Source organism: Methylibium sp., assembly GCF_031393925.1.
GTDB lineage: Bacteria > Pseudomonadota > Gammaproteobacteria > Burkholderiales > Burkholderiaceae_C > Methylibium.
This window is the reverse complement of sequence record NZ_JANMWL010000073.1, coordinates 1-56,668: the sequence shown is the minus strand read 5'-3', so window position 1 is coordinate 56,668 and position 56,668 is coordinate 1. Positions and strand designations below refer to the sequence as shown.

Here is a 56,668-nt window from a genome sequence, read left to right as displayed (position 1 = left end):
AGTTGCTCGGTCTGTGCCTCGTTGAGCGCGGAGTGCGCGGCAAGCGGTGCGAAGATGCCGCGCAGCGCGGCGCTGAAGGCCTGCAGGGCAGCGTCGCCCAGTTCCTGCCACGGGGGTGTATCGCGAATGCCCCGGTGCAAGAAATCCTGGCTGAACAGCTGACCTTGCATGGCGTCGGGGCGTTTGGGTTGCGGCAGTGTAGCCATGGGTATTGCGAGCGCGCCGCGCGCGCACCGGGCACTCGACAAGGAGAGCGACATGTTCGATGGCATCGATGGGCGGGCGATGGCGGTCAACGGCACGACGCTGTTCGTGCGCACCGGCGGGCGCCCTGACGGCCCGCCCTTGCTGCTGCTGCACGGCTACCCCGAGACGCACGTGATGTGGCACCGGGTGGCGCAGCAACTGGCCGGGCACTACTGCCTCGTCATGCCCGACCTGCGCGGCTACGGCCGCTCGGCCAAGCCGGCGGGCGCGAGCGACCACGCCAACTACAGCAAGCGCGCAATGGCCGCCGACGTGCTGGGGTTGATGCGCGCACTCGGCCACGAGCGCTTCTTCGTCGCCGGCCACGACCGCGGCGGGCGCGTCGCGCATCGGCTGGCGCTCGACCATCCCGGCGCGGTCGCCAAGCTGTGCGTGATCGACATCGCGCCCACGCTCACCATGTACGAGCGCACCGACATGGCCTTCGCTACCGCCTACTACCACTGGTTCTATCTCATCCAGCCGCAGCCGCTGCCCGAGCGGCAGATCGGCGCCGATGCGCGCTGGTACCTGCGTTGGACGCTGTCGGGCTGGGGCGGGCAGGGCGGGCTCGATTTCGTCGAGCCCGAGGCGCTGGCCGACTACGAAGCCGGCTTCTGCACGCCCGAGGGCGTCCACGGCGCCTGCGAGGACTACCGCGCGGCGGCTTCCATCGACCTGGTACACGACCGTGCCTCGCGTGCGTCGGGGCAGCGCGTGGCCTGCGACCTGCATGTGCTGTGGGGCGAGCGCGGCGTGGTGGCGCGGCTGTTCCAGCCGCTGGCCGATTGGCGCGCCGCCTGCGACGGCGCGGTCACCGGCCGCGCCGTCGCGGCGGGCCATTTCATCCCCGAAGAGCTGCCGCAGCTGACGGCCAGCGAGCTGGCGGGCTTCTTCGGTACGGGAGGCGCGGGGCCGTGAGGTCGGCCGCCGTCGGCTGCTGCCTGGCGCATGCCGGCGCACCCGCTAAGCACTCGGTCGCTGTCATGAGGGTTGCCCCCGAGTCGTGGGACTGGTCAACACGAGCGTCCCTGCCGAGAATCGCGACTCATCCCATGAAGCGAATTCTTGCCGAGGAGTCAGCGTGCTGAAGGTCTATCTGGTCGAGGACGACCCGCTGGTGTCGCGGCATGTGCGCGACACGCTCAACGAGGCGCCCGGCATCCGCTGCGTCGGCCATGCCAGCCGCCTGAGCATTGCGCGCATCGAGCTGCCGCAGTGCCGCCCCGACGTGCTGCTGTCCGACCTGGGCCTGCCCGATGGCGATGGCACCGAGCTCATCGGCGAGTTGAGCCACGCACCGGCCTCCGAGGGCGTGTGGCATCCGCACATCCTGGTGTTCTCGGTGTTTGGAGACGAGGCGCGCGTGATCCATGCCATCGAGGCCGGCGCCGACGGCTACTTCCTCAAGGGCTGCACCGCTGACGAACTGGTGCGTGCGGTGCAGCAGGCCGCACGCGGCGAGTCGCCGATCTCGCCGGCCATCGCCCGCCATCTGCTTAAGCGCTTCAAGGACGACGGCTATACCGATTCGAGCTTTCGCGATTCGGGCTTCCACGACAGCGACGCGGCCACCCTGAGCGGCATCATGGACTTCAGCGAGCCCAAGCCCCGCGAGCACGAGATCAGCGCGCGCGAAGTCGAGGTGCTGCGGCTGGTAGCGCAGGGCTATGTCGGCGAAGAGATCGCCGAGCGCCTGCTCACCACGCCCAACGCGGTCGCCACGTCGGTGCGCAACGTGTACCGCAAGCTGCAGCTCGGCCAGCGGGCTCGCGCCACGGGGCAGGCGCTCACACGCCCCGGCTGGGCGTGACCCTGCGCCGCTGCGCCGCGCTGGCATTGGCGCTGGCCGCGGCGGTGCTGGCGGTGGCGCTGGAGGGCTGTGCCGGCGAGGCGCGACCGGGCCGCCAGGCCCGCGAACTGCGGCAAGCGCAGCTCGTCGAAGCCGGGAGCGCGCGTCCCGTTCGCTTGCCCGACGCCTGGGAAGCCAGCGCGCCCAACCGTGCGGGCGCCGTGCGCTACCGGCTGGCGCTGCCCGACGCCGCGCTGCGTTCGCCGCAATCGGCGCTGTTCGTGCCGCGCGTCGGCAACCTGTTTCGCATCGAGCTCAATGGCCAAGCGCTGCTGTCGGTCGGTGCGCCACCGCCGCCGGGCAGCGGCCGCGCGCTGCCCGATTTTTCGCAGGCGCCGGTGCTGTTGCCGCTGCCGCGGGCCTTGCTCGGGCGCAGCGCCAACAGCGTCGAGATCGAAGTCATCGGCGAGCCGCGGCGCGACGCCGGCCTGTCCGCCGTGTGGGTGGGCCCGCTCGACGAGATCGAGCCCCTGCACACCGAGCTGACCAACCGGCAGGTGCGTGGCACCTGGGTGCTCAGCGCCGCGGCCGCGGTGATGGGCTCGCTCGCCTTGCTGCTCGCCTGGCGCGTGCGGCGCACCGGCTATGCCTACTTCGGCGTGGCCAGCCTGTTGTGGGCGTGGCGGCTCTCGGGCATGCAGCTTTCCACGGGCGACGCCTGGACGCCCTATGGCACGGTCTTGTTCGACGCCTCCTACGCCTGGTTCGTGGCGCTGATGGCGTTGTATGCGCTCGATGCCGTCGGCCGCGACAGCGACCGCGCCCGCCGCTGGCTGGCCGCATGGGCGCTGCTCGCCCTGCTCATCAGCATCGGCGGCTGGGTCCTCAATGCGCCGCTGCTGCGCACGCTGGTGCAGGGGGGCACCCTGGCCACGGCGGCGTGGCTCACGGCGGTGCTGCTGGCCACCGCCTGGCGCGAGCGCACCTTGTCGGCGCTGCTGCTCAGCGCGGTGGCGGCGGTCAGCGTGGTGCTCGGTACACGCGATTTCTGGGTGCTGCGCGTGCTGTACGACTACGGCGAGCTGACCTGGGCGCGCTACATCATCCTGCTGCTGCTGGCGGTGCTGGCCTGGCTGCTGGTCGACGAGTTCGAGCGTTCCGGCACCGCGCTGCGCGGCCTCAACCGCGAATTGCAGGACCGCGTGGCGCAAAAGGAACGCGAGTTGCAGGCCGCTTTCCAAGCCACGCGCGAGCGCGAGCGCGAGCAGGCGGTACTGGCCGAACGCGACCGCATCCTGCGCGAGATGCACGACGGGCTGGGCGGCCGGCTGGTGGCCGCGCTTGCGCTGACCTCGCAGGTGTCGCGTCAGTCCGCGGCGCCGCAGGGCGGCGCCGCGCGTCAGGTCGACGAGCCGCTGCGCGACCTGAAACTCACGCTCGAAGACTGCCTGGTCGAGCTGCGCCTGGCGCTCGATTCGCTCGAGCACGACCGGCGCCCGTTGATCGAAGCGCTGGCCGAGCTGCGCTTTCGCGTCGAACCCTCGCTGCGTGCTTCGGGCGTGCGACTGGTCTGGCAGGTGGCCGACGCCGCCAGCACCGTCGAGCTGCCCGCCGCCGACACGCTGCATGTGCTGCGCATCGTGCGCGAGGCGCTCACCAACGTACTCAAGCACGCCCATGCCAGCGTCGTATGGCTGCGCCTCGAGTCGCGCGCGAATGGCGCCTTGTCGCTCGCGGTGGTCGACAACGGCGTGCAACAGCCCGACCTGGAGAGCCCCGCCACGTTGCCGCTGTTCGTGCCGCAGTCCATGTTGCGCGGCGGCCGGGGTCTGGCCAACATGCAGCGCCGCGCCCAGGCCCTGTCGGCCGAACTGACCAGCGGCCCGCAGGACGAGGGCTGGGGCATCACGCTGTTGTTGCCACCGCGCGCCTGAACCGGCGAAGGCGCGCGGCGATCAAGCGCGGCGGCTTCAGTCCTCGCCGGGCCGCCCCAAGAGGGCTGAACACCCCCGCGGGGGGCGGCACCGCAGGTGCCTGGGGGTCACCAATTTCACGCCACGGGCGCCGTGTCGATGAAGGTCGTGCGCAGCGCCAGCTTGTCGGCCAGCCGCGCCAGATTGGGCTGGCTGGTGCGCCACTCGACCTCGGGGAAGCGGAATTCCAGCCAGGCGAGTGCGCAGCCGAGCGAGATGTCGGCCAGCGTGAAGTGATTGCCCGCACACCAAGCGCGATCGCCGAGACCTTGGCTCATGGCAACCAGGCAGGCGCGCACCTTGACCATCTGGCGCTCGATCCAGGCGCTGCTGCGCTCGGCCTCGCTGCGGCCCGCCCAAGTGCGCTCCAGGCGCGCCATGATGGCTGCGTCGAGCAGCCCGTCGGCCAGCGCCTCCCAGGTGCGCACTTCGATGCGCTCGCGGCCGCCAGCCGGGATGAGCTTGCCGACGGGCGAGAGCATGTCGACGTATTCGACGATGACGCGCGAGTCGAACACCGCTTCGCCGCCCTCCATCACCAGGCACGGCACTTTGCCCAGCGGATTGGATTCCCCGATGGCGCTGGACGGTCCCCACACGTCGTCAAGCACGAACTGGTAGTCGAGCTTCTTCTCGGCCATCACGATGCGCACCTTGCGCACATAGGGACTGGCGAGCGAACCAATGAGTTTCATGGGGTGGGCGGCTGAAAGATTTGCGCGATTCTATGGAAGCCGGACGGCTGGCCGTGGTGAAAGCGTCACGCGGCGTGCCTGCAGGCGCTTTGCCTCCCTCGTTCCAGGGGACGCGCGGCTGTTTGCGTGCCCCGACCGCGGCGAACAAACAACGAGGACGGGAAGAAGACGATGGACATCGACCTTGCGTTTGCAAGCCGGACGCCGAGCGCGCGGCGCTGTGTCGGGCTCACGCCGGCCGGGCGGCCCGATCGCTTTCTACAATTGACCCAGGCAACGACGCCCACCGTCCAGGTCTTCGATGAATCCTTCCGTGCTCACCGCCCTGTCGCCGCTCGACGGCCGCTACGCCCCCAAGCTGGCCGCGCTGCGCCCGCTGCTCAGCGAGTTCGGCCTGATGCACCGGCGCGTGCAGGTCGAGGTCGAGTGGTTCATCGCCCTGTCCGACGCCGGCCTGCCGGAACTAGCGCCGCTCGCGGCCGCGGCGCGCGCGTGGTTGCGCCGCCTGGTCGAAGCGTTTGCCGAAGTCGACGCGCAGGCCATCAAGGACATCGAGCGCACCACCAACCACGACGTCAAGGCGGTCGAGTACTGGCTCAAGTCGAAGTTCGCCGATGTGCCTGAACTCGCGCGTGCCGGCGAGTTCGTCCACTTCGCCTGCACCAGCGAGGACATCAACAACACCAGCCACGCGCTCATGCTCGCGAGTGCGCGCGAGACCGTGCTGCTGCCCGCGCTCGACGGCCTCATCGCCACGCTCGACACCATGGCGCACACTTTCGCGGGCCTGCCGATGCTCAGCCGCACGCACGGCCAGACCGCCAGCCCCACCACGGTGGGCAAGGAGATCGCCAACGTCAGCGCGCGGCTGGCGAGCGCGCGCGAGCGCATCGCCGCCGTCAAGCCGCTGGCCAAGATGAACGGTGCGGTCGGCAACTACAACGCGCACCTCGCTGCCTATCCCGACATCGACTGGGAGGCCTTCAGCCGCAAGGTCGTCGAGCAGCAGCTGGGGCTCGCGTTCAACAGCCACACCATCCAGATCGAGCCGCACGACTGGATGGCCGAGCTGTTCGACGCGCTGACACGCACCAACACCATCCTGATCGACTGGTCGCGCGACCTATGGGGCTACGTGAGCCTGGGTTACTTCAAGCAGCGCCTGAAGGCCGGCGAGATCGGCTCCTCCACGATGCCGCACAAGGTCAACCCGATCGACTTCGAGAACGCCGAAGGCAACCTGGGTCTGGCCAATGCGCTGCTCACTCACCTGAGCCAGAAGCTACCGATCAGCCGCTGGCAGCGCGACCTCACCGACTCCACCGTGTTGCGCAACATGGGCGTGGCACTCGGCTACGCCGTGCTCGCCTGGGACTCGCTCGCGCGCGGCCTGGCCAAGCTCGAGGTCAACGAGGCCGCACTCGCGGCCGACCTCGACGCCGCCTGGGAAGTGCTCGCCGAGCCGATCCAGACGGTGATGCGAAGGTATGGCTTGCCCAAGCCCTACGAGCGCCTGAAGGAGCTCACGCGCGGCAAGGCAATCACGCGCGAGGCGGTGGCGGCGTTCATCGACACGCTCGAGTTGCCGCAGGCCGAGAAGGACCGGCTGCGGGCGATGACCCCGGGCAGCTACACGGGCATGGCCGCCGCGCTGGCGCGCCGGCCGCGCTGACCAGCCGGGCGACGCGATGACTCCGGCGTTCCGCTTCGAGCTGGTCCGCGATGAAGATTCCGAGGTGCTGCTGGCGCTGCCAACCGCTTCTACCGGCGTCGCGGTTTCAAGCCTGATGGCGAGCCAGCATGGGAATTCCACTACCGGCGCGCGCCACCGGTCGTGATCGGTGCTGCGCGGTCGGACGAAAACTAACGGACCCAGCCCATGAGCTTCCTCATCCGCCTCGCCGCCGCCGAGCGCCGCAACGACACGCTGCTGTGCGTCGGCCTCGACCCCGAACCGTCGAAGTTCCCCGCGCCGTGGACCGGCGATGCTTCGCGCATCTTTGATTTCTGCAGCGCCATCGTCGACGCCACCCGCGACCTGGTACTGGCCTACAAGCCGCAGATCGCCTACTTCGCGGCGCACCGCGCCGAAGACCAGCTGGAGCGGCTGATGGCGCACATCCGCAAGGTCGCGCCCGAGGTGCCGGTGATCCTGGACGCCAAGCGCGGCGACATCGGCTTGACCGCCGAGCAGTACGCACGCGAAGCCTTCGAGCGCTACCAGGCCGACGCGGTGACCTTGTCGCCGTTCATGGGCTTCGATTCGATCGAGCCCTATTTGCGCTGGCCCGGCAAGGGCGCGATCCTGCTGTGCCGCACCTCCAACGCGGGCGGCAGTGACTTGCAGGCGCAGCGCCTGGCCGATGTCGAGGGCACGCCGCGGCTCTACGAGCACATCGCCGCGCTGGCGCAGGGGCCGTGGAACCGCAGCGGCCAGCTCGCCCTGGTGGTGGGCGCGACCTTCCCCGAGGAGCTGGCGCGGGTGCGCGCGATTGCGCCGACCCTGCCGCTGCTCATTCCCGGCATCGGTGCGCAGGGCGGTGACGCGGCCGCCACGGTGCGCGCGGCGTGGCGGCCCGACGCGCCGATCATCGTCAGCTCATCGCGCGCGGTGCTCTACGCGAGCGGCGGCAAAGACTTTGCCAGCGCCGCACGCCAGGCGGCGCTTGCAACGCGCCTGGCGCTCAACCGGGCGCGCTGACGGCGTGCCGCCGTTGCGCATCACAACGGCAAAGCGTCAACCGCTCAGATTGCAAAGCTGAAGTTTTTCACCGCGTCGGCGCTGGTCAGGTCGATGTCGGCCGGCTGCGTCGGCTTGCCCGGCACCACCGCTTCGAGCGTGTACTTGGCGGCGGCGGGCGCGTCGGGCGTGAAGGTGTAGGACGTCGCGCTGGCCGCATAGGCCGCCTTGCCGGGTGCGCCGGTCGGCAGCGTGAAGCTGTAGTTGCCGTTGCTCGGGTCGACCTGGAGCGAGGCGATTTCCACGTTCGGCCCACCGCCGAGCTTGTGGATCACGCGCAGCGTGGCCTCGGGAATGACCGTGCTGCCGCTGGTCGTGGCGGCGCCGCTGGCCACGCGAGTGCTGCTGGCCACCAGCGCCAGCGGCGTAGCGGTGCTGGCGAGCGTGGTGCGCGCCGTGTCGATCACCGGCACCGCCGTGATCACGGCGCTGGCGCGGCCCGGCGCGGTGAGCACCACGTCGTAGCTGCCCACCGCGACCGGCGAGAGCACGAACTTGCCGCTCGCGTCGGGCGCCGTGCTCTTGACCGCGAAGCCGGCCGATTGCGCGGACACGGTGACGCCGCCCACGAGCAAAGCCGGGTCGACAAAGCCCTGGATCGCATTGCCCGCCGCCGCGAACACCGGGATCGCCGCGATCACCGGCTTGAGCAAATACTGGCCGGAGTTGCCGGCCTTGACGATCGACTTGCAGGCGTCGAAGTCAAGCACCAGGTCGGCCACCTGCGTGGTGCCGACGGTGAAGTTCGCCTTGATCTTGCTGCCGCTTTGCTGCGCGCTCGGCGTCTTGAGTTCGACCTCGCCGCCCCCCGTGAGCAACGCCGAGTTGGCCAGGGGCGCGCCGCTGTTGGCCGCCAGCACCAGACGCACCTGCGTGTAGGTGCCCGTCGGCAGGGGCAGCGTGCCGAGCTCGGCCAGCACGCCGTTTTGCAGCGCCAGCAGGTCGATGCGGCGCGGCGGCGAAAGCGCCAGTTCCGACCAGCCCCCATCCGTGTCGGCGGCCGTGTCGCTCTGGTGGACGCGGACCTTCTCGACCGTGACGTTGACTTGCTCGTAGCCGCAGGCCGGCGCATCGGTGATCGATATGCGCGCGCTGCCCATGCCGCTGACCGTTGCCGGGGCAGTGCCGCCGCCACCGCCACAGGCTGTCAGGGACAAGGCTGCCGCCAGGCTGGTCATCGAAAGCAATTTCATGAAGTTCCTTTTGGGTCTTGGGTGGAGCGCAGCATCCCACGGCGTGACAGCGCGCCCACCCGTTGGCGTATCGAGTTGCAAGCAAAGCGCGACGCGCAGCCGGTGGCGGTTACATCACGCGACCTTGCTCACACGAGCAGTGGCTTGCCCGCCTCGAATACCTTCAGCTCGCCGGGCGCGAACGCCTGCCAGGGCTCGTCGGCCGTGAGCGGCTCGGTCACGACCACGGCGACGCGGTCGCTCGGCGTGGTGTGCTCGGCAAAGTTGACGGTCAGGTCGTCGTCCTGCAGTCGCGCGCGCGCGAACGGGTGTTGGCGTACCAGCCAGTGCAGCCGCGTGGACGCATGCGCCCACAGCGCGTCGCCGTGGCTGAGCAGGAAGTTGAAGGTGCCGTGGCGCGCGATCGGCGCGGCCAGCTCGCGCAGCGTCTCGGTCAGGTCGCGCACGCTCGGCAGCGAGGCGTGGTTCTTGGCCAGCTCCTGCAGGATCCAGCAGAACGCACGCTCGCTGTCGGTGTCGCCCACCGGGTGGAACGCGGCGTGCAGCTTGGGGTGGTAGTCCTTCAAGTCGCCGTTGTGCGCGAACACCCAATAGCGCCCCCACAGCTCGCGCACGAAGGGGTGCGTGTTCTCGAGCGCCACGCGACCCTGCGTGGCCTTGCGGATGTGCGCGATGACATGTTTGCTCCTGATCGGGTAGTGCCTCACCATCGCCGCCACCGGCGATTCGCTGGCGCTGTGGTGGTCGACGAAGCAGCGCACGCCGGGCCCTTCAAAGAACGCGATGCCGAAGCCGTCCTTGTGTTCGACCGCGCGCGTCGCGAAGCCCGTGAAGCTGAACACGATGTCGGTCGGCGTGTTGCCGTTCATGCCGAGGAGTTGGCACATGGTCGCGTTCAGACTGACGGGGCCGGTGGGTAAGTCATTTGATCAGTCGCCGGTGCCAAATCGCCGCTCACCGCGCAAACACCAGCCGTGCCAGCGCGCGCGCCGTGATCAGGTTGCCCGGCAGGTGCGTTTCTTCCAGCACGCCGCTCATGCGCGCCAGGCGCTGCGGGTTGCGCCGGGCGCTCCACACCAGCAGGTCGACCAGCCATGGGTGTTCGTTGACGGAGTTGGCGCGGTCGTAGACCGCGAAGCGCGGGCGCAGGGCGAGGAGGGCGGCTTCGTAGCGCTCGCGCACGGCGGCGTCGCCCACGCCTTGCTGCAGGCCCGCCTGCACCGCTTCGGCGGCGAGGATGCCGGTTTCGAGCGCCTTGCCGATGCCTTCGCCGGTGAGCGCGTAGGTGGTGCCGGCGGCCTCGCCGGTGACGAGCAGACCCGGCTTGGCGTAGGTCGCGCCCTGCAGCGAGCAGCGCAGCGGCGCGCCCTTCAGGTCGCCGAGCAGGGTGCCGCCGGCCATCAGCTCGCGCGCCGGGCGGTAGAGATCGGTGAAGGCGGCGAACACATCGCGCAGGTTCACGTTCTGCATGACGTTGTGGCCGTCGCGGCCGGTGGCGTGGCTCTGGCCCACACCCACGCCGATGTTGAAGACGCCGTCCGGGCACGGGAAGATCCAGGCGTAGCCGGGCTTGAGCCTGCGATGCCACAGCACTTCCAGCTCGGTGATGTGCCCGACCATGGCGTCGTTCTTCACGTAGCCGCGCAGCGCCACGGCGCTGGGCGTGCGCCGCTCGCAGGCGCCCGCCGCGATGAGCGCCTGTGGCACGGCGCCGGTGGCGAGCAGCACCCATCGCGCGCGCAGCTCGCGCGTTTCGTGTGTCCCCGCGCGCAGCCGCGCACCGACCACGGTGCCGGCCGCGTCCTGCAGCGGCTCCATGAAGCGCAGCGGCGCGAACATGCGCGCGCCGGCCGCGGCGGCGGCGCGACAAAGCACCAGGTCGAGCTGTTTGCGCGGCAGCACCGCCAAGGTGCCGGGCACGTCGATGTGGCTGCCGCGTGGCGCCACGCAGCGCAGGTGGGCGGCGGGTTGTGCTAGCGCCATCACCTCGTCGTGTACCCCCAGGCGGCGCAGCGCGCGGTGGGCGTCGGGGATGAGGCCGTCGCCGCAGACCTTGTCGCGCGGAAACGCGTGCTGGTCGACCAGCACCACGTCGAGCCCGGCGCGCGCCAGGGTCTGCGCCGCCGCGCTGCCGGCCGGGCCGGCGCCGACCACCAGGACGTCGCAGGTGGCGGGCAACTCGTGGAGCGGGCGGTTGAGCAGGTCAGCGGACATCGGTGCAGGCAGGGCGACAAAGCGGCGCGGCGATGGCGAATTCTAGGCAGGCGCTGGCCCGGCCACGGCGCCGGCTCACCAGATCGACACACGCTCCTCGGGCGCCAGGTACATGCCGTCGCCAGGCTTCACGCCGAAGGTCGAATAGAAGCCCGGGTGGTTGCGCACGGCGCCGTTGGCGCGAAATTCGTCCGGCGCATGTGGATCGGACTTCAGCTGCTCGATCAGCGCCGCCTCGCGCGCCTTGCCGCGCCACACCTGCGCGAAGCCGTAGAAAAAACGCGCTTGGCCCGACAGGCCGTCGAGGGTGGGCGCGGGCTGGCCGCCGAGTGAGAGCTGATAGGCCTTGTAGGCGATCTCGAGGCCGGAGTTGTCGGCGATGTTCTCGCCCAAGGTGAGCGCGCCGTCGATCGGGTAGCCCGCCACCGGCGTGTAGGCGCCGTATTGCACGACGAGCGCCTGGGTCTTGGCGTTGAAGCGCTCGCGGTCGCCCGGTGTCCACCAGTCGCGCAGCCGGCCCTCGCCGTCGTACTGGCTGCCTTGGTCGTCGAAGCCGTGGCTGATCTCGTGGCCGATCACCGCGCCGATGCCGCCGTAGTTGACCGCGTCGTCGGCGTTGGGGTCGAAGAACGGCGGCTGCAGGATGGACGCCGGGAACACGATCTCGTTCTGCTCGGGGTTGTAGTAAGCGTTGACGGTCTGCGGGGTCATCAGCCATTCGTCGCGGTCGATCGGGCGGCCCAGCTTGGCGATCTGGCGCGCGCTTTCGAACTCACGCGCACGCCGCACGTTGCCGACCAGGTCGCCCGCGCGGATCTCGAGTGCGCCGTAATCGACCCAGCGCGCGGGATAACCGATCTTGGGCGTGAAGCGGGCGAGCTTGGCCTGCGCCTCGCGCCGGGTCTGGGCACTCATCCAGTCGAGCGCGGCAATGCTCTCGCGGTAGGCGGCCAGCAAATGGGCGACGAGCTTTTCCATGCGCGCCTTGTGCGCGGGCGGAAAGTGCCGCTGCACGTAGCGCTTGCCCAGGCCGTCGCCGAGCGAGGCTTCGACGAGTGCCACGCCGCGCTCCCAGCGCGGTGCGTTCTCGGGCGTGCCGCGCAGCGCGGTGCCGGCGAAGGCGAAACGCAGGTCGACGAAGGCCTTGTCGAGGTAGGGCGCGTAGGCGTCGAGCATGCGCAGCTTGGCGTAGGCCTTCCACACGTCGAGCGGGGCGTGTTCTATCTGCCGGCCCAGGGCGGTGACGTAACTCGGCTGGCTGACGATGACATCGCCCACCGTGCCCGCCAGGCCCGTGCCGGCGAGGAAGCTGGCCCAGTTGAAACCCGGCGCCAGCTCGCACAGCGCCGTCAGCTCCACCTTGTTATAGATCCTGACCGGGTCCCGGTTTTCAAGCTGGGTCCACTGCGCCCTTGCCAGCGCGGTTTCCAGAGCCAGCACCGCGCGCGCGATGTGGGCGGTTTTGCGTTCGCCCGCGAGCGCGAGCATCCTGGCCATGTACACGAGGTAGCTGCCGCGCACTTGCTTGAAGCGCGGGTCGTCCAGCAGGTAATAGTCGCGGGCGGGCAGGCCGAGGCCGCCTTGCGACAGATCGGCGATGTAGCGCGTCGGGTCGCGCCCGTCCTGGTGGATGTCCAGGGCGATCGGCATGCTGATGCCGGCACGGATGGCGCGCGCCATCAGCCGCGCCAACTGCGAGCGGTCGGCCACCGCGTCGATCGCGGCCAGCTCGGCGGCGATGGGTTTGACGCCCAATTTTTCAAGCGCGGCCTCGCCCATGAAGCTGGCGTAGAGGTCGCCGATCTGGCTGGCTTCGGCGTCGTGGCGCGCGGCGGCGGCCTCTTCGATCAGCGTGCGCAACTGCGGCTGGATCGCCTCGTGGAGTTGCTCGAAGGCGCCGGTGGACGCGCGATCCGGCGGGATCGGCGTGCGTTCGAGCCAGCCGCCGTTGACGTGCCGAAACAGGTCATCCTGCACGCGCACCGCTGGGTCGATGAAGGACGAATCGATGCCCGAGGCAGGGGCTGCGGCGGTCGGCTGCGCGGCGGCGGTGAAGGCAGCGGCTAACACGCAAACGCCCAAGGCGAGTGCCTGGAAAGGTCGGATGAAACTCACGCAAGCTTTCTCCCGGCTCATGGCCGGGTTGGATCGGCCGCGCTGGTCGGCGCAGGCCGCACTTTAATGCGGCCCGCTGTGCTGGCGCGCCGGGCGTGCCCTAGAGCCGCACCGTCTTGCCGACAAACAGGATCGGCCCGGTCGGCCGGCCGATCGGCGAGCCGGTTTCCGGCTCCAGCGTGAGCTCGAACAGTTGCTGCTCGCCCAGTGCGGGCAGGCGTGCTGCCGGCAGCTCGGTCACCTGCCCCGGGCGCACCAGGCCGAGCGACGTGGGCCCGGCCGCACCCAGCGGCTTGGTCCAGAACTGCAGTGCCTTGCCGGGCGGCACCGGCGCGGTGGTACCCACCGGCACCAGGCGAACACCGCCGCGCGCACTGGCCTCGACCACCCAGCCGGCGGTGAGGTCGGGACTCTGCAGCACGGCGAGGTAGCGCTGCGACTCGGCCGGCGCGGGCGCGCGCAGCACCAGCAGGCTGGCCAGCACCAGCGAAGCGGCGATGGCCAAGCCGCCGGTCATCTGCCAACGGCGCAGCCGGCGCCACAGCGGGTCGTTCGCGGAGGGTCGGGCGGTGTCGGTACCGGGCATGGGCACGCCGGTCGCGCGCGGTGCGATGACCGGTGCGGCGATCTTTGCTTCGATCTGCGGCCACATCTGCAATGGCGGCTCGGCCGGCGCGACGCGCCCGACCAGCCCGAGCAAGCGGTCCTGCCAGACGTAGATCTCGGCCTGCAAGGCGGCGTCGGCGGCCAGCGCCTGCTCGAAGGCGGCGCGCGCCTCGGCGTCTTGCGTGCCGAGCACGTATTCGCCGGCGGCGACGCTGCGGTCTTCTGGCTCGCCGAGGTTCACGACAGGCACTCCTTGAGCGCGATCAGGCCGCGGCGGATCCAGGATTTGACGGTGCCCACCGGCGTGGCGAGCCGCTCGGCGATCTGCTCGTGCGTGTAGCCCTCGACGAAGGCGTAGACGATGCATTCGCGCTTGCGCTCCTCGAGCGTCTGCAAGCAGCGGTCGAGCGAGGCGGTGTCGGGCGCGAGGGAATGGCTTGCTTCGCGCAGGGCGTGGTGGTCGGCGATGGCCTCGAGATCGTCACCGACCGGCAGCTCGCGCCGCACCTTGCGCACTTCGTCGAGCGCGCGATGCCGCACGACGGTGTAGATCCAGCCGCGTGCCGAGCCCAGCGCGCGCTGGTAGCTCGCGGCGCGTTGCCAGATCTGGATGAAAGCGTCCTGGAGCACGTCATGCGCCATGTCCTGGTCGCGCACGATGCGCTGCGCCACGCCGAGCAGCCAGCGCGCTTCGCGGTCGTAGAGCGCTCGCAGGGCGAAGCGCTCGCCGCGCGCGCACGCCTCGAGCGCCGACTCGTAGTCGAAGGCGTCGGCGGCGTTGGCGAACATCGTCATGGGTGGGCAGGCAATGGCGCGCATTCTAGGCAGGCCGGCGTTGCCGCCGGGTATTTGGTTCGTGGGGGTGCGGACGCGGCGCCGGCCGGTCGCGGACAGCCCGGCTGGCGCCGCGGTGCTGCAATGCAATGCGGGCCGGCGATCACGCCGCCCGCGTTTGACAGCGTTAACTCAGAACGTGATCGCCAAGTCGATCAGCGCCGGCCCGGCGGCGCCACCGATCTGCGCCGCCTGCGCGTTCAGGCATTGACTTCCTACGGCCTTGTGGCGAGCAGCTTCGTCAAGCACTCACGCAGCGGCACCAAGTCGTCGCGGACGATGCCCCAGAGCGTGTCGTCGTCAATGCCGAGGTAACCATGAATCAGCCTATTGCGCACGGCGATGACCATGCGCCACGGCACGTCGGGTGCCGTCGCCCGCACGTCGGCAGGTACATGAGTGGCCGCCTCGCCGATCAGCTCGAGATCGCCGAGCGTTGCGTCGTAGCGCATTGCGTCGGCCGCGAAAGAGCGCGCTCGAAGCCCCGCGTGTACGTGAGAACCTTGTCGCAGAAGACCCCCATGTCTTCGACGTAGAACCGCCATTCGCGCGGCAGCGAAGCTTCAGACATGGATCGCGTCGCGCTCGACGGAGGGACGCAGCTGGGGTCGCAGCGCCTTCTCGGCCACCAGATCGACCGGGCAACCCAGCAGGTCTTCAAGATAGAACTGGAGGCCGAAATAGCGCGTCGAGTTGGCCGGGCCATCGAAGGCGACCAAGAAGTCGGCATCGCTGTCTTCGCGCGCGTGCTCTCGAGTTTTCACTCCCCGCTGGATTTCCATTGGGGCTCAGATTTCTTCGTACAGCGGCAAGGTCAGAAACTCCGCAAACTCGTCCTGCGTGCTCATCTGCTCGAAGATCCGCGCCGCGCGGTCGATCGTGGTGCCCTGATAGCCGGCCTCCTTGATGCCGGCCAGCTCCTCGGCCACCATCTTGCGCACCATCTCGGCGGTGATCTTGCGGCCGTCCTCGAGCACGCCCTTGTGCGAGCGGATCCACTGCCACACCTGCGAGCGCGAGATCTCGGCGGTGGCGGCGTCTTCCATCAAGTTGTAGATCGGCACGCAGCCGTTGCCGGCCAGCCAGGAGCCGAGGTAGTAGATGCCCACGTTGATGTTCATGCGCAAGCCGGCCTCGGTGATCGGCGTCTCGGGCTTGAAGTCAATAAGGTGCGCGGCGGTGATGTACACGTAGGGCTTCTTGCGCTCGATCTGGTTGGGCCGCTCGCCCAGCACGTCGACGAATTCCTTCATCGCCGACTCCACCAGGCCGGGGTGCGCGACCCAGCCGCCGTCATAGCCGTCCATCGCGTCGCGGCGCTTGTCCTTGATGATCCCTTCCATCGCCACGGCGTTTTTCTCGGGGTCGTTCTTGATCGGGATCAGCGCGCTCATGCCGCCGATGGCCGGCGCGTTGCGGTGGTGACAGGTCTTGAGCAGCAAGAGCGCGTAAGCGCGCATGAACGGCGCTTTCATCGTGACCTTGGCGCGGTCAGCCAGGCAGAAGTCGCGGTCCATCTTGAACTTCTTGATGCACGAGAAGATGTAGTCCCAGCGCCCGGCATTGAGGCCGGCCGAGTGCTCGCGCAGCTCAAAGAGGATTTCGTCCATCTCGAAGGCCGCGAGGATGGTCTCGATCAGCACCGTCGCCTTGATCGTGCCTTGCGGCAGGCCGAGTTCGGTTTGCGTCATCACGAAGACGTCGTTCCACAGGCGCGCCTCGAGATGGCTTTCGAGCTTGGGCAAATAGAAGTAGGGGCCGGCGCCGCGCGAAAGTTGTTCCTTGGCGTTGTGAAACATGAACAGCGCAAAGTCGAAGATGCCGCCGTGGACCCGCGTGCCGTCGACCAGCACGTGCTTCTCGTCGAGGTGCCAGCCGCGTGGGCGCACCTGCAAGGTGGCGATCTTGTCGTTGAGCTTGTAGGTCTTGCCCGCCTGGCCCACGGTGAGCGTGCGCCGAATCGCCTTGTAGAGGTTGATCTGGCCCTGGATCAGGTTGGACCACACCGGCGAGTTGCTGTCCTCGAAGTCGGTCATGTAGCTGTCCGCCCCCGAGTTGTAGGCGTTGATGATCATCTTGGCTTCCACCGGCCCGGTGATCTCCACGCGGCGGCATTCCAGCGCCTTGGGCAGCTTTGCGATGGTCCAGTCGCCCTCGCGGATGGCTTTCGTCTCGGGCAGGAAGTCCGGGCGCTCACCGGCGTCGAGCCGCTTCGCGCGCGCCGCACGTGCGGCCAGCAGCGCCTGGCGCCGCGGCTCGAAGGCGCGGTGCAGCTTGGCCACGAGTTCGAGCGCGCCGGGCGTGAGGATGGTCTCGAAGCCGGGCAGCAGCGGCGCGTTGATCTGCACGCCAGCGGGCAGGTTCAGGGTCGTCATGGCAATCTCCTCGCTCATCAACAGGTCAGGTGTTCAGGAAAAAAACGCAGCACGTCACGCAGGCTGCTGCCGGTTTGCGTGGGCTCGGTGTCGAGCGCTTCGAGCGGCAGCTTCGCGCGGTTGACCCACAGCGTGGTGTAGCCGAACCAAGTGGCGCCGATCGCGTCCCAGCCGTTGCTCGACACGAACAGGATTTGCCTGGCCGGCTTGCCGAGCGCCTGGGTGCCCAGCGCGTAGGTGGCCGGGTCGGTCTTGTAGCGCTGCACCGCGTCGGCGCTGATCACGTGGTCGAAGAGGCCCTCGAAGCCGGCGCTTCGCACCGCGATGCCCAGCATCTCGGGGTCGCCGTTGCTGAGGATGCCGGTTTCGATGCCGCGCGCCTTCAAGGCCTGCAGCACCGGCTTGTTCTCGGGAAAGGCGCTGAGATGGCGGTATTGGTTGAGCAGCTGCGTCTCGTGCTCGGCACTCAGCGCCAGGCCCAGGCGTGCCGCGGCGAAGCGCAGGCCGGCGCGCGTCAGTTCCCAGAACGGGCGATAGCGCTGGCTCATCGAGGTGAGCCGCGTGTAGTCGATCTGCTTGTCGCGCCACAGCAGGGCCAGCGCCTCGCCCTTGCCGGGGAACAGTTGCTCGGCAAGCGCGCCGACGCTGTAGACGTCGAACAGCGTTCCGTAGGCGTCGAACAGGACGGCCTGGACGGGCGGCAAGGAGATGCTCGGCTTCATGATGGCAGCACTGTATTGCGAACCGGAGCGATGATTCCCAGACCAATCGGCGCTTTATCTTTTACTTTTCGGGATTTAATGGCGGGCATGGATCGCCTCAAACAGATCGAGTCCTTTGCCTCGACCGCCACCAAGGGCAGCCTCACCGCCGCTGCCCACGCCGAGGGCGTGGCGCCCGCGGTGATCGGCCGGCGCATCGACGCGCTCGAGGAGCGGTTGGGCGTGAAGCTGCTGGTGCGCACCACGCGGCGCATCAGCCTGACACACGAAGGCAGCGCCTTTCTGGAAGATGCGCAGCGCGTGCTGGCCGACCTGGCCAACGCCGAGGCCAGCGTCAGCGCCGGCGGGGTGAAGGCCAGCGGGCACCTGCGCATTGCCGCGCCGGCCGGCTTTGGGCGCCGCCATGTCGCACCGCTCGTGCCCCGGTTCGCGCTCCAGCACGGCGAGGTGTCGGTCTCGCTCAATCTCAGCGACCGCGTGGTCGACATCGTCAACGAGGGCTTCGACTGCGCGGTGCGCGTGGGCGACCTGCCCGATTCCAGTCTGGTGAGCCTGCGCCTGGCCGACAACCGACGCCTGTGCGTGGCCGCGCCCGGCTACCTGCAGCACGCCGGCACGCCGCGGCACCCGAGCGAACTGGCGCGCCACCAGTGCCTCACGCTCAGCTCCAACGCCAGCCAGGCGCACGGCTGGGCGTTCACGATCGACGGCGAGATGGCGCACCTGCGACCGAGCGGACGCTATGACTGCTCGGACGGACAGGTCCTGCACGACTGGTGCATGGCGGGCCACGGCATCGCCTGGCGCAGTACCTGGGAGGTGGAGCAGGAAGTGGCGGCAGGCACGCTGGTCACGCTGCTCGACGATTTTGCGGCGCCGGCCAACGGTATCTACGCCGTGTTCCCGCAGCGCAAGCATTTGCCGCTGCGCGTGCGGCTGTGGATCGACTTCCTCAAGCACACCTACGGCGACACCGCGTATTGGTCGGCATCGGATCAGCAATCAGTGCCTGCGCACTGATTGCCCGGCGCGCTCGCAGCGCGCCAAATTGCAGTGACGTGAAGCGCTAGATCACGCCGGCTTGCCGCCGCTCAGGCAGGTCTTCATGAAGGCCTTGCGCTCTTCGCCCTTCTTGCCGGTGGCGTCGGCGTTGCAGGTCTTCATCTTGTTCTGCTGCGTGGCTTGCTTGGAAGACAGGCACTCCTTCATGAAGGCCTTGCGCTCGTCGCCCTTCTTTCCGGTGGCGTCCTTGTTGCAGGTGGCCATCTTGCCCTGCTGTGCGGTGGGTGCCTTGTCGGCGGCTGGCGCCATCTTGTCTGCAGCCTGCGCGCTCAGAACGGCGGCGCACAGGGCCACGGCGGTCAACAAATTCTTCATGAAGTCTCCTTGCCTCTCGGGGGCTTTCGGCGAAATTGCCGCTTTTATTGAAGCACGGGCCCCCGCCGCGCCACAAGCTGATGAACGTGAGGCGGCCGCAGGCGTTGACCGCCTGAAGGGTGGTTGTCAGCCAACGGCGTTGGCCGTGCTCAGCCCGCGCCGGGCCGCCCCAAGGGGGCTGAGCGCCCCCTCGGGGGGCAGCACCGCAGGTGCGTGGGGGTCGTCACCTCAGAGGATGCGCCGCGGATGCGCAAGCGCTTCGTGCGCGACGTGAAGCCGGCGCACCAGCACGCGGATGAAGGCCTCGTCGAACAGATGCCGGCAGCCCGGGCTCAGCCGCGCCATCGACTCGGGTGTGAACGAGACGGTGGTGGCCGGCTCGACTACCACCACGTCGGCGCTGTGGCGGCGCAGCTCCAGGTTGGGCGCGAGGTAGGCCATTTCGCCCACGGACGTGCCGGCGCCCAGGTGTGCCACGCGCTGCCCGTCGCGGTGTACGTCGACCGCACCGGCCGCGATGATGTGAAAAGTGTTGCCGTCCTCGCCGCGGCGGTAGATCGGGTGGCCCACCGGATGGCGTTGCCAGGCGGCGCGGTGTACCACTTCCCACAACTCCACGTCACCGAACTGACTGAAAAACTCCAGCGCGCGCAACAGCGTGAAGCGCTCGGAGTCGAGCACGCCCTGGGCCTGGCCGCGCGGCACTTGGTGGTTGGCAACCAGCGCCGAGAGTGCCTGCGCAAAGGCGTCCCAGCCAGCGTAGCGCGCGTCGGGAGATTTTTCGAGCGCGCGTTGCACGGCCCGGTCGAGCGCTGGGTCGACGCCGCTGCGCAGCGCCGTGAGCGGCGTCGGCTCGGCCGTGTAGATCTGCGCCATCAGTGCCGATTGCGCCTGCGCCTCGAACGGTGGACGCCCGGCGATGAGGTGGTAGAGCACGGCGCCAAGCGAGTAGATGTCGGCACGCGCGTCGAGCGCTCCGCCGTCGAGTTGCTCGGGCGACATGTAGGCCAGCGAGCCGACGCGAAACACCTGCGTGGTGTCGGCCTGCAGGTTGAGCACGCTGCCAAAGTCGCTCACCTTCACGTCGACGATGTCCTCGCCTGCCATCACGGCCAGCAGGTTGGCCGGCTTCACGTCGCGATGGATCAGGCCCTGGCGCGACACATACCCCAGCGCCATCGCGCACTTGAAGCCGATTTCCACCACCTGGTCGAGCGGCAGCAGCTGGTCGGTGCGGCAAAACGGCCGCAAGGTGGTGCCCGGCACGTACTCCATCACTACATAGGGCTCGTGGCGGTCGGGCACGGCGTCGAAGATCTGCACCACGTTCGGGTGCTGCAAGCGGCCCACCAGCGCGGCTTCGGCGGCAAAGAAGCGCGCCTGCAAGGCGCCGCCGCTCACGTCAGCCAGGGCGATGGCGCGCACGCGCTTGACCGCGACCTCGCGGTCCTTGAAGTCGTCGCGGCAGAGAAATACCTCGCTGGTCGCGCCTTCGCCGAGCTTGCGCAGCACGCGGTACTTGCCGATGAATTCGGGCAGCGGCGCGAGGGTCGTCGTGGTTGTCGAGAGGGCAGGCAGCATCGAGGCGATCATCGTGCAATGGCGCATCTTTCCATCGCGCGCGCCGGGCGGCAAGTCGCGCTGCAGTGCCGCCGCACGTGTCGTGACGCAGTGCTCATCGGGCAAGCTTCGTACTGCGTACTCCGATGTTCGCCTTCGGGCGGCCGTGCGTGCTCATGCGGGCGCTGCGAACCGCTCGGTAAAATCTTTCGATGATCCGTGCCCAACAAGAGCTGCGGGCTGCACTCGGCGATGCGCTCGCCGACATCGCGCCCGAGCAGACCCACGCTGCGCTCGCTACCTTCGAAAGCCCCAAGCAGGCTTTGCATGGCGACCTCGCCTGCACCGCCGCCATGCAGCTCGCCAAGCCGCTCAAGCGCAATCCGCGCGAGCTGGCGGGCGAGTTGATCGCGGCCTTGCAGCGTCAGGGGGCCGTGCAGCGCTGGGTCGAGTCGCTGGAGATCGCCGGCCCGGGCTTCATCAACCTGCGCCTGAAGGCCGCGACCCGCCAGCAAGTCATCGCCGAAGTGCTCGAAGCCGGTGAGGCGTTCGGGCACCAGCCCGCGAACGACCAGCGCGTGCTGGTGGAGTTTGTGTCGGCCAACCCGACCGGGCCGCTGCACGTCGGCCACGGCCGCCAGGCCGCGCTCGGCGACGCGGTGTGCCGGCTGTTTGAAAGCCAGGGCGCCGCGGTCACGCGCGAGTTCTATTACAACGACGCGGGCGTGCAGATCGCCACGCTCGCGGCGTCGACGCAGGCGCGCATCAAGGGTCTCGCCCCGGGCGACGCGCGGTGGCCCGAGTCGGCCTACAACGGTGATTACATCGCCGACATTGCGCGCGATTTCCTGGACAAGAAGACCGTCGCGGCCGACGACCGCGCGTTCACCGCATCGGGCGACGCCGATGACATGGACGGCATCCGCCAGTTCGCCGTGGCCTATCTGCGCCACGAGCAGGACCTCGACCTGCAGGCCTTCGGCGTGCGCTTCGACCACTACTTCCTCGAGTCGAGCCTGTACACGAGCGGGCGGGTCGAGGCGACGGTCGCGCGGCTGGTCGCTGCCGGCAAGACCTACGAGGAGGGCGGCGCCCTGTGGTTGCGCAGCACGGATTACGGCGACGACAAGGACCGCGTGATGCGCAAGTCGGGCGGCGACTACACCTACTTCGTGCCCGACGTCGCCTACCACGTCAACAAGTGGGAGCGCGGCTTTCGCAAGGTCATCAACATCCAGGGCAGCGACCACCACGGCACCATCGCGCGTGTGCGCGCCGGCTTGCAGGCGGTCGACGTGGGCATCCCGGCGGGCTTTCCCGACTACGTGTTGCACAAGATGGTGACCGTGATGCGTGGCGGTGAGGAGGTCAAGATCTCCAAGCGCGCCGGCAGCTACGTGACCCTGCGTGACCTGATCGAGTGGACCAGCCGCGACGCGGTGCGCTTCTTCCTCATCAGCCGCAAGGCCGACACCGAGTTCGTGTTCGATGTCGACTTGGCGCTGAAGCGCAACGACGAGAACCCGGTCTATTACGTGCAGTACGCGCATGCGCGCATCTGCTCGGTGCTGGCGCAAGGCGGCGCGGCCGCAGCCGACGGCAAGGCCGATTTGTCGCGACTCGTCGCACCGACCGAGGCCGCGCTGATGCTCAAGCTGGCGGCCTTCGAGGCCATGCTCACTGCTGCTGCCAAAGATCTGGCGCCGCATGACGTGGCTTTTTACCTGCGCGATCTTGCGGCGGCTTTCCACACCTATTACGCCGCCGAGCGGTTTCTCGGTGACGACGCGGACTTGACGCGCGCGCGGCTGGCCCTGCTGGCTGCCACCGCGCAGGTGCTCGAGAACGGGCTCACGCTGATCGGCGTTGGCGCCCCCGAGAAAATGTGACGACCGGAGCTTCAATGCCATTTCCTTCCTCTCAACGCGGCGGTTTCATCATCGGCATGGTGGTCGGCCTGCTGGTCGGCCTGGCGCTCGCGCTCGGCGTGGCGCTCTATGTCACCAAAGTGCCGGTGCCTTTCATCAACAAGGTGCCGCAGCGCAGCGCCGATCAGGACGCCGCGGAGGCCGAGAAAAACCGCAACTGGGACCCGAACGCGCCGCTGGCCGGCAAGAACCCGGCTCGCCCGGCCTCCGCGCCCGCTTCGGCCGCGGGGCCGACGGCGGCCGCGTCTGCGCCGCGCACCGCGCGCGATGCGCCGTCGCTGGGCGGCCCGGCCGTGCCGGGGTCCAGCCTGTCCACCACCGGGACGGCTGACGCGTTTGTCTATTTCGTGCAGGCCGGCGCTTATGCCCGCACCGAGGAGGCCGAGGCACAGCGCGCCAAGCTGGCGATTCAGGGGTTCGAATCAAGGATCACCGAGCGCGAGCAGGCGGGGCGCGTCATGTACCGTGTGCGCATCGGCCCGTTCAACCAGCGCGCCGATGCCGAGGCCGCCAAGACCTTGCTTGACGGCGCCGGCATGACCGCGGCGCTGGTGCGGGTGCAAAGGCAGTAGCCGCTGAACTTTGCGGCGGCACCCCGACTCCACTGCGCGTCGATTGATTCAGCTCTGACTGTCCTGTGTTTGCAAAGCCGAAAAGGGAGTTGCTCATGAACCGTCGTGAATTCACGACCCTGTCTGCCGGCGCCGTCATCGGCGCCACGATTGGCGGCCTCTGGCTGCCCGGCACGGCCTGGGCCCAGGGTGGCCCGGTCGAGGGCAAGGACTACGTCAAGCTGCCGCAGCGTCAGCCGACCCAGGACCCCAAGAAGATCGAGGTGGTCGAGTTCTTCTGGTACGGCTGCCCGCACTGCTACACCTTCGAGCCCGTGCTCGACGCGTGGCAGAAAAAACTGCCGGCCGATGTCACTTTCCGGCGCCTGCCGGTGGCCTTCCGCGAAGTGCCGTTCGTGCTGCATCAAAAGCTCTATTTCGCACTGGAGGCCATGGGCCTCGTGGAGCAACTGCACCGCAAGGTATTCAGCGCCATGCATGTCGAGCACTTGAAGCTCGACACGCCCGAGGCGGTTGGCGACTTCGTCGCCAAGAATGGCGTCGATCGCGTCAAGTTCCTCGACACGATGAATTCGTTTTCGGTGCAAGCCAAGGCACGCCAGGCGGCAGCCTTGTCGGCCGGCTACAAGATCGACGGCACGCCGGCCATCGGCATCAACGGCAGCTACTACACGTCGGGCTCGCTGGCCGGTGGCAACGACCGCGCGCTGGCCGTCACCGAATACCTGATGGCGCAGGCCCGCAAGGGCGTCTGAGTCGAGGGCCGCGTCGCGGCGCAGTGGGTGCGCCGGGACGCCATTGGGCTGCGGCTTGCAGTTCAACACGCCCTAGAATCCGCAGCAAGATTCATGCCGATTCATTTGCGATGCGCTTCCTCTCTCTCGAATCGATGGCCCGGCCCTCGCTGCTTGCGGTGGCCTTGCTGTGCGCCCCGGCCTGGGCCGAGCGCGGCGACCGCAACCGGCCGCTGGCGTTTGCGGCCGATTCCGCCCGCGTCGACGAAGTGCGCCAGCTCAACGTGCTGTCGGGCAACGTCGAGATCACCAAGGGCAGCATTCTGATTCGGGCCGACCGCGTGGAGATCCGGCAGACCCCCGAGGGCTACCAGTCGGCCGTGGCGACCGGTGCGCCCAACAAACGCGCCTACTTCCGCCAAAAACGCCAGGGTAGCGACGAATACCTCGAGGGTGAGGCCGAGCGGCTCGAGTACGACAGCCGCAGCGACACCGTGCGGCTCGTCAACCAGGCGGTGATGCGGCGCTTTCGCGGCAGCACCCTGGCCGACGAAGTGGCCGGCAACACCATCACCTTCGACAACACCACCGAAGTCTTCCAGGTGCTCGGCGGTGCCTCGTCGGCGGCGCCTGCCGGTCGCGTGCGTGGCGTGCTCACGCCACGCGATGCGCCGGCCTCGGAGCCGGGCGCGCCGGGTGGAGGCATCGGCCAATGAGGCACCCGGTCGATCGGCCCAGGCACCCGTTGCATGAGGGGCCGCGATGAGTGCCCTGCCGCAGCCGGCGCCAAGCCGGCTGGAGGCACGGGGCTTGCAAAAGACCTACGGCGTGCGCAAGGTCGTCAGGAACGTTCACCTGGCCGTCAGTGCCGGCGAAGTGGTCGGTTTGCTCGGCCCCAACGGCGCCGGCAAGACGACGAGCTTCTACATGATCGTGGGGCTGGTGCGCGCCGATGCCGGCGAAATCACGCTCGACGGGCTGGCGATCGAGCGCCTGCCGATCCACAAGCGCGCGCGCCTGGGTCTGTCCTACCTGCCGCAGGAGGCGTCGATCTTTCGCAAGCTTACGGTGGAGGAAAATATCCGCGCCGTGCTGGAGCTGCAGATCGACGCGCGCGGCAAGCCCTTCGGCAAAGCGCGCATCGACGAACTGCTCGACGGCCTGCTGCATGACCTGTCGATCGACAAACTGCGCGACAGCCCGGCACCCGCGCTCTCGGGTGGCGAGCGGCGGCGCGTGGAGATCGCCCGCGCGCTGGCGACGCAGCCGCGCTTCATCCTGCTCGACGAGCCGTTCGCCGGGGTCGATCCCATCGCGGTGATCGAGATCCAACGCATCATCGGATTCCTGAAGAGCCGTGGCATCGGCGTGCTGATCACCGACCACAACGTGCGCGAAACCCTGGGCATCTGCCACCGCGCCTACATCATCAGCGAGGGAGTCGTGCTGGCCGAGGGCACGCCGCAGCAGATCGTCGAGAACCCCGACGTGCGCAAGGTCTACCTCGGCGAACACTTCCGGATGTGAGGCCATGAAGCCGGGACTTCAGCTGCGCTTCTCGCAGCACCTCGCGCTCACGCCGCAGTTGCAGCAGTCGATCCGGCTGTTGCAACTCTCCACGCTCGAGCTGCAGCAAGAGGTCGACCAGATGCTCGAGCAGAACCCCTTCCTCGAAGTCGAGGAAGAGGCGGCGAGTGGCTTCGACGCGCCGCCCGAGCGCGCGGCGGCGAGCGAACGCCAGGCCGACGAAGTGTGGGAAGGCGCCAGCGCCGAGGCGGGCGCGGACCCCGAGCCGCCAACGGTCGACGTGGTCGAGTTCGGCGCCAGCGAGCGTGAGGACTGGGAAAACGGCACCGAGCGCGAAGACTTCGACGGCATCCGCGAGACGCCCGGCAAGGCCGCCAGCAACAACGACAACGACGACTTCGACCCGATGGAGCGCAGCACGGCGGGCGTGAGCCTGCAGGACCACCTGCGCGAGCAGCTGCGCGGCATGCGCCTTTCGCCCGCCGACCGCGCGGCGGTGATGGTGCTGATCGAGTCGCTTGACGAGGACGGCTATCTGGCCGACGCGCTTGAAGACATCGCCGAGCGCCTTACCGCCGAAGACGGCCCGGACGCCACCGAGGAACTGCTCGACCGCCTGCGCTGCGCGCTCAAGTGGCTGCAAAACCTCGAGCCGCTGGGCGTTGGCGCGCGTGATTTGTCGGAGTGCCTGGTGCTGCAGCTGCGCGCCGGTGCGCGCTGCGAGGCGCAGATGATCGCCATCCTGATCAGCAAGAACCACCTGGAGCTGCTGGCGCGGCGCGACGCCAAGAAACTGATGGCTTCAACCGGCTGCGACGAGGCGATGCTCAAGGCCGCGCAGGCCTTGATCGTGCGCTGCGAGCCCAAGCCGGGCCGGCCCTTCACCAAGGCCGAGGCCAACATCGTGGTGCCCGACGTGGTGGTGCAGAAGTCAGGGCGCGGCTGGAAGGTGGTGTTGAACCCCGACGTGATGCCCAAGCTGCGCATCAACGACCTGTATGCGCAGGCCATCAAGCAGCAGCGGGGCCGCCGCGGCAGCGGTGGCAGTGGCAGCGAAGCCGCGGCCGGCCTGAGCTCGCGGCTGCAGGAAGCGCGCTGGTTCATGAAGAACATCCTGCAGCGCTTCGACACCATCCAGCGCGTGAGCCAGGCGATCGTGGAGCGCCAGAAGTCCTTCTTTACGCACGGCGCCATCGCGATGAAGCCGCTGGTGTTGCGCGAGATCGCCGACGAGCTGGGCCTGCACGAGTCGACCATCTCGCGCGTGACCACCGCCAAGTACATGTCCACGCCTTACGGTACCTACGAACTCAAGTACTTCTTCGGCAGCTCGCTCAACACCGAGGCCGGCGGCAACGCGTCGAGCACGGCGGTGCGCGCGCTCATCAAGCAGTTGGTCGGCGCCGAGGACGACAAGAAGCCGCTGTCGGACAGCCAATTGAGCCACATGCTCGAAGAGCAGGGCATCCAGGTGGCGCGGCGCACCGTCGCCAAGTACCGCGAGGCGCTCAAGATCGCGCCGGCCAACCTGCGGCGCAGCCTGTGAGCGCCCACCTACCTGCTGCTTTGCGCCAGGCCCCCCGCGCAGGACAAGGAAACTCGGGATCGGCCCTTCGTTTCCTTGTGAGCGCGCCACGCCAGATTCCAGGGTCATCATGAATTCAGCCTTGTTCCTGCCTTGCGCCGCGGGCGTCGAAGGCCTGCTTGCCGGCGAAGTGGCGCGGCTGCTGCCGGGCGCGGCCGCGAGCACGCGCCGCGGCGGCGTCGAGCTGGCCGGCGGCGCACACGAAGCGATGGCGCTCAACCTCGGCAGCCGCCTCGCGCAGCGCGTGCTGTGGCGCGTCGCCGAGGCGCCCTACCGCAGCGAAGACGATCTCTACGCGCTCGCCTGCAGCGTGCGCTGGGCCGACTGGGTGACGCCCACGCAGACCATCAAGGTCGATGTGACGGCGCAGCGCGCGCCGCTCAAGAGCCTCAATTTCGCCGCGCTGCGCATCAAGGACGGCGTGTGCGACGTGATGCGCGAGGCCGCCGGCGCGCGCCCGAGCGTCGACACGCGCCGCCCCGACCTGCCGCTGCTGCTGCACCTGACCGAGCGCCACGCCACGCTCTATGTCGACACCTCCGGCGAGGCGCTGTTCAAGCGCGGCTGGCGTGAAGACAAGGGCGAGGCACCGCTCAAGGAGACGCTCGCCGCGGCCATGCTGGCGGCGGCCGGCTGGCAGGGCCGCGAGTCCGACGGGCCGCTGCTCGACCCGGTGTGCGGCTCCGGCACCATCGCCATCGAAGCGGCGCAGATCGCCTGCGGCATCGCGGCGGGATCGCAGCGCCGCTTTGCCTTCGAGCGGCTCACGCCGTTTCGCGAGACCGGCATGCAGCGCCAATGGCGCGATTTGCGCGAGGCCGCGCGCGCTGCCGAACACGCGAGCGCGGTGCCCATCCATGCCGGCGACGTGTCGTTTCGCATGACCGACTTCGCGGCGCGCAACGCCGAGAGGGCCGGCGTGCGAAGCGCCATCGACCTGAAGACCGCCGACGTGCTGCAGCGCCTGCCGCCCGCCGAGCACGGCACGATGATGCTCAACCCGCCCTATGGCGAGCGCATCGAGCCCAAGGGCTCGCGCGGCGAGCCCGTGCAGCGGTCCGGCTCGCGCGGCGGGACCGAACAGCCGCTCGGCCCGAGGGCCGAGGCCGAGTCCTGGCTGGATCCGCACGACCCGCCGGTTCATCGCAGCGGCGCCCGCGAAGGCTTCGAAGACGGCGCCTCGGCGCAAGACTTCTTCGCGCGCCTGGCGGCACACTGGAAACGCACCTACCCAGGCTGGACCGCCTGGGTCCTGAGCCCGGACATGAAGCTGCCGCAGGCGATGCGCCTGAAGGAAAGCCAACGCGTGCCGATGTGGAACGGCCCGATTGAATGCCGGCTGTTTCGCTTCGACATGGTCGCGGGCTCGATGCGCGCGGACCCGCCAGCCGACGCGAGCCAGCGCGCCTAGCCAAGATGGCTTTGTGAATCGAGGCGGCCCCTTCCCTGCGACCGGCCGCAGCGCCTGGCGGCTCGGTGGATCGCGATCTCAGGCAGCCGGCTTCGGCATCCCGGCGATCAGCTCGTCAAGCTCTGCAATCACCGCACGCGCGGCGTCACCCTCGGGAATGGGGCGGCCCGAGTCGCGCCATTCCACCGCGGCCTTGAACCCGTGGACCTGCGAATAACGCCGGAACCACATCCCCTCGGGGTTGTGCCGTGTGATCCCATCGAACAGCGTGGCCAGGGTCTGGCTCGCCAGCAAGCCCATCCGCTCGATGCTTTCGTTGACCACCATCTTCTGCATCGTCAACATGCCGCTCGGAATGCTGGCGATGCGGTCAGCCAAGGCATCCACAGCGGCGTCGAGTTGCTCGCCCGGTACTGACTCGCTGACGAGCCCCCATTTTTCCGCGGTCACGCCGTCGATCAGGTTGCCAGTCAGGAGCATCCTCTTGGCGCGCTCGGGTCCGAGGCGATAGGTCCAGTGCGCGGTGGTCGGGCAACCCCATACGCGCACGGGCATGTAACCCATTCGGGCCGTGTTTTCCACGACGACCTGATCGCAGCAAAGAGCGATGTCCGAGCCGCCTGCGATGGCGTACTTGTGGACCCGCGCGATGGTTGGCTTGGGCGAGCGCCACAGAGACATGAAGTCATCGGTATAGCCGCGCATGGCCCGGTAGTCGACCATCGGGTCCCACGGTTTTGACTCCTGCTTGCACGGGTGCTCGTCGGTGCCTTCACCGAAGAGGCCGATGTCGTAGCCGGCGCAAAACGCGGGACCTGCTCCCTGCAACACGATCACGTGAAGGTCGCGCTGGAGATTGACCGCGTCGACCGCCCGGCGGATCTCGCCGGGCGTCTGAAACGTGATGGCGTTGAGGCGGTGCGGACGGTTAAACGTGATCCTCGCGATTCGCGGGTTCCGCGCGTCCCTTCGCACCGTCAAAGTGTCGAATTCACCGACTGCACCGATCGGCTCGCCGTTCTGCGGGTTCGCGCCTGTGGCAAGGGTCATTTAATTTGTTCCTCGCATTGTGAGAATCGCCCCGAGTTTGCAGCGCCGCAAATTAACCTGGCCTCGCCACGTTGCGGCTGGCTACCGCAGCACCGGCGCGTCGGGCAGTTCGTTGCGGTTGTCGGCGCCTTCGGCGAGCGCGAAATGCGCACGCAGCAGCGCATCGACCGCGTCGATCGCGGCATTGAGGCCGTCCTCGAAGCGCCGCTCGCGAAACGCGGTGCTCATGCCGGCGACGATCGCCTGCCAACGGGCCGCATCGACCACGCGGTCGATGCCGCGATCGGCCACGATCTCGATGCGATGCTCGGCCAGCAGCAGGTAGATCAGCACGCCGCTGTTGTGCTCGGTGTCCCACACGCGCAGCTTGCCGAACAGGGTGACGGCACGCTGCCTGGCCGTGAGGTCGCGCCACAAATAGCCCAGCGGCAGGCCGGCTTCGATGCAGACGCGGATCTCGCCGCTGTGGTGCGTTTCGCTGGCGCGCACGCGCGTTTCAATGCGCGCGAGCGCCACCGGCCCGAGCGCGCGGCGCGCGTCGTCCTCGTCGAACCAGCGGTGGCGCAGCAGGCGGGTGATGCGGTTCATCGGTACACGCTCCCCTACCAGTCGCCCGAAGCGCCGCCGCCGCCGAAGTCGCCACCGCCGCCGGACGAAAAACCCCCGCCGCCGCCACCGCCCCAACCGCCGCCGCCGCCCCCAATCACCGGCGGAAAGCCCAGGCCGCCGCCGCCGCGCCGCGCCGCGCCGACGCCCAGCACGCCGACGAGCACCAGCGCCACCAACGCCGCGCCGCCCGTGACCAGCAGGCTTGCGCTCGCCAGCCAGGCAAGGCCGCCAGCACCCAGGCCGGTGGCCGCGGTGCCGAGCTTGCGGCCGAGCACGCGCGTCGCCAACGAGCCGATCACCGGCACGCCGAGCAGGAAGAACAGCGCCAGGTCGGGCCATTGCGTGCCCTGCTGTGAGCGTTGCGCTCCCGCACGCGGCGCAGCGGGCAGCGGCAGCGCCTCGCCGCGGATGCGAGCGCCGAGCGAGTCGATGGCGGCGTTGAGTCCGCCCGCGTAATCGCCGGCGCGAAACGCCGGGGTCAGCGCGCGGTCGATGATCTGCTTGGCCGCCAGGTCGGGCACTGCGCCTTCGAGCGCCTTGGCAACTTCGATGCGCAGCTTCTTGTCGTCCTTGGCGACGACGATCAGGAGGCCGTCACCGACCTCGCGGCGGCCGATCTTCCAGGCCTCGCCCACACGCTGCGCGAAGCTCGCGATGTCTTCTGGCAAGGTGCTCGTCACGATGAGCACCACCAACTGCGAGCCGGCCTCGCGCTCGAAGGCCGCCAGCTTGGCCTCCAGCGCGCTCACCTGGGTGGGCGTGAGCGTCGCGGTCTGGTCGATCACGCTGGCGCTGAGCACCGGCACCGCGCGCAGCTCCTGCGCGAAGGCCGCGTCGCCCAGCCAAGCGCAAGCGGCCAGCAGCAGCGCGACGAGGCTCCAGCGGCGCATCAACGGGGCCCGGCGATGCGCGGCTCGCGCACGGTTCAGCCGCGGCTCACTTGGACGCCGGCTTCTCGAAACTCACGGCCGGCGGCGCGCTGATCTGCGCTTCGTTCTGCACCGTGAAGTTGGCCTTCGGGGCGTAGTTGAAGAGCATCGCGGTCAGGTTGCTCGGGAAACTGCGCGCCAGCACGTTGTAGTCCTGCACCGCCTTGATGTAGCGGTTGCGCGCCACCGTGATGCGGTTTTCGGTGCCTTCGAGCTGCACGCGCAAATCCTGGAAGCCCTGGTTGGCCTTGAGGTTGGGGTAGTTCTCGGTCACCACCAAGAGGCGACTCAACGCGCCGCTGAGTTCGCCCTGCGCGGCCTGGAACTTCTGGAACGCCGCGGGGTTGTTGACCAGCTCGGGCGTGGCCTGGATGCTGGTGGCCTTGGCGCGTGCCTCGACCACCTTGGTGAGCGTCTCCTGCTCGAAGTTGGCCTCGCCCTTGACGGTGGCCACGACGTTGGGAATGAGGTCGGCGCGGCGTTGGTACTGGTTGATCACTTCCGACCAGGCCGACTTGGTCTGCTCGTCCAGGCGCTGGAAGTCGTTGTAGCCGCAGCCGCCGAGCGCGAGGCTGGCGACGAGGGCAAGAGCGGCGAGGGTTGAGCGAAGCATGGGCTCGTCCTTTCGGGGCGACAAATGACGCTGGCTATCCTAACCACTGCGAAGCCCGGACCGCGCTGCGATGCCTTGCGCGCTGCGCGCCGCGGCGGCGGCGCTGGAGTGAGCGCCGAATTGCGCTCGTGCCGCCAGGAGGAGTCGCCGGGCGCCGGGTCGGATCGCGCGCAGCAAGGACCTTCAGCGACGCGAACCCTCACGCGCCGTGCGCGCAGCCGGCGGCGTCCAGTCGCGCAGCGCCGCCAGTTGCTCGGCGCGCCGCTCGGCCGAGAGCGGCCCGCGCAGGCTGGCCAGCACCCAGCTCACGCGCTGCACGTCGACGTGCCGCTCGCCGTCCACGCTGCCCTGCAGCAGGCTCGCGAGCCAGGCGGCTTCCAGCGGGCTGAGCAATGCGGCGGGTTTGCGCAGGTAGTGCCGCGCGGCCGCCTCGGCGCCGCACACCCCTTCGCCCCACGGCGCCATCGCCAGGTAGAGCTGCAGGATGCGGCCCTTGCCGAGCGTGCGTTCCATCTCCACCGCGTAGAGCAGCTCGCGCAGCTTGCGTGCGGCGCTGCGCTCGTCGCCGGTGTAGAGCCACTTGGCGAGCTGCTGGGTCAAGGTGCTGGCGCCCTGCGCGGCGCTCGCGGCGTCGTGGTTGAGCTGCGCGGCGGCGAGCAGCTGCACGAGGTCGTAGCCGGTGTGTTCCTGGAAGCGCTGGTCCTCGGCGGCGACCACGGCGCGCGGCAGCCAGCCGGTCACGCGCGCTTCGCTGGCTTGCCGGCCCAGGCCCGATGAGGCGGCGCAGCGTGAGGGCGGTGCGGCATGGAGCAACTGCTCGGTACCCAGGCCGTCGACCTCGAAGCCATCGATGCGCGGGTGCAGGTCCAGGCGGCGCTCGGGTAGGGCCAGGCGCAGGCTGGCGCTCAGCGTGCCGCCGATGCGTGCGCTGGCCAGCTCGGGAATCGAGGCGCTGCCGAAGGCGGCGTAGGCGTCGGCCAGCGGCACGGTCGGCAGTTGCGCGTCGATCACCAGGGCGCTCGCGGTCAAGGTGGCGCGCCAACGCAGGGCCAGCGTGCGCTCGCCTTGACCCAGGTCAAGCGTGCCGCGAAAGCGGCTCTGCGCGTCGCGCTGCAGTTCGAGCGCGGCACGTGGCATGGTCAGGGGCGCCGGGCCGAGTGCGGCGAGCTGCAAGGTGCAGGGCGCGCACACGCCGACCAGGCGATCGCCCGGCCCGCGCCGCCACGCCCAGCGGCCCAGCGGCGTGGTGGTGCTGCGGCCGTCGAGCAGGGCAAGGCCCACCGGGTGCGTGGCGATGCGAATCAGCGCCGGCACGCTTAGCGGGCGCGTGAAGGGCCCCAGGCGCAGCGCCAGCGTCCATTCGCCCGGCTGCGGCGCCAGCGCATGCAACGCCGTCGCCACCAGTGCGAGCGTCACGGCCAGCAAGGTGAGCGGCAGGCCGAGCAGTGTCCAAAGCCAAGATCTTGGCGGGCGCGGCACGCGCAGCGCCGCGCCAAGGGCGCTGAGCGTTCGCTGCAGTGATCGAAGCGAGCGTGAGGGCTTCATCTCACAGCACCTCGACGGTGGTGACGGCCTGCCAGGGGCCGACCGAGCGCTCGAACAGCGCCGCCCAGAACCAGGCCGAGGTGTCGGTGAAGGCGCCGCCCTGGGCGTCTTCGATGCGCTCGCACACGCGCAGGCGCGGTCCGTCTGCCTTGCCGCGCGTGGCCTCGAAGCAGCGCCACAGCCGCTCGCTCGCGTCGCGTTCGAGCCGGGTCGCGGCAATCGTGTAGCCCAGTCCGCGGTAGCAGTCGGCGGCCGGGTGCAGCATGCGCGTCGGGCGCTGCACGGCGCGCAGCACCAGCAGGCGTTCGCCGTCGCTGAAGCGGCCGATCGCCCCTGGAAACGCCGCCGCGAAGCGCAGCTCCACCGCGCTCATCGCCAAGGGCCGCAGCGGCCGGCCGTCGAACTGCCGGGGCCACTCGAAGCCGTCGGCGTGTCGCGGCGCTTGCGGCGCTTCGGCGGCACCCGTGCGGCGGGCCAGCGGCAGCAAGGCGCAGGCGAGCAGCAGCAGGGCCAGGCCCGCGAGTCGCAGCGCCCCGACGTGTGGCCGCGGCCGGGTCGCGCCGACGCCGCGCGCCACCCCCCACGCAGCCACACACCCGACAACGCAAGCCGCCAGACGCGCCAGCATCCCGTGTGGCCGGCATTCAATGATTCGCTGCATCGTCGCTCCTCGTGATGATCCACAACACCGCCATGCACACGGCCGCCAGCACCCCCACGCCGATGGCTTGGTGCAGTGCTTCGCTCACCGGCTCGGGCCGCGTCTGCAGCGCCACCAGCACGGTGTTGCGCAGCACGTTGCCCGCGAGCACGACGCCGGCCACCAGCGGCAGTCGGCGCAGCAGCGCGGCGTCGCCAAGGCCACCCCACGCCGCGGCGCTGCAGGCCGTGAAGTAGCCCAGCCAGACCAGTTGCACGCCCGAGCAGGGCGCATCGACGATCACCAGCCGGCCCTCGACCGTCATCGCCGCGCCGCTGCGCTCGGCGGCCAGGCCCGCCGCCTGCAAAACCCAGCTGCTGAACTCGGCCGTCAGCACGCGCAGCGGGTAGCCGCCGTAGTACTGCAGCGAGGCGATCAGCGGCAGCGCCAGCAGCGCCAGGCCGGCCAGCGGCAGGCGCGCCACGCCAACCGGCAACCAGGCCGCCAGCGCCGCGCTGAACGCGGCCGCGGCGAGCAGCGCGGCGACGAGCGGCGGCAGCCACCACAGCGCGAGCGTGGCGAGCACCGTCAGCGCCGCGCTGCCGGCCAGCCAGGCCGGCCGTGGCGACTCGACCAAGGCGGGCGCCAGGCGCAGCAGCGCGAGCGCCAGCATGAGCAGCGCCGCCAGGCCGAGCGGGTCGTCCGATCCATCGGCCATGCGCGCTGCCGCCCAGCGGCCGTGGGGCCAAAGTGCTGCCGCCTGCAGCGTCAGCCAGCCCCAGGCCGGCAGGCGCGCCAGGCCACGCGGGCCGGCAAGACTCAGGGTGTTGATCATTGCGGTCCTTGTCGTTCTGATCGCTCGTTCGGGCGGGGTGCGTGGGCCGAATTCGCTCACCCCCGCCCTCTCCCACGAGTACGCGGGAGAGGGCGCCAAAAACTCTCAGCGCAGCCGCCTCGGCAGGCGCCACAGCCGCTTGGCGCTCGCGCCGCCGCGGCGCCATGCGGCGGCGACCAGCAGCCCGATCACCACCAGCAGCGCCAGCCACGCCGAAGGCTCCGGCGTGCTCGGCACCTCGGCGCCGATGGCCAGGTTGCTCACACCCGCGGGCATCGGCTGCGGGTGATCGACCGTGGTGCTGGCCGCGGGCAGCGGATTGCGCACCACCTTGTCGATGGCGATGAAGCTGGTGTACTGCGTGAGCAGGCTGTAGCGCAGCCCGAGCGCGGTGATCGCGTCGCGCTCGCCACCGCCGCCCTGCAGCGCTTCCTGGTCGGAGAGTTGCGCGATGCGTTGGCGCGCCCACAGGTGACGCAGCGCCACCGCCTCGCCATCAGGGGCGCCGACCGGCAGCACCGCTTGCCAGCTGCCGCTCGCGGCTTGGCCGTCGAGCACGAGCTGGCCGCTCGGGGCTTGCGCGTTGGCCGCGCGCCATTTGCCGAACATCACCACCGGGCGGCCGCCGAGCACGTCGGGCAAGTGCTGCGGCTCGACGTCGTAGACATCAAGGCCGTCGAAGCGCGCCTTCACCTGCGTCAGCACCGGGGCGTCGATCATCTTGCGCAGCCGCTCGGCCTGCGCCGAGGCATGCTCGGGCTTGGTGACGATGAAAGCCTCACCCTGGCCGGCGCGCGCAATGCCTTCGATGAGGTGGCGGTTCACCGACGAGCCGATGCCGAAGGCGAACACATTGGCCTGGCCGAGGTTCTTGCGCACCAGCGCGAACACTTCGTTCTCGACCGTCACGTAGCCGTCGGTCACCACGATGATGCTGCGCGACACGTCCGGCGCCTTGGGCAGCGCAGCCACGCGTTTGAGCGCCGGCACGATCTCGGTGCTGCCGCCACCGCCCATCGCTTCGATGGTGCGCAGCGCGCGCTCGATGTTGGCGGCAGTGGCCGGCACCGAGCTCTCATGCAGCACGCGGTTGCTGCCCGAGAACAGCAGCACATTGAAGGTGTCGCTGGCGCGCAGTTGGCCGATCAGGTGGCGCAGCAGCGTCTTGGCGGTCTCCAGCGGGTAGCCGTGCATGGAGCCCGAGATGTCGACCACGAAGATGTAGTCGCGCGGGTTGATCTGCGCCGCGGCGATGGCCTTGGGCGGCTCCACCATGGCGAGGAAAAAGTTCTCCTCGTCCGGTGTGGCGCCGCGGTAGAGCATCAACCCCGAGCTGATGGTGTCGCCCGCGAGCCGGTAGTCGAGCATGAAGTCGCGGTCGTTGCGCGTCGTCTCACCGGTCAGCGCCACGCGCGCGCCGTTGCTGCCTTCACCTTCGATCTCGATGCCGTGCGAGGAGGAGCGCAGCTCGGTCACCGGCAGCGGCGACGCAAAAGCCACGCGCAGGTCGAAGCGGGCCGTGGAAGCCACGCCTTGTTCCAGGTAAGGCGAGGCGACGAAATCGCTGCTGCCGCCCGCGCTCTTGGGCCGGTGGTAGCGCGGGCCGGCGACGGTCGGGAACACGAACTGGTAGCGGCCTTCGGTCGGCACGATCAGTTCGGTGTAGCGCAGCTCCACCGCGACCTCGTCGCCGGGCAGGATGTTGGCCACGTTCATCTGGAACACGTTGGGCCGGTGCTGCTCGAGCAGCGCGCTGGTGCGGCCCTCCTTCTTGGCCGTTTCGTACTCGATGCGCGCACGCTGCTTCTCGCGGATGTTGGCAACCAGCAGTCGCTCGCCCAGGCGCACCTGCATGGCGTGGACGGCGGCGCGGGTGGAGCCGGGGAACACGTAGCGCGCCTCGATCGCGCGCTGGCCTTCGTTGCGGTAGCGCTGCGTGACCGTCACGTCGGCGATCACCCCGGCGATGCGCACCTCGACCTCGGTCGACTTCAGCGGCAGCCGGTCGGTGGACGGGTCGTCGCTGGCGACGAAGAAATATGGCGCTTCGGGCTTTTGCGCCTCGGCGTCGTCGGCGCGCGAGTCGGTCGCGACCAGCAACAGTGCGGCGGCACACGCCGCGCCGAGCACTGCCGCCCAAAGGCGGGCGGGGCGCGAAAGCGGCTGCAGCGGAAAGCGCAAGCGCGGGGCGAGGGACGGCATGGAGGACTCCTGCGATCAGTGGCGTGCCCAAGCCGGGCACGGGATCGAGGTTCGGTCGCTCGCGAGAAGCGCGTAGGAAGTGCGCGCGGGGTGTGTGAAGGGCGAGTGAAGTCGCCGTGAAGCGGCTCCTTCCCCCGTTTGGGGGAAGGAGGGGATGGGGGCCGGACGCGCGTCGGACTGCACCGGCCCCCACCCCGCCCTTCCCAGCGGGGGTGGGCGCAATGCCCAGCACGGCGATGGCGAAGGGAGCGATGCTCAGCCGGCGTTGGCGGTCAGCCGCGGTAGCGTCAGGGTCGCGACCGCGCCGCCCTCCGCCGCATTGCGCAGGCTCACGCGGCCCCGGTGCAGCTCGGCGATCTCTTTCACGAACGACAGTCCCAGACCGGTGCTCTTCTTCTGCGAATGCGGGCGCGCGAGCGAATAGAACTTCTCGAACACCTTGTCGTCGGCGTAGTCGGGGATGCCGGGGCCGTGGTCGGCCACGCTCACCTCGACGCGCTTTGGCAGCACGCGCAGCGCCAGTTCGACGCGCCCGCCGGCCGGCGAAAAATCGAGTGCGTTGTCCAGCAGGTTGCCGACCGCGCGGCGCAGCAGCAGCACGTCGCCTTCGACCTTGGCGTCCTCGGGCGCGGCCAGTTCGATCGTGATGCGCCGCGGCACGCCGGCCGCTCGGGCACTGTCCACCAGATCTTCGAGCAAGGGCCGCAGCGCCACCGGCTCGGCGCGCTCGAGCTGGCGGCGCGACTCGAGCGCGGCGAGTTCCATCATCCTGTCGACCAACTCCTGGATGCGCTCGGTCTCGCGGCCGATGTGGCCCAGGAAGCGCTGACGGTCGGCCTCGGGCATGGGCTCATGCAGCAGCTCGGCCGCGCCGCGTATTGCCGACAGCGGGCTCTTGATCTCGTGCGTCAGGGTCTGCACATAGTCGGCGGCATGGCTGCGCCCGGCCAGCGCATCGCGCATCTCGTCGTAGGCGCTGGCGATGGTGGCGAGCGCACGCCGGCTCAGGCGCGGCAGGCTGAAGCTGCGCTGCGCACGCACGTAGCGCACGTAGTCGGCCACCAGGCCGAACGGCCGCACCAGCCACACCGACAAAATCACCACCAGCAGCAGCACGGCGATCACCGAGGTGGCGCCGACCAGCAGCGTCTTCTTGCGCGCCTTTGCCACGAACTGGCCGAAGCTCTGCACCGGCTTGCCGATCGACACCGCGCCGACGATGCCCCCCGGCCCACGGACGGGTGCTGCGACGTACATCACCGAGGTGGCGGCATCGCCGTCGACGTCGGGCGAGGTGCGCGCACCGTACTGGCCGGCCAGGGCCATGCGCGTGTCGCGCCAGCGCGAATGGTCTTCGCCCTCATGGCGGCCGAGCGAGTCGAACACCACGCGGCCCTCGCGGTCGACCACGGTCGCGCGCAGCTCGATGCGGGTCTTGATGAAGCCGAAGATGTCGGCCTCCAGCTCGCGGGCGTAGAGCGAGCGGAACACCGGCCGCAGCGTGCCCTGCACCACGCTCGCCAGCGACGCGGCGTCGGGCCCCTGCGCTTCGATCACGCTGGCCATGAGGTGGGCGGTCTCCACCAGCGACTCCTCGGCCGACTCGCGGTAGCGCGGGTCGATGTCGGCCAGCAGGCGCCACATCAAGAAGCCGACGCCGAGCGCGTAGGCGAGCAGGATGCCGATGAAGATGCGATTGCGCTGGCTCACAACGCGGCCGGCAGGTCGTCGGCCAGCGCATAGCCGCTGCCGCGGTGCGTGCGGATCGGCTGGATGGCGGGCGCCACCGCCTTGAGCTTGGCGCGCAAGGTCTTCACGTGCGCATCGACGGTGCGGTCGAAGCTTTGGCCGGGGTCGTCCCACACCTGTGCGAGCAGCGCTTCGCGGCTGTAGACGTGACCGGGCCGCGCCGCCAGCGTCCGCAGCAGCCCGTACTCGTAGCGCGACAGATCCAGCAGGCGGCCGTAGAAGCGGATGCGTCGGCGGCTGTCGTCGATCTCGATCGGCGTCGTGGTCGGCGCAGCCGCGGGAGCGGATGCCGGCGCCGCGCTCGGACGCGCCGAGCGCCGCAGCACGCCCCGCACGCGCGCCACCAGCTCGCGCGGCGAGAACGGCTTGGCGACATAGTCGTCGGCACCCAGCTCCAGGCCGACCACACGGTCGATCTCGTCGCTGCGCGCGGTCAAGAACACGACAGGCACGTCCGAGCGCGCACGAATCAACTTGAACAGCTCGAAGCCGCTCAGGTCGGGCAGCCCCACGTCCAAAATCACCAGGGCCGGCGCACGGCGCGCCAGCGACTGGAGCGCCGCTTCGCCGGTGGCGCAGCACAGCGGCTCGAAGCCCTCGGTGCCGAGCGCATAGGCCAGCGTGTCGGCGATGCCGGGTTCGTCTTCGACGATCAGGATCAGCGGTTTGGCGAGCATGGGCGCTGGCGATGATAGAGGCCGCGCCGGGCGCCGACCGCAGGGTGGCACGGATAATCCCGCGATGATCGAAAACCCCTCCGAGCCGCGCCTGCCGCCGCTGGCCAACGACCGTTTCCTGCGCGCCTGCCTGCGCCTGCCCACCGATTGCACGCCGGTGTGGCTGATGCGCCAGGCCGGCCGCTACCTGCCCGAGTACCGTGCCACGCGCGAGCGCGCCGGCAGCTTCATGGGCCTGGCCACCAACCCGGCCTTCGCCACCGAGGTGACCTTGCAGCCGCTGGACCGCTACGCACTCGACGCCGCGATCCTGTTTTCAGACATCCTCACCGTGCCCGACGCCATGGGCCTGGGCCTGAGCTTCACGCCGGGCGAGGGCCCGCGCTTTGCCCGGCCGCTGAAGGACGAGGCCGACGTCGCCCGGCTCGCGGTGCCCGACATGAACAAGCTGCGCTACGTGTTCGATGCGGTGTCGTCGATCCGCCGCGCGCTCACGCAGGACGGTCGCGGTCGCGTGCCGCTGATCGGCTTTTCGGGCAGTCCCTGGACCTTGGCCTGCTACATGGTCGAAGGCGGCGGCAGCGACGACTACCGGCTCGTCAAGACCATGCTCTATCGCCGCCCCGAGCTGATGCATCGCATCCTCGCCGTCAACGCCGACGCGGTGGCGGCCTACCTCAACGCGCAGATCGAGGCCGGCGCCCAGGCGGTGATGATCTTCGACAGTTGGGGCGGGGTGCTGGCCGACGGCGCCTTTCAGCGCTTCAGCCTGGCCTACACCGAGCGCGTGCTGCGGCAATTGAAGCGCGAGCACGAGGGCCTCTGCATTCCCCGGCTCGTGTTCACCAAGGGCGGCGGTCCGTGGCTGGAGCTGGTCGCGGCCAGCGGCTGCGACGTGGTCGGGCTCGACTGGACCGTGGACTTGGGAGCGGCGCGCCGACGCATCGGAGAGCGCGTGGCGCTGCAGGGCAACCTGGACCCGATGGCGTTGTTTGCCGAACCCGAGCAGGTTCATGCCGAAGTGGCGCGGGTGCTGCAGGCCTTCGGTGCGCCGTCGGCCGGTGCCGGCCATGTGTTCAACCTGGGCCACGGCATCAACCAGCACACACCGCCGGACAACGTGGCCGTGCTGGTCGATGCGGTGCATGAACTGTCGCGCCGATCGGCGTGAACAGCAGCAGAAACTGGCAAGCCGGGTTTACCCTAGGCGCGCCGGGCGTCTGTTGACATATCCCCAGATTCTTGACTGCGGCTGCGGCACGTCAGGCGCGTCAAAAGCCTCCCCCTAGATCATGGGAGTACGTGATAAGTTATTGATTTTAAAGAGAAATTATTGCCGCCAAAAATGCCGCTCCGGCGCGCCCTGCTACGCGGCGTAGCGGTCAGCAGCACCGGTGTCAAGGTTTCCCACAAAGTTTTCCACAGGCCCGATGACTATTTGCAAAACCTCTTTTCCATCAAGCACTTGCCGGGCTTCTCTGAAAAGCGCCTGAGCTTTGGACGGCAAGTTGAACGCTTCGGAGCTTGAAGTCCGGACCCAGGCAGACCATCGTTGTGCGGTGGTCGTCGACGCGCCGCAACACAGCGGGCTCGAGTCCACGCTCGACTATCTGAGCGAGCGGTCGCTGGCGCCAGGCAGCCTGGTACGGGTGCCGCTCGGCCGCCGCGAACTGCTCGGGATCGTCTGGGACCGCGCCGAGCCTTCAGGACGAGACCTGTGGCGGGTGCGCGACGCGCCCGCCACGATGACGCTGCGTGCGGTGATCGAGGTGCTTGACGCCTTGCCCGTCCTGCCAACGGCGTGGCGCGAGCTGGTGTCGTTCGCCGCCACCTATTACCAGCGCAGCCCGGGTGAGTTGGCGCTGGCTGTATTGCCGCCAGAACTGCGCAAGCTGAGCGCCGCCACGCTGACACGGCGTCTGGTGCGGCTGCGCACCCGCTTGGCGCAGTCGGCAGCGGCAGGTGCGGTGCATGAGCCCGCCGCGCGAGCCGCACGGCCCGAGCCCAGCGCCGAGCAAGCCCTGGCCCTCGCCGCGCTGGCGGCCGACGCGTCGGCCGCGGTGACGCTGCTGCACGGCAGCACCGGCAGCGGCAAGACCGAGGTCTATCTGCGCGAGGCCGAGCGGGCGCTCGACGCCGGGCGCCAAGCGCTGGTGCTGGTGCCCGAGATCAACCTGACGCCGCAGCTCGAGGCGCGCTTCATCGAGCGCTTTCCGGCGCGGCGCGTCGTCTCGCTGCACAGCGGCCTCGCGCCCGCGCAGCGCTTGAACCACTGGTTGCTGGCCCTGCTCGGCGAGGCCGACCTCGTGCTCGGCACGCGGCTGGCGGTGTTTGCGCCGCTGCCGCGGCTCGGCCTGATCGTGGTCGATGAGGAGCACGACCCTTCGTACAAACAGCAGGAAGGCGCGCGCTACTCTGCGCGCGACCTGGCGGTGGTGCGCGGGCGCATCGAGCAGGTGCCGGTGCTGCTCGGCTCGGCTACGCCGTCGCTGGAGAGTTGGCACAACGCGCTGCCCGCAGCCGCGGGCGGTGCCGGGCGCTACCGGCGGCTGAGCTTGGCCTCGCGCATCGGCGGCGGTGCGCTGCCGACCTTGAAAGTGGTCGACATGAGCCGGCTGCCGCGCGAGCAACTGCGTGCCAGCCCGCTGGCGCCGCCACTGCTGGCCGCGCTCGGCCAGCGCATAGCGCGCGGCGAGCAGAGCCTCGTGTTCCTCAACCGCCGCGGCTATGCGCCGGTGTTGCAATGCACCGAGTGCGGCTGGCAGAGCGGTTGCCCGCATTGCAGCGCCTGGCGCGTGTTCCACAAGCTCGACCGCAGCTTGCGTTGCCACCACTGCGGTTTTGCCGAGCGCGTGCCGCGCGCTTGCCCCGACTGCGGCAACGCCGACATCCAGCCGGTGGGCCGCGGCACCGAAAGGCTCGAAGAACAGCTCGCCGAGTTGTTGCCGGGCGCCCGCGTCGCTCGCATCGACGCCGACACCGCCCGGCGCAGTGGTGCCCTCGAGCTTGCGTTGCAGCGCGTGCATGCCGGCGAGGTCGACGTGTTGGTGGGCACGCAGATGATCGCCAAGGGCCACGACTTCCGCCGCATCACCTTGGTCGCGGCGGTGAACCCGGATGCGGCGCTGTTCTCGAGCGACTTTCGCGCACCGGAGCGCCAGTTCGCCTTGCTGCTGCAAGTGGCAGGCCGTGCCGGGCGCGACGCCGAGCATGCGGCGGGCGCCGAGATGTGGGTGCAGACCTGGCATCCGCAGCACCCGCTCTACGCGGCGCTGCGGCGCCACGATTACGCGGCCTTCGCCAGCAGCCAGCTCGACGAACGACGCGCTGCCGGCCTGCCTCCCTACGCCCACCTGGCGCTGCTGCGCGCCGATGCGCGCACCCAGGCGGTCGCCCAGGGCTGGTTGCAGGCGGTGAGCGAGGCCGGGGCGGAGCTCGCCCAGCGCCTGCAAGTCACGCTCTATTCGCCGGTGCCACTGTCGGTGCAGCGCGTGGCCGACGTGGAGCGTGCGCAGATGCTGGTGGAGTGCGTGTCGCGGCCGGCCTTGCAGCACTTCCTGTCGGCCTGGCGCGAGGTGCTACAGGGCAAGCGGACCGAGCAAAAAGGTTTGCTGCGCTGGGCGGTGGACGTGGACCCGCTGGCCATTTGACGGCGCGCCGTCGGCGGTGGTCAAAAGCCGCCCGGCAAGCGCTTTCGGCTCACGCCGGCCGCGCGCCGAACCACCAAGCCAGCGCCGAAAAACTCAGAAACGCGAGTGCCGTCGGGCTGATGATGATGCGTGCCACGCGGCCGTTGTCGGCGCCGTAGCGCTCGGCCAGGATCGACATGTTGCTGGCCGAGGGCAGGGCGGCGACGAGCGTGAGCACCCCCGGGTCGGCGTGCGCCGGCGGCAGCCCCAGCCCGATGGCGGCGCGCTGCCCAGCGCGAACACCAGCGCCGGGTACAGACCGAGCTTGATCAGCGCCACCGGCACATAGCGCGCCACCGGCGTTCGGGTGGGGGCGTGCCGGCCGGCCCGGCAGCGCACGGCGCCGACTTCCCGCCCCGTTGCTGGCTATGATCGCCCGCCCTGCCACCTGCCCGCCCCATCCCCCTTGTCCGCGCCCGCCTCGCTCAACCCCGCCCAGATGCAGGCGGTGCATCACCTCGACGGGCCTTGCCTGGTGCTGGCCGGCGCCGGCTCCGGCAAGACGCGCGTGATCGTGCACAAGATCGCGCGGCTGTTGCAGCGCGGGCCGGGCGCGGAGTTGGCGCCGAGCCAGATCGCGGCCATCACCTTCACCAACAAGGCCGCGGCCGAGATGCGCGAGCGTGCCAAGGCGCTGGTCGGCGCCAAGGCGGCCAAGGGCCTCGTCATCAGCACCTTTCACGCGCTCGGCGTGCGCCTGCTGCGCGCGGACGGTGCGGCGCTCGGCCTCAAGCCCACCTTCTCGATCCTCGATTCGGACGACGTACACGGCATCCTGCGCGACGCCGGTGGCACCACCGACGCGGCCACCGCGCGCCGCTGGCAGTGGGCCATCAGCCTGTGGAAGAACCAGGGCCTGGACGCCGCGCAAGCCGAGGCGCAGGCGGCCAACCCCGACGAGATCCAGGCCGCCCGCGTGATGGCGCGCTACCAGGAGCGCCTCTCGGCCTACCAGGCGGTCGACTTCGACGACCTGATCGGCCTGCCGGTGGCGCTGCTCACGCGCGAGGCCGAGGTGCGCGGCAAATGGCAGGCTGCGCTCGGCCATGTGCTGGTCGACGAGTACCAGGACACCAACGCGCAGCAGTACGCGCTGCTGCGGCTCTTGACCGGCGAGCGCGCCATGTTCACCGCGGTGGGCGACGACGACCAGTCCATCTACGGTTGGCGCGGCGCCACCATCGACAACCTGAAGCGCCTGCCCGAGGACTACCCGAAGCTGAAGGTGATCGCGCTGGAGCAGAACTACCGCTCCACCGGCAACATCCTGCGCGCGGCCAATTGCGTGATCGCCGCCAACCCGAAGATCTTCGAGAAAAAACTCTGGAGCGATCACGGCGACGGCGATCCGGTGCGCGTGATCGAGTGCGACAGCGAAGAACACCAGGCCGAGCGCGCGGTGGCGCGCATCCAGGCACTGCGCGCGCAGGGCGGTGCGGTGCTCGGCGCGGGCGCGCCCGAAGGCCAGGCCATAGAGTGGAAGGACTTCGCCATCCTCTACCGCGCCAACCACCAGGCGCGCGTGTTCGAGCAGGCGCTGCGCAAGGCGCAGATTCCGTACAAGGTGTCGGGCGGGCAGAGCTACTTCGACCGCGCCGAGATCAAGGACCTGTGCGCCTGGCTGCGCCTCTTGGTCAACCAGGACGACGACCCGGCCTTCCTGCGCGCGGTGACCACGCCCAAGCGTGGCATCGGCCACCAGACGCTGGCCGCGCTCGGCCAATTTGCCGGCCAGTGGAAGGTGTCTCTTTACGAGGCGCTGTTCGCTGATTCACTGGGTACGGCGCTCACCGCCAAGGCGCTGGGCTCGCTGCATGAGTTCGGCCGTTTCGTCAACGATCTGGAGCAGCGCGCACGCCACACCCGCGGCGCCGAAGAAGCCAGGCCGCTGCTGCTGGGCTGGTTGAAGGACATCGACTACGAGCAGCACCTGCACGACGGTGAAGACAGCGAAAAGCTGGCGACCGCGCGCTGGACCAACGTGCTCGACTTCGTCGACTGGATCGCCAAGCGCTGCGGCGGCGAGATGGTGCAGGACGTGGGCGGCACCGTCGAGACCGAGAAGAAAAGCGTGCTCGAAGTCGCCCAGACCATCGCCGTGATCCTGAGCCTGGCCGAGCGCGGCGACGAGCAGAACGTGCTGACGCTGTCCACGCTCCACGCCGCCAAGGGGCTGGAATGGCCGCACGTCATGCTGGTGGGCGTCAACGAGGGCTTGCTGCCGTTCAAGATGGACGACGAGTCGCTCACGCCCGAGTCGCTGGTGCAGCGGCTCGAGGAAGAGCGCCGCCTGATGTACGTGGGCATCACGCGCGCGCGCAGCACCTTGGCGGTGAGCTGGCTCAAGCGCAGGAAGCGCGGTCGCGAGACGGTGGCCGGCGCGCCGAGCCGCTTCATCGCCGAGATGAAGCTCGACGAGAACCGCGTGCAGGAAGACCCGCGCGAGCGCTTGAAGGCGCTGCGCGCGCAATTCGCGGCGCGCGCTGCTGCGGCGCCTACATCCCCTTGAACAACTGCGCGTAGCTGCGGCTCACTTCCAGCTTTTCGGGATGGCCTTTCACGGCCACCAGTTGGCGCCCCCGCAGGTCGCGGCTCACGCCGGCAATCGCCTTGGTGTTGACCAGCGTGGAGCGGTGGATCTGCCAGAACAGTTGCGGGTCCAGCTCGTCGACCAGTTCCTTGATCGGCTTCCTGATCAGCGCTTCTATCGTCGCCGTCTGCACGCGCGTGTACTTCTCGTCGGAGATGAAGAACAGCACCTCCTCGACCGCGATCATCTGGATCTGCTGGCCGACCGTCGCCTGGATCCAGCGCAGATAGCTCGGCGCGGTCGCGCCCGGGTTCAGGCGCTGGGTGAGCTGGTGCAGCAACTGCTGCAAGGGCAGAGCGCGGCGCTCGTCGGCGCTCGCTGGCAAGGTGCCGGGCTGGCCGGCCGGCGCGGGCAAGCTGTCGCGGCGCTGGGCCAACCGCCCTTGGAGCCGCGCCACGGTGAGCGCGAGCCGCTCGCGCTCGGCGGGCTTCAACACGTAGTCGACCGCGCCCTGCTCGAAGGCTTCGACCGCGTACTCGTCGTAGGCGGTGATGAAGACGATCTCGCAGCCGTCCCAGTCGTCGTCGCCTAGCTGCACGATCTCGCGCGCCGCCTCGATGCCGGTCATGCCCGGCATGCGGATGTCCAGCAACACCAGGTCGGGCCGGTGCTCGCGCACCAGGGCGAGGGCCTCGGCGCCGTTCTTCGCTTCGGCCACGATCTCGAGTTCGGGCCAGACCTCGGCGAGCCGCGCGCGCAATTGCTCGCGCATCAGCCGCTCGTCGTCGGCCAGCACGGCGCGCCATGCGCCCGCGGTGGAGGGCGTGTCGCTCATGCGTGCATCGCAGGGGCTGCCGGCGACTTGCCGCGACGCACCAGCCACACCAGCGCGAGCACCACCAATGCCACCGGCGCCAGCAGCACGGCGCCAATGGCGAGCAGTGCGAACAGCGGCAGGCCGAACGCGAGCAGCAGCACGCCCAGCATCAGTCCCAACCCCAGCAGCAGCATCGCCGCCAGCAGCGGCAGCCCGACCAGCAAGGCCAGCGCCAGCATCACGCGCTGCGCGAGCGGCCACGACGCCAGGTCGACGCGGGCCTGCTCGACGCCGTCGATCGTCACCGCGAGCGGCAGGTCGAAGGCGCGCAGAGCCTCGGCGCCGAACAGCGCCAGGCCGCCGAGCAGGGCAATCAGGAGCAATGCGAACGCCGCGAGTCCGATCAGCCAGCGGCCCCAACGCGAGCCGTGAGCCCCGTGCGGGTCGCGGCGCACCGAACGCGCTGCGGTAAGCGGAGTAGTCGTGTTCATCGGAGGGCCCTTAATCCTGCGCGCTGCGGTCTTCGCTCCTGGGGCCGTGCGGGCTCATCAGGGTAGCTTCATCCTGCGCACTGCGGTCTTCGCTCTTCGGGCTCATGCGCTCGCTCCTTCTGCGTCGGTGCGCAGCCGGTAGGGCACCGTGATCGTTGCCACCGTGCCGCTCGGCTGGTTCTCGGTGAGGGTGAGTTGCGCGTGCTTGCCGTACAGCAGCGCGAGACGCTCGCGGATGTTGGCCAGGCCGGTGCCGGTGCCGGCGGTGGCCGCCTTGCCGAAGCCCAGGCCGGTGTCGGCGACGGTGAGCGCCAGCATGCCGTGCAGCACCTCGGCCTTCACGGCAAGCGTGCCGCCTTCGGGCTTGGGTTCGAGGCCGTGCTTGATGGCGTTTTCAACCAGCGACTGCAACATCATCGGCGGGAACTCGGCCGAGTGCAGGCCCTCGGGCACGTCGATCATGGTCTGCAGGCGCTCCTCCATGCGCACCTTCAGTATCTCCAGATAAGGCCGGATGACCGCCAGTTCGTGGGCAAGGGCGCGCGTCCCCTGAGCATTGGCCTCGCGCAGCGTCGGCAGGCTCGCGCGCAGCAGCGCGATCAGGTTCTTTTGCATGGTGCTGGCGCGCGCCGGGTCGGTCTCGATCAGGTGGTCGATGCTGGCCAGCGTGTTGAACAGGAAGTGCGGCTCCACCTGGGCCTGCATGGCCGCCATGCGCGCCTCGATCACCTGGCGCTTGAGCGATTCGGACTCCGCCACCTCGGTGGCCTGCGCCGCCTTCACTTCGGCCTGCATGCGGCCCTTGTAAGTGCCCTTGATGAAGGCCGAGGCAACGATCCACAGGAACGCCAGGTCGGTCAGCGGGTCGCCGTGGTCGACGACGCGGATGCGCTCGCGCTCGCGCTTGCGTCCCGTGGCGTCGCTGGCCGCTTGGGTGGCGTCGCGGCGCGCCTCTTCGGCGTCCTTGATCGCTTCGATGACCGCGCTGCGCGCTTCCTCGACGGCTTCACGCACGGTGTCGCTGTCAGCGCCGGGCGGCAGGCCGATGGTGACCGCCGGCACGTCGCTGCCCGGCTTGCCTTGCGGTGCCGAGGCCACCGCTGGGGCCGATGCGCCCGTATCGACCGTGCTCGCCGCTGCCTGCGACTTGCCCTGCCTGATGCGCACGCCGCGCTCGTCGATCGAGATTTCAACGCCGTCGGTGTCGTTGCCGAAGACCTCGGGCTTTTCGATCTTGATTACCCGGCGCGGCGGCGTCGGCGCCTGCGGCGCGGCGGGCGACATCGGCAGCTCGGCGCGGGGGCGCTCGGTGATGGTCTCGGTGACGCGCCAGCTGAAGGGCGGCAGTTTCTGCAGGATCGACATCGCCACAAGCAGCAGCAGCGCATAAAGCAGGAAGCGCTTCCAACTCAGGCCCGCGAGCCACGTCGCATAGCCGTGAAAGGTCTGCACCGTTGCGGCGGCGGCCGCCTGCCAGCGGCTGTGGCCGTCGGCGGGGGAAGGAGGTGAGGCAACCGGCGGGTCCATGCAGGCACTTTACGGACGATGGAGCGCCCACTCCAGCGCGTCGCGACACGTTGGAGTGGGCGCTGACAGGCTGCAACGGTGGCGGACAGGCGGTGCGCCGAGGGCGCGGTGCGCGGCGCGTTCAAGTCTTCACCCGGCTACCCGGCCTGGAATCCACGACCTGTACCTCCCACCGGCGCGGCCGGCTCGCCACCGTAGGCGAGGCAGTGGCGCCGACCTGCGCACCATGAGCTAGGTCTCAAGCGCGCGGAGGCACCAGCAAGGTTAGTTGCGAGCGCGCGAGTAGCTTCTTGAAATCGCGGTCGAAGGTGACTAGGTGCTCGCCCAGTTGATGGGTTGCCGCAGCCAACCATGCTTCGGGCAGGTCGTTGCCGCTGAGGCTCTTGTCCAGGCAGAGCTGCCGTAGCACCGGCCATTCGGCACCGAGCCGCGCCAGTTCGACGCCCGGCGCTGCCAGCAACGCATCGACAAAGCCGATCGCGTCTGCCAACGGGGTGGGTTGGCTGAAAACTCTCGGGCTGGTGACGAGCCGCAAGAAGCTGGTGATCACCATCGGCATGAGCGTGACCGACGCGCCGGCCGCAGCCGGAACCACCGCCTGCTCCAGCCAGGCACGGGCCACCGCGTGGTGAGGATGATCGCTGCGCGACGCAGCCACCAGCACGTTGACGTCAGGCGTCATCGTCCAGCGCGTTCAACAATGACTTGTTGCTAAGCGGGTTCACCCCTTCGACGAGTCCGCCGCGCCCCTTGAATACCGGCAGGCGGAGCTTGCCGCGTGGCGTCGCAGACACCGGCGTGCGCAGACGCAGCGTGAGCCCTTCTTCGATCAAGCGCGTCAGGCTCACTCGTTGACGGGCTGCCAGCGCCTTGGCGTCGGCAAGCAAGTGGTCATTGATGTTGAGCGCGGTCTTCATGCGGGAATGATACAGATTTCTGTATTTCAAGCGCCCGCTGCCGGCGCGCGCATCAACCGCCAGACCATCAACGCCAGTGCCGCCACGCCGACGAGCAGCACCGCCCACAGCAGCCACGGCCGCAGCGCGGCGAGCTGCTCGGCGGTCTCGGCCTGACGCGCGACGGCCGCGACCTCGCTCCATGCGCCGAGCGTGGCGCGGCCAAAGCGGGGTCGTTCTTCGTCGAGCTGCGGCACCAAGGTGGCCAGCGGCAGGGCGCCGGGCCCGGGCTGGGCCGCGCCGGCCCACAGCGTGAAGGGCGCCTCGCCCTGGCGCGCAAATACCAGGCGGGTGAGTTGCGCCTGCACCGCCAAATGGGTTTGCGCCGGGTCGAGCGCGGCCGAGCGTTCGTCGGGGACCACGCGCAGGAATCGCAGCTCGGTGCGCAGCGCCAGCGGCGGTGACACGCTCACCGCGCCGCCGCGCTCGAAGCGGTAGAACACGGCCGGCGCCAGCTCGCGCCACGGCGCGTCGGCGCGGCTGCGGCCTTGCAGGCGCACGGGTGCGACGCGCGTGCCGGCGCCGAGTTGCAGGTCGAGCTGGACCACGGGAAGGACCGCACCGAGGTCGAAGTGCAGGGCGTGCTTGGGCTCGTCGGTGGCGACGGTTCGCAACCCGGGCGCAGGCGCAGGCGTTGGAGCAAGGACCAGCTCGGTCGGCGCGTCCAGTGGCGTCGCAAGGGGGCGTTGCGCCAGCGCCTCGGCGCGGGTCAGCGTGGGCGCGCTGGTCGGCTCCAACCAGACCAGCCGCACGAAGCGAGCGACGTTGGCCGGCAGCAAGACCGTGGGTTGGGTCAACGGGCCGGTGGGCGATGCGAGCGCCAGCAACTGGCCGCTGCCCGCGCCGCGCCACTGGCGCAGGTCGTCGCTGGTCTGGAGGTCAAAGCCGGCACTGAACTCGCCCGGCGCCGACCAGGCCAGCCGCAGCGACTGCGTGGGCGGATCGGCGCTCGTGCGTCGCCCGAGGTCGAACACCCAGCCGCCCGAATGCGCCGCAGCGCCAAGCATCGCCTGCGCCGCCGTCGTGGCGCCGCCGCGCTTGATGGTGATGCGCTCGCCCTGCACGATGATTTCGAGCGGCACGCTCCATTCGCCATTGGCCGCGGGCCGCTGCGGCAGCGCGTACATCGCTGCCTCGCGCGTTTGCTCGGTGGTGGTGATCTCGGCGTCGCGCGGCGCGAGAAAGGCAAACGGCACCCGCTCGCCGCGTGCGTCGACGATGCGCAGGTCGGCCAGGCCGCTCAGCTGGCTGCGGCCGTAGGCGCTCGGCGTCAGCGGCAGTTGCACCAGCGGCGCATCCTGCTGCACCTGGATCGGTGCGCTGAAGCGCCAGCCGGCAGGGTCGGCCGCGGCGACCAGGGCGAGCGTCGCCAGCCCCCCGATGAGTCCATCACGCCACTGCATGCGCTTGCTCCTTGGCCGGCAACGGCGCCACGAAACCGATCACCAGCATCAAGCCGCCGACGCCGATGAACGAGACGATGCGGGTCACCGTGCCGGCACCCGACAAATCGACCAGCAGCAGCTTGATCACCACCGCGGCGAGCAGCGCCGCACCGATCATCCACGGCGCTCGCACCCTGCGCCGCGCCGAAAGCCACATCAGCACCAGCGCGGTGAAGCTCCACAGCAGCGTGATGCCGGTGTGGACCGCCAGCGACGCCGTCCAGGCATTGAAGCGGTAGGGCACGTCGCCATAGTGATGAAAGCCGCGCACCAGCATCGCGTTGAGCCAGACGAAGCCGGCCAGCGCAATTGCCCGCTTAAAAAATAGCGGCGTGGCCTCACCGGCCTGCTGCGCGGCGTCGCTGCGCAGCCATCGCCAGGTCGCCAGCAAGGCAACGCCGACGCCGAGATCGAGCGGGTTGAGAAGCGGCAGGTGCGGCAACGGCCGAGCCGAGCCGTCGGAGGCGACGTTGGCGATCACCGTCCACAGCAGTGCGGCCAAGGCCAGCAGCGCGGCGGCCACCGTTCGGTAGGCAAGCGGTGCCGCCGTGATAGGCCAGCCCTGCCGGCTGCCGGGCCGCGGCAACAGCATCAGGATCAGCGAGGGCGCCACCATCCAGCCGAGCCACGGCCAGGCGCTGGCCGCGTCGCCCCAATCGGCGGTGATGGCGCGGCCCTGCAGCGCGCCCAGCGCCGCGAGCACGAGCACGCCGCCGGTATGGGTTGCGTCGCGCACTGGCTGCGGCCAGTGCGGCGCGGCTCGCGCCAGCACGACGAGGTGCATCGCCAGGGCCAGCGGCCAGGCCCACCAGCCGCCGGCTTGCATGGGACTGTTCAGCACGACCGGATTGACGCCCACGCCGATGAGCATCAGCGGGGCGTGGCCGACGGCCAGCAACGCCACCTTCGGCCAATCGAGTCGCACGCACAGCGCGGTGCCGGTGAGCGCCAGTGCGCTCGAGAACGCAAGCCAGGCGGCGGGCACGAAGCGGGCGGCGACGAAGGTGTCGATCTGCCATGCCGCCGTGGCGACCAGCCAGAGCGCAGCCCAGGCGATGAGCAGCGGCTCGGCCGCGGCTTCGGATGCGTCGGCATGGCGCCGCACCAACAAGGCCGCGATCAGCGATGCGGCGGCGGCGAGCAGCGCGTTGAACAGCACGGCGTTGAACACCCCGCTCGGCGCAGCGTGACGCTCGAAGGCGACCAGCATCGAGCCGCCAGCCAGCAACAGCAGCGCATAGCCGAAGGCGCGCGACCTGCGACGCGACTGCCGAAAGCCCAGCCACACCAGTCCGGCGCCCTCGAGCGCCCATGCGCCGGCCGTGCTGCGGGCGTCCAGCGCAAACGGAATCACCAAGGTGAGGAACACCGTGCCGACCGCCAGGCTGCCTTCGAACAGGACGGCCAGGCGCGGGCGCGCGTACATCCACCTGGCCAGCAGCACGTAAAAGCCCGCGAGCAGCAGCGCCGAGATCGCGGTGCCGTACTCGGTGTGCCGCACCAGCCCGTGCTGCAAGGCAAACACGATGGTGGGCAGTCCGAACATCAGGCTGCCCTGAACCCAGGCGTCGCTGCGGTGCGCTGTGTTGGCGGCGCTGCCCGCGTCGGCGCCCGCCCCGAGAGGGCGTCGCGCGGGCAGCAGCAGGATCACGATGAACAGCAAGAAGAAGGCAATCAGGAATCCCTGGCTCGTGGCGTACTGCTCGGGGCGGTATTTCAGGACGCCCCAGGCGCTGCCGACGCCGAAGGTAGCGACGAAGCCGATCAGGTTGAGCGAGCGCCAGGTGCGGTGCCACGCCACGGCGGCAATGCCCAGGTCGAGCACCAGGTAGTAGCCAAACAGCGCCGCTGCGTTGCCGCCGCCGGTGGACAGGAGCAAGGGCGTGGCAAAGCCGCCGAGCGCGCCGATGACGGCCAGCGCGCGCGCGTTCTGCAGCACCGCGAGCGCGGCAGCCAGTGCGGCGACGGCAGCCATCAGCACGAACACCGGCGCGACCGCCAGCACGCCGTAGAAGCGAAACGCCGCGAACAAGGTCAGGTACAGCACCGCGACCGCACCGCCCTGCAGCACCTGCGCATAGGCGGCGTGGCGATGGCGCAGCCGCCAGCCCACGACCATCAGCACGACCGCGACACCGGCGATGCTGGCCAGGCGCAACTCGACGGGCACCTGCACGTGTTCGCTGGCGAACTTGGCGAGGAAGGCCAGGCCGATGAACAGGATGCCGACGCCGACCTTGACGATCGCGTTGGCACCGGCGAGCCAGCGATTGAGCGGCGCCAGCGCGTCGGACAGCGGTGACGGTGGCGGTGCTGTGGGCGGCGTGGCGGCCTGGCGCCCTCGTGCCAACGCGGGTGAGCTATCGCCCCAAACCGCCGCGGTCTTGGCGGCCTCGATGCGGGCCGGCTCCTGCGCCCATTGCGCAGGGTCCATTGCGGGCGTTGTGACGAGGGGTGGCGCCATCGGGCGCGGCGCGGGCGGTGGGCTGGCCGCCGCCGGAGCCGGCGCGGCCGGCGCCCCCGGGGCAGGCGCCGCCACCAAGGTCTGCGCGTGGGCGACCAGCGCTTGTTGGGCGAGCGCCGTCTTCAAATTGGCGATGTCACGGCCCTGCTCCTGCAGGCGCACCAGCAGCCAGCCCAACAGCGCACCGACCACCAGGCCGAAGCTGCCACTCGAGGCCAGCCCGACCCCGCCCCCCACGAGCATCGCGATGATGTTCATCCTGCCCCCACGTTCTTGTTGGAACGACTCTAGCAGCGGCGCTGGGCGAGCCTGTCTTCAACGGCGACTGCTCGGCTGACACCGGCACCTTCGTGCGCGACCCATCGCAATCGCAAACGGCGTCGCCGTTTCTCTGCGAGAAGAGCCACAGCCCGTTGACCGCGCAGCGGGCAGAAGGGCGAGTTCTGCGCTCGCCCCGGGGCCCGAACATCGCAGGGGAGTCCAAGCGCAGCGGAGACCGCCACAGTGAAGTGGAGCACGCCGCCCGCCCGCGGCTTTGGGCAGCCCGCCCCGTCGGCCCCCATCCGAACCTTCCCCGCGAGGGGGGAGGAGCAAAGACCAGCCGACCTTGGGTGCGGCGTTTTGTCCCCGTCACGCCTTCAAGTGCCTGCGCGCCCGATCGCTCAGGGCGTTGGGAAAGTAAAGCGCGGAGAGGCTCTTGCTGTGGACCGGCGAGTGGCCGTCGGCATGGGCGAGCTTGGGGTCGTCGGCGTAGCGGCGCCAGTCGCGCACCCAGTGGATGGCTTCGCACACTTCGAGCAGTCCGAAGGTTTCGCGGTCGCCGACGAGCACGCCCTGCACGCGCAGGCCGTGGCGCAGGCGGGCCGCGTCCAGGCGTTGCAGCGTCGCCTCGGTGCAGCCGAATTCGCCGTCGCTCACGATCAGCAGGTCGGCCTGGCGCCACGCCGCGCTTTCCACCGCTTCCACCGCGCGGGCGATCGGCGCGGCCAGGTCGGTGCCACCCTCGAAGGCCTGGCCGATGAAATCGAGCAGCGCGTCCAGCCCCTGCGGCGTGAAAGCCAGGTCGTGCATCAGCACTTCGTCGGGCCCGCCGAAGGCGATCAGGCGGCAGCCGCGCCGCTCGCGGTGCGCGGTGCGCGCCGCTTCCAGCACCACCGCCTTGGCCAGCAGCTCGGGCGCGCCGCGCATCGAGCCGGAGGTGTCCACGCACACCAGCATGGGCCCGCGCGCGTCGGGCGGTGGCTCGGGGGCAGTTGCGCATTTGATCGGCTCGACGCCGCCGCGTCGCGGCTCGCGCAGCACCGCCTCTTCGTCCCACACCATCAGCCGCGCCTCGGCCAGCTTGGCGCGCCAGAGCTTGTGCAAGAGCGGGTGGCGCAGTTGCATCGCCTCGCTGGGCAGCATGCGCGCGAGGCTGCGGCCCAGGCGCACGCCGAGCAACTCACCCGGCGCGTCGGGCAGGCGCGTCTCGACCCAGTGGCCGCTGCTGCGCTCGCGCCCCGGGTCGAGCGGTGCGGCCTCGGGCGGTGCGGTGCGTGGCAGGCCGCGGCCGAGCGCTGCGATCAGCGCCGCGAGCTGCGGCACCCGCGCGATCAGCGCGGACAGGCGCTCGGCCTCGCGCCACTCGCGCCGTTGCAGCCGCCCGCGCATCGCGTCCGAGCGCAAGGTGGCCAGCTCGCCCAGGCCCTGCAGCAGCGCGAGGATGTCCTCCCAGCCGCTGCGTTGCTCGAGCCATTCGGCGCGAAACGCCGCCGCCATGTCGGCAATGGCCGTCTCGCGCGAGGTGGTGACGGGCCGGTCGACCAGCCGGTCCAGATGCCACAGCGCGGTGCGCAGCACCTGCTGCGCGGCTGAGGGCACGCCGGCCGCAAACGCGGGCAGCGCCAGCTCACCGACGGCCAAGCGCAGCGGCGCGAGCGCCTGGGCGTCGCCGAAGTCGAGCGTGGCCAGCGGCAGCTCGCCGGCTTGCAGCGCCGCCAGCCACGCGGCGGCGTGGTGCAGGCGCGCCTGGCTCTCGCCCACCGAGCTGACGAGCGCCGGCAACCACACCTCGCGCGGCAGCGGCTCGAGTGCGTCGTAGGGGTGGTCGAGCGCGGCGGCGGTGCCGTGCATCGGCGGCGGTCTCGCGTCGACCCTGGGCCGCTCCCGAGTTGACTCAACCCCCTCGGGGGGCCTGGCGTGAAGCGACAGGTCTGGGGGCGTTCTGGAGTCAACGAAGGGCCGCTCCCGAGTTGACTCAACCCCCTCGGGGGGCCTGGCGTGAAGCGACAGGTCTGGGGGCGTTATCACGCGGGTGCGACCACGCGAGGCGCGGGCTTCAGGCGGCGGCGGCTTCGTCCCAGCGCAGCGGCGCCGGTGCGCTGGCGGCCAGTGCTGCGTCCACCGGCAGCGCCGCGAAACCGGCACGCACCACCTGCAGCCGGCCCACCAGCGTGGCCACCGTTTGCAGCGAAGCCGCATGCGCGCGGCCGATGCGACCGGCCAGCGCGGGCGGCATCCACAACTGCTGGCGCAAGGCCGACTGCATCGCCTGGGCGTGTTGGCCGAGCGGCGCCAGGTGCCGCTCGGTGCGTGCGAGCAACTCGTCGAGTTGCGCCACGCGGGCCTCGATGTGCAAGGGGCTGTAGCGACGGCGCATGCGTTCTTCCAGCGTGGCGGCGAATACGCGCGTCAGGCTGGCGCCTTCGCCGGGGCCGGCAATGGCGCGGGCCAGCGCAAGCTTGCCGGCGTCGCCGTCTTCTTGCTGCGCCTGCGTCTCCAGGCCCAGCTGCTGCTCGAAGGCCTCGATCGCGCGCGTGAGCCAGGGCGCATCGATCGGCGTTGCGCCGAGCAGCGTGTCGTGGACCCACGCGGCCAGCGGCGCGAGCTGCGCCGGCTGATCGGCCAGGCACCAGGGCAGCAGCCACAGGTCGAGCAGCGCCACGTCGCTGCGCCCACTGCTCGCCGCGGCCGTCTTGAGCAGCCCGACGGTCTGCCGCCAGCGGCGGTCGGAGACCGCGATGCGCTGCGTGCGCACCAGCGCGCGCGCCTCGGCCAGCGCGGCCACCACCGGCTCGCCCAGCCTCACCGCGTCGCGCGCGACCACCAATGCAGCGCGCTCGGCCTCGGTGATCGGCGCAGACGGCAGTAGCGGCGCATCGCCTTCGAGTGTGAGCAGTTGCGCAAAGCCCGCATCGCTCACCGGCACGACCGGCACGCGCAGCAAGAAGCGGTCGTAGAAAGCCTGCAGCGCCTCGTCGGCCGGCACCTCGTTGGTGGCACCGACGACGCATACCAGCGGCGTGCGCACGCGCTCGCGGCCGTTGTCAAACTCGCGCTCGTTGAGCAAGGTCAACAGCGCGTTGAGGATGGCCGAATTGGCCTTGAACACCTCGTCCAGAAACGCGATGCCCGCGGTGGGCAGGTAGCCGTCGGTGAGGCGCTCGTAACGGTCGTCTTCCAGCGCCTTGAGCGAGAGCGGCCCGAACAGCTCCTCGGGGATCGAAAAGCGCGTGAGCAGCCGCTCGAAATAACGCGCGCCTAGAAACGCGTGCTGCAGCCGCCGCGCCAACGCGCTCTTGGCGGTGCCGGGCGGGCCGATCAGCAGCACATGCTCTCCCGCCAGCGCGGCCAGCAGCGCCAGGCGCACGGCCTCGCTGCGCTCGAGCAGGCCGGCCTCGAGGGCATGGATGAGGGAGTGAAGGCGCTCGGGGCTGGGCATC

51 protein-coding genes (1 of these 51 cut by a window edge) are annotated in these 56,668 nt (G+C 69.8%); 17 read left to right on the top strand and 34 right to left on the bottom strand.

The genetic code is table 11. The annotated features are described in order from the left end of the window. On the bottom strand, positions 1–206 hold part of the coding region annotated (locus tag RMO12_RS04800; protein ID WP_405029620.1) for an Eco57I restriction-modification methylase domain-containing protein (this coding region is incomplete at its 3' end). 2,991 nt of the annotated region lie to the left of the window's left edge; 206 of 3,197 annotated nt are visible. A gap of 52 nt (positions 207–258) precedes the next feature. Between RMO12_RS04800 and RMO12_RS04795 the strand changes: the two genes are divergently transcribed. From RMO12_RS04795 to RMO12_RS04785, 3 genes are all read left to right on the top strand, one after another. Beyond that, on the top strand, positions 259–1,167 hold the full coding sequence (locus RMO12_RS04795; RefSeq protein WP_309638412.1) for an alpha/beta hydrolase: 909 nt from the start codon (positions 259–261) through the stop codon (positions 1,165–1,167). A gap of 163 nt (positions 1,168–1,330) precedes the next feature. Continuing rightward, complete coding sequence (locus RMO12_RS04790) at positions 1,331–2,059, top strand: response regulator transcription factor (protein WP_309626974.1); 729 nt, start codon at positions 1,331–1,333, stop codon at positions 2,057–2,059. After that, entirely contained in the window at positions 2,056–3,972 is a 1,917-nt protein-coding gene (locus RMO12_RS04785) for an ATP-binding protein (RefSeq protein WP_309638411.1), read from the top strand. Before RMO12_RS04790 ends, RMO12_RS04785 begins: the two co-directional genes overlap by 4 nt. Positions 3,973–4,088: 116 nt before the next feature. On the opposite strand, the gene RMO12_RS04780 is transcribed toward RMO12_RS04785, so the two are convergent. Then, positions 4,089–4,706 carry a glutathione S-transferase N-terminal domain-containing protein gene (locus tag RMO12_RS04780; RefSeq protein WP_309626363.1) on the bottom strand — a complete coding sequence of 206 codons (618 nt, stop codon included), beginning with the start codon at positions 4,704–4,706 and terminating at the stop codon, positions 4,089–4,091. A gap of 301 nt (positions 4,707–5,007) precedes the next feature. Here RMO12_RS04780 and purB point away from each other — a divergent pair, with 301 nt between their 5' ends. Genes purB through pyrF form a run of 3 tightly spaced genes read left to right on the top strand, consistent with a single transcriptional unit; the run spans position 5,008 to position 7,407 of the window. Further along, on the top strand, positions 5,008–6,378 hold the full coding sequence (gene purB, locus RMO12_RS04775) for an adenylosuccinate lyase (protein WP_309638410.1): 1,371 nt from the start codon (positions 5,008–5,010) through the stop codon (positions 6,376–6,378). Positions 6,379–6,394: 16 nt separating this feature from the next. Further along, positions 6,395–6,544, top strand: a complete 150-nt coding sequence (locus RMO12_RS04770) for a hypothetical protein (protein WP_309638409.1) — start codon at positions 6,395–6,397, stop codon at positions 6,542–6,544. A 41-nt stretch (positions 6,545–6,585) separates the two neighbouring features. Further along, positions 6,586–7,407 carry an orotidine-5'-phosphate decarboxylase gene (gene pyrF / locus RMO12_RS04765; protein WP_309638408.1) on the top strand — a complete coding sequence of 274 codons (822 nt, stop codon included), beginning with the start codon at positions 6,586–6,588 and terminating at the stop codon, positions 7,405–7,407. 44 nt (positions 7,408–7,451) lie between these two features. Here pyrF and RMO12_RS04760 read toward each other — a convergent pair whose 3' ends face one another. From RMO12_RS04760 to RMO12_RS04715, 10 genes are all read right to left on the bottom strand, one after another. Next, positions 7,452–8,639 carry a DUF4382 domain-containing protein gene (locus RMO12_RS04760; protein WP_309638407.1) on the bottom strand — a complete coding sequence of 396 codons (1,188 nt, stop codon included), beginning with the start codon at positions 8,637–8,639 and terminating at the stop codon, positions 7,452–7,454. Between the two features lie 128 nt (positions 8,640–8,767). After that, positions 8,768–9,526: a class II glutamine amidotransferase gene (locus RMO12_RS04755; protein ID WP_309638406.1), complete on the bottom strand. Its 759-nt coding sequence runs from the start codon at positions 9,524–9,526 to the stop codon at positions 8,768–8,770. Between the two features lie 67 nt (positions 9,527–9,593). Next, positions 9,594–10,853, bottom strand: coding sequence for a geranylgeranyl reductase family protein (locus RMO12_RS04750; protein ID WP_309638405.1), 1,260 nt, complete (start codon positions 10,851–10,853; stop codon positions 9,594–9,596). A 75-nt stretch (positions 10,854–10,928) separates the two neighbouring features. Then, positions 10,929–12,989 (bottom strand): M13 family metallopeptidase, encoded by a 2,061-nt coding sequence (locus tag RMO12_RS04745; RefSeq protein WP_405029619.1) that lies wholly within the window; start codon positions 12,987–12,989, stop codon positions 10,929–10,931. A gap of 79 nt (positions 12,990–13,068) precedes the next feature. Further along, positions 13,069–13,815 carry an anti-sigma factor domain-containing protein gene (locus RMO12_RS04740; protein ID WP_309638403.1) on the bottom strand — a complete coding sequence of 249 codons (747 nt, stop codon included), beginning with the start codon at positions 13,813–13,815 and terminating at the stop codon, positions 13,069–13,071. Beyond that, positions 13,812–14,369, bottom strand: a complete 558-nt coding sequence (locus RMO12_RS04735) for a sigma-70 family RNA polymerase sigma factor (RefSeq protein WP_309638402.1) — start codon at positions 14,367–14,369, stop codon at positions 13,812–13,814. The genes RMO12_RS04740 and RMO12_RS04735 overlap by 4 nt, the downstream gene beginning before the upstream one ends. A 254-nt stretch (positions 14,370–14,623) precedes the next feature. Beyond that, a complete protein-coding gene (locus RMO12_RS04730; protein WP_309638401.1) occupies positions 14,624–14,953 on the bottom strand; it encodes a HepT-like ribonuclease domain-containing protein in 330 nt (109 codons plus the stop codon). 18 nt (positions 14,954–14,971) lie between these two features. Further along, positions 14,972–15,190, bottom strand: coding sequence for a nucleotidyltransferase domain-containing protein (locus tag RMO12_RS04725; protein WP_309638400.1), 219 nt, complete (start codon positions 15,188–15,190; stop codon positions 14,972–14,974). A gap of 6 nt (positions 15,191–15,196) precedes the next feature. Beyond that, positions 15,197–16,783 carry a malate synthase A gene (aceB, locus tag RMO12_RS04720; protein ID WP_309638399.1) on the bottom strand — a complete coding sequence of 529 codons (1,587 nt, stop codon included), beginning with the start codon at positions 16,781–16,783 and terminating at the stop codon, positions 15,197–15,199. A gap of 17 nt (positions 16,784–16,800) precedes the next feature. Next, positions 16,801–17,505, bottom strand: coding sequence for a haloacid dehalogenase type II (locus RMO12_RS04715; RefSeq protein WP_309626451.1), 705 nt, complete (start codon positions 17,503–17,505; stop codon positions 16,801–16,803). An 87-nt stretch (positions 17,506–17,592) separates the two neighbouring features. Here RMO12_RS04715 and RMO12_RS04710 point away from each other — a divergent pair, with 87 nt between their 5' ends. Continuing rightward, positions 17,593–18,525: a LysR family transcriptional regulator gene (locus RMO12_RS04710; protein ID WP_309626452.1), complete on the top strand. Its 933-nt coding sequence runs from the start codon at positions 17,593–17,595 to the stop codon at positions 18,523–18,525. A gap of 51 nt (positions 18,526–18,576) precedes the next feature. Here RMO12_RS04710 and RMO12_RS04705 read toward each other — a convergent pair whose 3' ends face one another. Together RMO12_RS04705 and RMO12_RS04700 are read right to left on the bottom strand one after the other, a co-directional pair. Then, a complete protein-coding gene (locus RMO12_RS04705) occupies positions 18,577–18,882 on the bottom strand; it encodes a PsiF family protein (RefSeq protein ID WP_309626453.1) in 306 nt (101 codons plus the stop codon). 228 nt (positions 18,883–19,110) lie between these two features. Next, entirely contained in the window at positions 19,111–20,463 is a 1,353-nt protein-coding gene (locus RMO12_RS04700; RefSeq protein WP_309638398.1) for a serine/threonine-protein kinase, read from the bottom strand. A 191-nt stretch (positions 20,464–20,654) separates the two neighbouring features. On the opposite strand from RMO12_RS04700, the gene argS reads away from it, so the two are divergent. The 7 genes from argS to RMO12_RS04665 all read left to right on the top strand — a co-directional run bounded on the left by argS (position 20,655) and on the right by RMO12_RS04665 (position 28,199). After that, a complete protein-coding gene (argS, locus tag RMO12_RS04695) occupies positions 20,655–22,331 on the top strand; it encodes an arginine--tRNA ligase (protein ID WP_309638397.1) in 1,677 nt (558 codons plus the stop codon). 14 nt (positions 22,332–22,345) lie between these two features. Next, positions 22,346–22,942: an SPOR domain-containing protein gene (locus RMO12_RS04690; protein WP_309638396.1), complete on the top strand. Its 597-nt coding sequence runs from the start codon at positions 22,346–22,348 to the stop codon at positions 22,940–22,942. Between the two features lie 95 nt (positions 22,943–23,037). Beyond that, on the top strand, positions 23,038–23,697 hold the full coding sequence (locus RMO12_RS04685; RefSeq protein ID WP_309626457.1) for a thiol:disulfide interchange protein DsbA/DsbL: 660 nt from the start codon (positions 23,038–23,040) through the stop codon (positions 23,695–23,697). Between the two features lie 110 nt (positions 23,698–23,807). Next, a complete protein-coding gene (gene lptA / locus RMO12_RS04680) occupies positions 23,808–24,392 on the top strand; it encodes a lipopolysaccharide transport periplasmic protein LptA (protein ID WP_309626458.1) in 585 nt (194 codons plus the stop codon). A 46-nt stretch (positions 24,393–24,438) separates the two neighbouring features. Then, entirely contained in the window at positions 24,439–25,203 is a 765-nt protein-coding gene (lptB, locus tag RMO12_RS04675) for an LPS export ABC transporter ATP-binding protein (RefSeq protein WP_309626459.1), read from the top strand. Between the two features lie 4 nt (positions 25,204–25,207). Continuing rightward, the gene (locus RMO12_RS04670) at positions 25,208–26,749 is read left to right on the top strand and encodes an RNA polymerase factor sigma-54 (protein WP_309638395.1); all 1,542 of its coding nucleotides are present in this window, start codon (positions 25,208–25,210) and stop codon (positions 26,747–26,749) included. Positions 26,750–26,858: 109 nt separating this feature from the next. Then, positions 26,859–28,199, top strand: a complete 1,341-nt coding sequence (locus RMO12_RS04665) for a THUMP domain-containing protein (RefSeq protein WP_309638394.1) — start codon at positions 26,859–26,861, stop codon at positions 28,197–28,199. 78 nt (positions 28,200–28,277) lie between these two features. Here the strand turns inward: RMO12_RS04665 and RMO12_RS04660 are convergent, their stop codons facing one another. From RMO12_RS04660 to creB, 10 genes are all read right to left on the bottom strand, one after another. Then, positions 28,278–29,249 (bottom strand): crotonase/enoyl-CoA hydratase family protein, encoded by a 972-nt coding sequence (locus tag RMO12_RS04660; RefSeq protein ID WP_309626462.1) that lies wholly within the window; start codon positions 29,247–29,249, stop codon positions 28,278–28,280. Between the two features lie 81 nt (positions 29,250–29,330). Beyond that, on the bottom strand, positions 29,331–29,837 hold the full coding sequence (locus RMO12_RS04655) for a TPM domain-containing protein (protein WP_309638393.1): 507 nt from the start codon (positions 29,835–29,837) through the stop codon (positions 29,331–29,333). 14 nt (positions 29,838–29,851) lie between these two features. Next, positions 29,852–30,748 (bottom strand): TPM domain-containing protein, encoded by an 897-nt coding sequence (locus RMO12_RS04650; protein WP_309638392.1) that lies wholly within the window; start codon positions 30,746–30,748, stop codon positions 29,852–29,854. 46 nt (positions 30,749–30,794) lie between these two features. Then, on the bottom strand, positions 30,795–31,400 hold the full coding sequence (locus RMO12_RS04645) for a LemA family protein (RefSeq protein WP_309626465.1): 606 nt from the start codon (positions 31,398–31,400) through the stop codon (positions 30,795–30,797). 183 nt (positions 31,401–31,583) lie between these two features. Beyond that, positions 31,584–32,945, bottom strand: coding sequence for a biosynthetic peptidoglycan transglycosylase (locus RMO12_RS04640; protein ID WP_309638391.1), 1,362 nt, complete (start codon positions 32,943–32,945; stop codon positions 31,584–31,586). A 1-nt stretch (position 32,946) separates the two neighbouring features. Next, the gene (locus RMO12_RS04635; RefSeq protein WP_309638390.1) at positions 32,947–33,606 is read right to left on the bottom strand and encodes a hypothetical protein; all 660 of its coding nucleotides are present in this window, start codon (positions 33,604–33,606) and stop codon (positions 32,947–32,949) included. Continuing rightward, the gene (gene xrtQ, locus RMO12_RS04630; RefSeq protein WP_309626468.1) at positions 33,590–34,420 is read right to left on the bottom strand and encodes an exosortase Q; all 831 of its coding nucleotides are present in this window, start codon (positions 34,418–34,420) and stop codon (positions 33,590–33,592) included. The genes RMO12_RS04635 and xrtQ overlap by 17 nt, the downstream gene beginning before the upstream one ends. 105 nt (positions 34,421–34,525) lie before the next feature. After that, on the bottom strand, positions 34,526–36,622 hold the full coding sequence (locus RMO12_RS04625) for a VIT domain-containing protein (RefSeq protein WP_309638389.1): 2,097 nt from the start codon (positions 36,620–36,622) through the stop codon (positions 34,526–34,528). A gap of 255 nt (positions 36,623–36,877) precedes the next feature. Further along, complete coding sequence (gene creC / locus RMO12_RS04620) at positions 36,878–38,332, bottom strand: two-component system sensor histidine kinase CreC (protein ID WP_309638388.1); 1,455 nt, start codon at positions 38,330–38,332, stop codon at positions 36,878–36,880. Further along, entirely contained in the window at positions 38,329–39,048 is a 720-nt protein-coding gene (creB, locus tag RMO12_RS04615; protein ID WP_309638387.1) for a two-component system response regulator CreB, read from the bottom strand. Before creB ends, creC begins: the two co-directional genes overlap by 4 nt. Before the next feature lie 64 nt (positions 39,049–39,112). On the opposite strand from creB, the gene hemE reads away from it, so the two are divergent. Continuing rightward, on the top strand, positions 39,113–40,219 hold the full coding sequence (gene hemE / locus RMO12_RS04610) for a uroporphyrinogen decarboxylase (RefSeq protein WP_309638386.1): 1,107 nt from the start codon (positions 39,113–39,115) through the stop codon (positions 40,217–40,219). A gap of 337 nt (positions 40,220–40,556) precedes the next feature. Further along, positions 40,557–42,698 carry a primosomal protein N' gene (locus RMO12_RS04605; RefSeq protein ID WP_309638385.1) on the top strand — a complete coding sequence of 714 codons (2,142 nt, stop codon included), beginning with the start codon at positions 40,557–40,559 and terminating at the stop codon, positions 42,696–42,698. Positions 42,699–42,747: 49 nt separating this feature from the next. On the opposite strand, the gene RMO12_RS04600 is transcribed toward RMO12_RS04605, so the two are convergent. Further along, positions 42,748–42,915 (bottom strand): hypothetical protein, encoded by a 168-nt coding sequence (locus RMO12_RS04600; protein WP_309638384.1) that lies wholly within the window; start codon positions 42,913–42,915, stop codon positions 42,748–42,750. A gap of 228 nt (positions 42,916–43,143) precedes the next feature. Here RMO12_RS04600 and RMO12_RS04595 point away from each other — a divergent pair, with 228 nt between their 5' ends. Further along, positions 43,144–45,246, top strand: coding sequence for a UvrD-helicase domain-containing protein (locus RMO12_RS04595; protein WP_309638383.1), 2,103 nt, complete (start codon positions 43,144–43,146; stop codon positions 45,244–45,246). Here the strand turns inward: RMO12_RS04595 and RMO12_RS04590 are convergent. The 9 genes from RMO12_RS04590 to RMO12_RS04550 all read right to left on the bottom strand — a co-directional run. After that, positions 45,233–46,102 carry a LytTR family DNA-binding domain-containing protein gene (locus RMO12_RS04590; protein ID WP_309638382.1) on the bottom strand — a complete coding sequence of 290 codons (870 nt, stop codon included), beginning with the start codon at positions 46,100–46,102 and terminating at the stop codon, positions 45,233–45,235. The two genes, RMO12_RS04595 and RMO12_RS04590, sit on opposite strands and share 14 nt — an antisense overlap. Then, positions 46,099–46,575 carry a hypothetical protein gene (locus tag RMO12_RS04585; RefSeq protein ID WP_309638381.1) on the bottom strand — a complete coding sequence of 159 codons (477 nt, stop codon included), beginning with the start codon at positions 46,573–46,575 and terminating at the stop codon, positions 46,099–46,101. Before RMO12_RS04585 ends, RMO12_RS04590 begins: the two co-directional genes overlap by 4 nt. A 102-nt stretch (positions 46,576–46,677) precedes the next feature. Further along, a complete protein-coding gene (locus RMO12_RS04580) occupies positions 46,678–48,102 on the bottom strand; it encodes a sensor histidine kinase (protein ID WP_309638380.1) in 1,425 nt (474 codons plus the stop codon). A gap of 238 nt (positions 48,103–48,340) precedes the next feature. Continuing rightward, entirely contained in the window at positions 48,341–48,784 is a 444-nt protein-coding gene (locus tag RMO12_RS04575; RefSeq protein WP_309638379.1) for a TA system VapC family ribonuclease toxin, read from the bottom strand. Next, a complete protein-coding gene (locus RMO12_RS04570; protein ID WP_309638378.1) occupies positions 48,774–49,019 on the bottom strand; it encodes a DUF2191 domain-containing protein in 246 nt (81 codons plus the stop codon). The genes RMO12_RS04575 and RMO12_RS04570 overlap by 11 nt, the downstream gene beginning before the upstream one ends. A 26-nt stretch (positions 49,020–49,045) precedes the next feature. Further along, positions 49,046–50,461 (bottom strand): DUF3999 family protein, encoded by a 1,416-nt coding sequence (locus RMO12_RS04565; protein ID WP_309638377.1) that lies wholly within the window; start codon positions 50,459–50,461, stop codon positions 49,046–49,048. After that, on the bottom strand, positions 50,448–53,225 hold the full coding sequence (locus RMO12_RS04560; RefSeq protein WP_309638376.1) for a DUF2339 domain-containing protein: 2,778 nt from the start codon (positions 53,223–53,225) through the stop codon (positions 50,448–50,450). Before RMO12_RS04560 ends, RMO12_RS04565 begins: the two co-directional genes overlap by 14 nt. A gap of 372 nt (positions 53,226–53,597) precedes the next feature. Then, a complete protein-coding gene (locus RMO12_RS04555; protein WP_309638375.1) occupies positions 53,598–55,079 on the bottom strand; it encodes a VWA domain-containing protein in 1,482 nt (493 codons plus the stop codon). Between the two features lie 205 nt (positions 55,080–55,284). Beyond that, a partial coding sequence (locus RMO12_RS04550; RefSeq protein ID WP_309638374.1) for an AAA family ATPase occupies positions 55,285–56,668 on the bottom strand: 1,384 nt, incomplete at its 5' end.

Bases quoted from the DNA above. Each gene is read 5' to 3' on its own strand.
- RMO12_RS04795 (WP_309638412.1), top strand. From the start codon at position 259: ATGTTCGATGGCATCGATGGGCGGGCGATGGCGGTCAACGGCACGACG.
- RMO12_RS04780 (WP_309626363.1), bottom strand. From the start codon at position 4,706: ATGAAACTCATTGGTTCGCTCGCCAGTCCCTATGTGCGCAAGGTGCGC.
- purB (WP_309638410.1), top strand. From the start codon at position 5,008: ATGAATCCTTCCGTGCTCACCGCCCTGTCGCCGCTCGACGGCCGCTAC.
- RMO12_RS04770 (WP_309638409.1), top strand. From the start codon at position 6,395: ATGACTCCGGCGTTCCGCTTCGAGCTGGTCCGCGATGAAGATTCCGAG.
- pyrF (WP_309638408.1), top strand. From the start codon at position 6,586: ATGAGCTTCCTCATCCGCCTCGCCGCCGCCGAGCGCCGCAACGACACG.
- RMO12_RS04760 (WP_309638407.1), bottom strand. From the start codon at position 8,639: ATGAAATTGCTTTCGATGACCAGCCTGGCGGCAGCCTTGTCCCTGACA.
- RMO12_RS04755 (WP_309638406.1), bottom strand. From the start codon at position 9,526: ATGTGCCAACTCCTCGGCATGAACGGCAACACGCCGACCGACATCGTG.
- RMO12_RS04750 (WP_309638405.1), bottom strand. From the start codon at position 10,853: ATGTCCGCTGACCTGCTCAACCGCCCGCTCCACGAGTTGCCCGCCACC.
- RMO12_RS04745 (WP_405029619.1), bottom strand. From the start codon at position 12,989: ATGAGCCGGGAGAAAGCTTGCGTGAGTTTCATCCGACCTTTCCAGGCA.
- RMO12_RS04735 (WP_309638402.1), bottom strand. From the start codon at position 14,369: ATGACGATGTTCGCCAACGCCGCCGACGCCTTCGACTACGAGTCGGCG.
- RMO12_RS04730 (WP_309638401.1), bottom strand. From the start codon at position 14,953: ATGGCGGTTCTACGTCGAAGACATGGGGGTCTTCTGCGACAAGGTTCT.
- RMO12_RS04725 (WP_309638400.1), bottom strand. From the start codon at position 15,190: ATGGAAATCCAGCGGGGAGTGAAAACTCGAGAGCACGCGCGCGAAGAC.
- aceB (WP_309638399.1), bottom strand. From the start codon at position 16,783: ATGACGACCCTGAACCTGCCCGCTGGCGTGCAGATCAACGCGCCGCTG.
- RMO12_RS04715 (WP_309626451.1), bottom strand. From the start codon at position 17,505: ATGAAGCCGAGCATCTCCTTGCCGCCCGTCCAGGCCGTCCTGTTCGAC.
- RMO12_RS04710 (WP_309626452.1), top strand. From the start codon at position 17,593: ATGGATCGCCTCAAACAGATCGAGTCCTTTGCCTCGACCGCCACCAAG.
- RMO12_RS04705 (WP_309626453.1), bottom strand. From the start codon at position 18,882: ATGAAGAATTTGTTGACCGCCGTGGCCCTGTGCGCCGCCGTTCTGAGC.
- RMO12_RS04700 (WP_309638398.1), bottom strand. From the start codon at position 20,463: ATGCTGCCTGCCCTCTCGACAACCACGACGACCCTCGCGCCGCTGCCC.
- argS (WP_309638397.1), top strand. From the start codon at position 20,655: ATGATCCGTGCCCAACAAGAGCTGCGGGCTGCACTCGGCGATGCGCTC.
- RMO12_RS04690 (WP_309638396.1), top strand. From the start codon at position 22,346: ATGCCATTTCCTTCCTCTCAACGCGGCGGTTTCATCATCGGCATGGTG.
- RMO12_RS04685 (WP_309626457.1), top strand. From the start codon at position 23,038: ATGAACCGTCGTGAATTCACGACCCTGTCTGCCGGCGCCGTCATCGGC.
- lptA (WP_309626458.1), top strand. From the start codon at position 23,808: ATGCGCTTCCTCTCTCTCGAATCGATGGCCCGGCCCTCGCTGCTTGCG.
- lptB (WP_309626459.1), top strand. From the start codon at position 24,439: ATGAGTGCCCTGCCGCAGCCGGCGCCAAGCCGGCTGGAGGCACGGGGC.
- RMO12_RS04670 (WP_309638395.1), top strand. From the start codon at position 25,208: ATGAAGCCGGGACTTCAGCTGCGCTTCTCGCAGCACCTCGCGCTCACG.
- RMO12_RS04665 (WP_309638394.1), top strand. From the start codon at position 26,859: ATGAATTCAGCCTTGTTCCTGCCTTGCGCCGCGGGCGTCGAAGGCCTG.
- RMO12_RS04660 (WP_309626462.1), bottom strand. From the start codon at position 29,249: ATGACCCTTGCCACAGGCGCGAACCCGCAGAACGGCGAGCCGATCGGT.
- RMO12_RS04655 (WP_309638393.1), bottom strand. From the start codon at position 29,837: ATGAACCGCATCACCCGCCTGCTGCGCCACCGCTGGTTCGACGAGGAC.
- RMO12_RS04650 (WP_309638392.1), bottom strand. From the start codon at position 30,748: ATGCGCCGCTGGAGCCTCGTCGCGCTGCTGCTGGCCGCTTGCGCTTGG.
- RMO12_RS04645 (WP_309626465.1), bottom strand. From the start codon at position 31,400: ATGCTTCGCTCAACCCTCGCCGCTCTTGCCCTCGTCGCCAGCCTCGCG.
- RMO12_RS04640 (WP_309638391.1), bottom strand. From the start codon at position 32,945: ATGAAGCCCTCACGCTCGCTTCGATCACTGCAGCGAACGCTCAGCGCC.
- RMO12_RS04635 (WP_309638390.1), bottom strand. From the start codon at position 33,606: ATGCAGCGAATCATTGAATGCCGGCCACACGGGATGCTGGCGCGTCTG.
- xrtQ (WP_309626468.1), bottom strand. From the start codon at position 34,420: ATGATCAACACCCTGAGTCTTGCCGGCCCGCGTGGCCTGGCGCGCCTG.
- RMO12_RS04625 (WP_309638389.1), bottom strand. From the start codon at position 36,622: ATGCCGTCCCTCGCCCCGCGCTTGCGCTTTCCGCTGCAGCCGCTTTCG.
- creB (WP_309638387.1), bottom strand. From the start codon at position 39,048: ATGCTCGCCAAACCGCTGATCCTGATCGTCGAAGACGAACCCGGCATC.
- hemE (WP_309638386.1), top strand. From the start codon at position 39,113: ATGATCGAAAACCCCTCCGAGCCGCGCCTGCCGCCGCTGGCCAACGAC.
- RMO12_RS04590 (WP_309638382.1), bottom strand. From the start codon at position 46,102: ATGAGCGACACGCCCTCCACCGCGGGCGCATGGCGCGCCGTGCTGGCC.
- RMO12_RS04585 (WP_309638381.1), bottom strand. From the start codon at position 46,575: ATGAACACGACTACTCCGCTTACCGCAGCGCGTTCGGTGCGCCGCGAC.
- RMO12_RS04580 (WP_309638380.1), bottom strand. From the start codon at position 48,102: ATGGACCCGCCGGTTGCCTCACCTCCTTCCCCCGCCGACGGCCACAGC.
- RMO12_RS04575 (WP_309638379.1), bottom strand. From the start codon at position 48,784: ATGACGCCTGACGTCAACGTGCTGGTGGCTGCGTCGCGCAGCGATCAT.
- RMO12_RS04570 (WP_309638378.1), bottom strand. From the start codon at position 49,019: ATGAAGACCGCGCTCAACATCAATGACCACTTGCTTGCCGACGCCAAG.
- RMO12_RS04565 (WP_309638377.1), bottom strand. From the start codon at position 50,461: ATGCAGTGGCGTGATGGACTCATCGGGGGGCTGGCGACGCTCGCCCTG.
- RMO12_RS04560 (WP_309638376.1), bottom strand. From the start codon at position 53,225: ATGAACATCATCGCGATGCTCGTGGGGGGCGGGGTCGGGCTGGCCTCG.
- RMO12_RS04555 (WP_309638375.1), bottom strand. From the start codon at position 55,079: ATGCACGGCACCGCCGCCGCGCTCGACCACCCCTACGACGCACTCGAG.